47 protein-coding genes (2 of these 47 cut by a window edge) are annotated in these 57671 nt (G+C 49.1%); 10 read left to right on the top strand and 37 right to left on the bottom strand.

Annotation, left to right across the window (positions count from 1 at the left end; genetic code table 11):
* The 19 genes from ACFVQB_RS25455 to ACFVQB_RS25545 all read right to left on the bottom strand — a co-directional run.
* Positions 1-571 carry the 5' portion of an ABC transporter ATP-binding protein gene (locus ACFVQB_RS25455; protein WP_379446425.1) on the bottom strand. Its footprint begins 242 nt before the window's first position, so 571 of the gene's 813 nt are visible here — the first part of the coding sequence; its start codon is at positions 569-571; its stop codon lies off the left edge, out of view.
* Positions 534-1418, bottom strand: a complete 885-nt coding sequence (gene opp1C, locus ACFVQB_RS25460) for a nickel/cobalt ABC transporter permease (RefSeq protein ID WP_379446469.1) — start codon at positions 1416-1418, stop codon at positions 534-536. The genes ACFVQB_RS25455 and opp1C overlap by 38 nt, the downstream gene beginning before the upstream one ends.
* 1 nt (position 1419) lies before the next feature.
* Positions 1420-2349 carry a nickel/cobalt ABC transporter permease gene (opp1B, locus tag ACFVQB_RS25465; protein WP_379446477.1) on the bottom strand — a complete coding sequence of 310 codons (930 nt, stop codon included), beginning with the start codon at positions 2347-2349 and terminating at the stop codon, positions 1420-1422.
* Between the two features lie 18 nt (positions 2350-2367).
* Positions 2368-3975, bottom strand: coding sequence for a nickel ABC transporter substrate-binding protein (gene nikA / locus ACFVQB_RS25470; protein ID WP_379446498.1), 1608 nt, complete (start codon positions 3973-3975; stop codon positions 2368-2370).
* 262 nt (positions 3976-4237) lie between these two features.
* On the bottom strand, positions 4238-5398 hold the full coding sequence (locus ACFVQB_RS25475; protein ID WP_379446874.1) for an amidohydrolase: 1161 nt from the start codon (positions 5396-5398) through the stop codon (positions 4238-4240).
* 165 nt (positions 5399-5563) lie between these two features.
* Complete coding sequence (locus tag ACFVQB_RS25480) at positions 5564-6625, bottom strand: LLM class flavin-dependent oxidoreductase (RefSeq protein ID WP_379446875.1); 1062 nt, start codon at positions 6623-6625, stop codon at positions 5564-5566.
* Between the two features lie 74 nt (positions 6626-6699).
* Positions 6700-7572, bottom strand: a complete 873-nt coding sequence (locus ACFVQB_RS25485; RefSeq protein ID WP_024632592.1) for a LysR family transcriptional regulator — start codon at positions 7570-7572, stop codon at positions 6700-6702.
* Between the two features lie 67 nt (positions 7573-7639).
* Positions 7640-8188 (bottom strand): NADPH-dependent FMN reductase, encoded by a 549-nt coding sequence (gene ssuE / locus ACFVQB_RS25490; RefSeq protein WP_379446876.1) that lies wholly within the window; start codon positions 8186-8188, stop codon positions 7640-7642.
* A gap of 24 nt (positions 8189-8212) precedes the next feature.
* Positions 8213-9130, bottom strand: a complete 918-nt coding sequence (locus ACFVQB_RS25495; protein ID WP_379446534.1) for an ABC transporter permease — start codon at positions 9128-9130, stop codon at positions 8213-8215.
* A gap of 55 nt (positions 9131-9185) precedes the next feature.
* On the bottom strand, positions 9186-10118 hold the full coding sequence (locus ACFVQB_RS25500; RefSeq protein ID WP_090904473.1) for an ABC transporter permease: 933 nt from the start codon (positions 10116-10118) through the stop codon (positions 9186-9188).
* Positions 10119-10160: 42 nt separating this feature from the next.
* The gene (locus ACFVQB_RS25505) at positions 10161-11801 is read right to left on the bottom strand and encodes an ABC transporter substrate-binding protein (RefSeq protein ID WP_379446551.1); all 1641 of its coding nucleotides are present in this window, start codon (positions 11799-11801) and stop codon (positions 10161-10163) included.
* A 200-nt stretch (positions 11802-12001) separates the two neighbouring features.
* Positions 12002-13342, bottom strand: a complete 1341-nt coding sequence (locus ACFVQB_RS25510) for an LLM class flavin-dependent oxidoreductase (protein WP_379446877.1) — start codon at positions 13340-13342, stop codon at positions 12002-12004.
* A 306-nt stretch (positions 13343-13648) separates the two neighbouring features.
* A complete protein-coding gene (locus tag ACFVQB_RS25515; RefSeq protein WP_063566643.1) occupies positions 13649-13924 on the bottom strand; it encodes a glutaredoxin family protein in 276 nt (91 codons plus the stop codon).
* A gap of 374 nt (positions 13925-14298) precedes the next feature.
* Positions 14299-15861, bottom strand: a complete 1563-nt coding sequence (locus ACFVQB_RS25520) for a glycosyltransferase family 2 protein (RefSeq protein WP_379446557.1) — start codon at positions 15859-15861, stop codon at positions 14299-14301.
* A 64-nt stretch (positions 15862-15925) separates the two neighbouring features.
* Positions 15926-16687: a GT-D fold domain-containing protein gene (locus ACFVQB_RS25525; RefSeq protein ID WP_379446577.1), complete on the bottom strand. Its 762-nt coding sequence runs from the start codon at positions 16685-16687 to the stop codon at positions 15926-15928.
* A gap of 740 nt (positions 16688-17427) precedes the next feature.
* Positions 17428-18159 carry a sugar phosphate nucleotidyltransferase gene (locus tag ACFVQB_RS25530; protein WP_113055958.1) on the bottom strand — a complete coding sequence of 244 codons (732 nt, stop codon included), beginning with the start codon at positions 18157-18159 and terminating at the stop codon, positions 17428-17430.
* Complete coding sequence (locus tag ACFVQB_RS25535; protein ID WP_379446607.1) at positions 18156-18929, bottom strand: glycosyltransferase family 2 protein; 774 nt, start codon at positions 18927-18929, stop codon at positions 18156-18158. The genes ACFVQB_RS25530 and ACFVQB_RS25535 overlap by 4 nt, the downstream gene beginning before the upstream one ends.
* Positions 18926-20041, bottom strand: coding sequence for a glycosyltransferase family A protein (locus tag ACFVQB_RS25540; RefSeq protein WP_379446622.1), 1116 nt, complete (start codon positions 20039-20041; stop codon positions 18926-18928). Before ACFVQB_RS25540 ends, ACFVQB_RS25535 begins: the two co-directional genes overlap by 4 nt.
* Before the next feature lie 62 nt (positions 20042-20103).
* On the bottom strand, positions 20104-21054 hold the full coding sequence (locus ACFVQB_RS25545) for a glycosyltransferase family 2 protein (RefSeq protein WP_379446644.1): 951 nt from the start codon (positions 21052-21054) through the stop codon (positions 20104-20106).
* 760 nt (positions 21055-21814) lie between these two features.
* Between ACFVQB_RS25545 and ACFVQB_RS25550 the strand changes: the two genes are divergently transcribed.
* Positions 21815-23380, top strand: a complete 1566-nt coding sequence (locus ACFVQB_RS25550) for a M4 family metallopeptidase (RefSeq protein WP_379446648.1) — start codon at positions 21815-21817, stop codon at positions 23378-23380.
* Between the two features lie 172 nt (positions 23381-23552).
* On the opposite strand, the gene ACFVQB_RS25555 is transcribed toward ACFVQB_RS25550, so the two are convergent.
* Positions 23553-28811 (bottom strand): WIAG-tail domain, encoded by a 5259-nt coding sequence (locus ACFVQB_RS25555; protein WP_379446658.1) that lies wholly within the window; start codon positions 28809-28811, stop codon positions 23553-23555.
* A gap of 438 nt (positions 28812-29249) precedes the next feature.
* On the opposite strand from ACFVQB_RS25555, the gene ACFVQB_RS25560 reads away from it, so the two are divergent.
* Positions 29250-30380 (top strand): YheC/YheD family endospore coat-associated protein, encoded by a 1131-nt coding sequence (locus ACFVQB_RS25560; RefSeq protein ID WP_379446670.1) that lies wholly within the window; start codon positions 29250-29252, stop codon positions 30378-30380.
* Positions 30381-30465: 85 nt separating this feature from the next.
* Positions 30466-31257, top strand: coding sequence for an archaetidylserine decarboxylase (gene asd, locus ACFVQB_RS25565; RefSeq protein ID WP_379446695.1), 792 nt, complete (start codon positions 30466-30468; stop codon positions 31255-31257).
* A gap of 489 nt (positions 31258-31746) precedes the next feature.
* Here the strand turns inward: asd and ACFVQB_RS25570 are convergent, their stop codons facing one another.
* Complete coding sequence (locus ACFVQB_RS25570) at positions 31747-32532, bottom strand: helix-turn-helix domain-containing protein (protein ID WP_053783204.1); 786 nt, start codon at positions 32530-32532, stop codon at positions 31747-31749.
* A 125-nt stretch (positions 32533-32657) separates the two neighbouring features.
* Positions 32658-34115, bottom strand: coding sequence for a MocR-like pyridoxine biosynthesis transcription factor PdxR (gene pdxR, locus ACFVQB_RS25575; protein WP_379446702.1), 1458 nt, complete (start codon positions 34113-34115; stop codon positions 32658-32660).
* 136 nt (positions 34116-34251) lie between these two features.
* On the opposite strand from pdxR, the gene ACFVQB_RS25580 reads away from it, so the two are divergent.
* From ACFVQB_RS25580 to ACFVQB_RS25590, 3 genes are all read left to right on the top strand, one after another.
* Entirely contained in the window at positions 34252-34869 is a 618-nt protein-coding gene (locus tag ACFVQB_RS25580) for a pyridoxamine 5'-phosphate oxidase family protein (RefSeq protein WP_379446705.1), read from the top strand.
* 178 nt (positions 34870-35047) lie between these two features.
* Positions 35048-36346 (top strand): aminotransferase class I/II-fold pyridoxal phosphate-dependent enzyme, encoded by a 1299-nt coding sequence (locus tag ACFVQB_RS25585; RefSeq protein WP_379446707.1) that lies wholly within the window; start codon positions 35048-35050, stop codon positions 36344-36346.
* A gap of 280 nt (positions 36347-36626) precedes the next feature.
* Positions 36627-36761: a YjcZ family sporulation protein gene (locus tag ACFVQB_RS25590; protein ID WP_208642755.1), complete on the top strand. Its 135-nt coding sequence runs from the start codon at positions 36627-36629 to the stop codon at positions 36759-36761.
* A gap of 159 nt (positions 36762-36920) precedes the next feature.
* On the opposite strand, the gene ACFVQB_RS25595 is transcribed toward ACFVQB_RS25590, so the two are convergent.
* The 5 genes from ACFVQB_RS25595 to ACFVQB_RS25615 all read right to left on the bottom strand — a co-directional run bounded on the left by ACFVQB_RS25595 (position 36921) and on the right by ACFVQB_RS25615 (position 41795).
* On the bottom strand, positions 36921-38138 hold the full coding sequence (locus ACFVQB_RS25595; protein WP_379446710.1) for an ABC transporter permease: 1218 nt from the start codon (positions 38136-38138) through the stop codon (positions 36921-36923).
* A 2-nt stretch (positions 38139-38140) separates the two neighbouring features.
* Complete coding sequence (locus tag ACFVQB_RS25600) at positions 38141-38893, bottom strand: ABC transporter ATP-binding protein (RefSeq protein ID WP_379446712.1); 753 nt, start codon at positions 38891-38893, stop codon at positions 38141-38143.
* A 27-nt stretch (positions 38894-38920) separates the two neighbouring features.
* Positions 38921-40294: a DEAD/DEAH box helicase gene (locus ACFVQB_RS25605; RefSeq protein WP_072735468.1), complete on the bottom strand. Its 1374-nt coding sequence runs from the start codon at positions 40292-40294 to the stop codon at positions 38921-38923.
* Between the two features lie 212 nt (positions 40295-40506).
* The gene (locus tag ACFVQB_RS25610) at positions 40507-41280 is read right to left on the bottom strand and encodes an SDR family NAD(P)-dependent oxidoreductase (protein WP_379446715.1); all 774 of its coding nucleotides are present in this window, start codon (positions 41278-41280) and stop codon (positions 40507-40509) included.
* A gap of 56 nt (positions 41281-41336) precedes the next feature.
* Positions 41337-41795, bottom strand: coding sequence for a chemotaxis protein CheX (locus tag ACFVQB_RS25615; protein WP_379446720.1), 459 nt, complete (start codon positions 41793-41795; stop codon positions 41337-41339).
* Positions 41796-42244: 449 nt separating this feature from the next.
* Between ACFVQB_RS25615 and ACFVQB_RS25620 the strand changes: the two genes are divergently transcribed.
* Positions 42245-43147: a LysR family transcriptional regulator gene (locus tag ACFVQB_RS25620; RefSeq protein WP_076290883.1), complete on the top strand. Its 903-nt coding sequence runs from the start codon at positions 42245-42247 to the stop codon at positions 43145-43147.
* A 32-nt stretch (positions 43148-43179) separates the two neighbouring features.
* Positions 43180-43989 (top strand): histidinol-phosphatase, encoded by an 810-nt coding sequence (locus ACFVQB_RS25625; protein ID WP_110001474.1) that lies wholly within the window; start codon positions 43180-43182, stop codon positions 43987-43989.
* 194 nt (positions 43990-44183) lie between these two features.
* Here the strand turns inward: ACFVQB_RS25625 and ACFVQB_RS25630 are convergent, their stop codons facing one another.
* The 7 genes from ACFVQB_RS25630 to ACFVQB_RS25660 all read right to left on the bottom strand — a co-directional run bounded on the left by ACFVQB_RS25630 (position 44184) and on the right by ACFVQB_RS25660 (position 51901).
* Positions 44184-45068 carry an AraC family transcriptional regulator gene (locus ACFVQB_RS25630; RefSeq protein ID WP_379446727.1) on the bottom strand — a complete coding sequence of 295 codons (885 nt, stop codon included), beginning with the start codon at positions 45066-45068 and terminating at the stop codon, positions 44184-44186.
* A 547-nt stretch (positions 45069-45615) separates the two neighbouring features.
* Positions 45616-46248, bottom strand: a complete 633-nt coding sequence (locus ACFVQB_RS25635; protein ID WP_379446735.1) for a GNAT family N-acetyltransferase — start codon at positions 46246-46248, stop codon at positions 45616-45618.
* Between the two features lie 185 nt (positions 46249-46433).
* Positions 46434-47168 carry a metallophosphoesterase family protein gene (locus ACFVQB_RS25640; RefSeq protein WP_379446740.1) on the bottom strand — a complete coding sequence of 245 codons (735 nt, stop codon included), beginning with the start codon at positions 47166-47168 and terminating at the stop codon, positions 46434-46436.
* A 39-nt stretch (positions 47169-47207) separates the two neighbouring features.
* A complete protein-coding gene (locus ACFVQB_RS25645) occupies positions 47208-48149 on the bottom strand; it encodes a metallophosphoesterase (RefSeq protein WP_379446744.1) in 942 nt (313 codons plus the stop codon).
* A gap of 177 nt (positions 48150-48326) precedes the next feature.
* Complete coding sequence (sdhB, locus tag ACFVQB_RS25650; RefSeq protein WP_053783217.1) at positions 48327-49091, bottom strand: succinate dehydrogenase iron-sulfur subunit; 765 nt, start codon at positions 49089-49091, stop codon at positions 48327-48329.
* A gap of 355 nt (positions 49092-49446) precedes the next feature.
* The gene (sdhA, locus tag ACFVQB_RS25655; RefSeq protein ID WP_379446750.1) at positions 49447-51189 is read right to left on the bottom strand and encodes a succinate dehydrogenase flavoprotein subunit; all 1743 of its coding nucleotides are present in this window, start codon (positions 51187-51189) and stop codon (positions 49447-49449) included.
* 43 nt (positions 51190-51232) lie between these two features.
* Entirely contained in the window at positions 51233-51901 is a 669-nt protein-coding gene (locus ACFVQB_RS25660) for a succinate dehydrogenase cytochrome b558 subunit (RefSeq protein ID WP_076290972.1), read from the bottom strand.
* Positions 51902-52205: 304 nt separating this feature from the next.
* Between ACFVQB_RS25660 and ACFVQB_RS25665 the strand changes: the two genes are divergently transcribed.
* Complete coding sequence (locus ACFVQB_RS25665; protein ID WP_090904496.1) at positions 52206-53129, top strand: LysR family transcriptional regulator; 924 nt, start codon at positions 52206-52208, stop codon at positions 53127-53129.
* A 55-nt stretch (positions 53130-53184) separates the two neighbouring features.
* Here ACFVQB_RS25665 and ACFVQB_RS25670 read toward each other — a convergent pair whose 3' ends face one another.
* Together ACFVQB_RS25670 and ACFVQB_RS25675 are read right to left on the bottom strand one after the other, a co-directional pair.
* On the bottom strand, positions 53185-53856 hold the full coding sequence (locus ACFVQB_RS25670) for a potassium channel family protein (protein WP_076290888.1): 672 nt from the start codon (positions 53854-53856) through the stop codon (positions 53185-53187).
* Between the two features lie 17 nt (positions 53857-53873).
* Complete coding sequence (locus ACFVQB_RS25675; RefSeq protein ID WP_379446878.1) at positions 53874-55208, bottom strand: TrkH family potassium uptake protein; 1335 nt, start codon at positions 55206-55208, stop codon at positions 53874-53876.
* 474 nt (positions 55209-55682) lie between these two features.
* On the opposite strand from ACFVQB_RS25675, the gene ACFVQB_RS25680 reads away from it, so the two are divergent.
* Complete coding sequence (locus ACFVQB_RS25680; protein ID WP_379446763.1) at positions 55683-57380, top strand: CPBP family intramembrane glutamic endopeptidase; 1698 nt, start codon at positions 55683-55685, stop codon at positions 57378-57380.
* Here the strand turns inward: ACFVQB_RS25680 and uvrC are convergent.
* Positions 57349-57671, bottom strand: partial view of an excinuclease ABC subunit UvrC gene (gene uvrC / locus ACFVQB_RS25685; RefSeq protein WP_379446768.1) — the 3' end only. 1759 nt of this gene lie beyond the right edge of the window; the window shows 323 of its 2082 coding nt (coding positions 1760-2082); its start codon lies beyond the right edge, outside the window; its stop codon occupies positions 57349-57351. The two genes, ACFVQB_RS25680 and uvrC, sit on opposite strands and share 32 nt — an antisense overlap.

Here is a 57671-nt window from a genome sequence, read left to right on the forward strand (position 1 = left end):
CAACAATCGCACGCTGGTTAATCGAATCCAGTGCAGTTGTCGGCTCATCTGCAATGATAATGTCAGGTTTCAACATCATGGCAATGGAGATCATTACCCTTTGCAGCATGCCTCCGGACAGTTGGTGTGGATACTTTTGCAGAACCTGCTCAGGTTGAAGGATATGAACACGATGCAGGGCATCCGCCGCCAGTTGTTTGGCTAGTTTTTTGGGGATTCGAAGGTTCTCTCGAAAGGTCTCCATCATTTGTTTTCCGATCGGTTCGAGCGGGTTAAACGCCGTCATTGCATCCTGTAGAATCATGCAAATGCGCTGACCGCGGATCTTTCGAAGCTCTTCCCCGCTTTGCTGTAATAAGTCTTTTCCTTGATAGAAAGCTGTTCCACTCATTTCAAGCCAGGGAGAAGCCAATCCCAGAATGGCTTTCGTGGATAAGGATTTGCCGCTGCCACTCTCACCCACGATGCCAAGGCAGGTATTAGGCTGCAACGTAAAGCTTAGATTCTGCACGATGGACAGACCGGTTCTGCTGTCAGTGATGGATAGATTTTTTACTTCTAATAAAGACATTCAACCGGCCTCCCTTCTTATGCGTATAACTCTTCGGATTCATTGCCGCATGCAGGCTGTCTCCCAAAAAGTTGAAAGCAGCCACAACGAGCAGAATAGCTAGTCCAGGCGCGAGCATCTGGGTTGGGTGAGTAATCATCACATTTTTCGCATCATTCAGCATCATGCCCCACTCCGGCGTGGGTGCCTGTACACCCAGACCAAGGAAGGATAAAGCCGATATATTCAGGATGACCCAGCCCGTATCCAGTGTTGCAAAGACAGCGACTTCGCCGGAGACACCTGGCAGCACATGTTTTCTCATAATATGACCCGTCCCGCATCCCGAAACTTTGGCAAAACGAATATAGTTCTTGTCCGTGTATTGAATAACTGTTGTGCGAATCATCCGGGTGTACCATGCCCATTTGGCGATAATATTGGCGACAACGACATTCAGCAGACCTGGGCCCAGAATGCCGACAATAGCCAGAATCATGACTTCTGCCGGAAAGGAGAGCATCATGTCACAGATCCGCATAATAACCTCATCCACCTTGCCGCGAAAATAACCCGATATGATGCCCAGTAGAGTTCCAATCGCAATCGTAATCGCGGTTGTAATTACAGCGAACAGAATCGTTGTACGAATGCCATAAAGAAGACGTGACAGATTACAACGCCCGAGCTGATCTGTACCCAATGGATATTCAAGGCTGATCCCTGCATATTTGTTCATAATGTCTAAACTCGTGGGATCATGTGGTGCGAGCCAGGGTGCTCCCACGCCAGCGACGACCACAAGTGCGATCGTAATCATACATAATACTGCCATTTTGTCAGACACCAGGCGCTTCCAGAACATCATGTTACCCCTCCTTTCTTATCCGAGGATCCAGAGCTGAATTCAGAAGATCCACGAGCAGATTGCATACAACAAACATGACACCCATAATCAGAATATAGGCTTGAATAATTGGAAAATCGGAATTAAAAATGGCTGTGACGCACAGTCGCCCTATGCCTGGCCATGCATAAATATTTTCCACAATCACCGTGCCCGCGATTAACTTCGGAATCGACATGCCGAGCGCCGTGATCGATAGTTGAAGTGAATTCCGGAATACTTTCCAGATAATCGTCCGTCCCTTCAATCCTCTGACACGAGCGTACAACACGTAGTTTTCGGTTTTGTTTTGCACCATGTTATTGCGTATCAGTCTGACATAGGTAGAGATGAAGACCAGGGACAGTGTTACTGCGGGCAGGATGACTGAACTTGCCTGCTCCATACCACTTGTGGGGAACCAATTCAGCTTCACGGCAAACAACCACATCAGCAGAATGCCAATCCAGAAGCTCGGCATGGCTGTGCCAATAAAGACCAATGCACGCATCAAACGGTCCAATATGCTGTTTTCATATATGGCGCTGAGCACACCAATCAGAATACTTACCGTCAGGATGATAACGAGGGCAACCGCTGACAGTTGTAAGGTAGCTGGAAGTGCGCGTGCAATCTGCTCTCCAACCGGTTGTTGATTGACATAACTCATTCCGAAATCGCCCTGAATGCTGCTGCCAATCCACTCGACATACCGGGTAAGAAACGGCTTGTCGAGACCCAGTGTTTCCCTCATGGCATCGACCATCTCCTGCGTTGGTGTAACCTGATTCACGCGTAAGGCCACTTCGGCCGGGTCACTGGTTCGTAAATGAATCAGCACAAATGATAAAAATGAAATACCGATCAGCACCGGAATAATAGCCAACATGCGTTTCATGACGTACCTGCCCAAGGTAATCCTCCTCTCTGATTACTCTTCGAAAACCATCTTCTCAAACGGAATTTCGTATTGGGAAACGTTAAAGCCCACACCCTGCAAAGCCTTAATATGAACGGCTTTGGTAACGGAATAGGTCAATGGAATATATACATTTTCTTGATGAATGTACGTTAAAATCTCTTTGTACATTTGCTCGCGCTGTTCTTCATTCTGCTCAACCATCAGATCCGTAATGGTATGATCCAGCCATTCTTTTTTCTCCAGTCCCAATTGGGCTTGATAATCGGCGTGGGAGGGCACCCTCCATGAAGAGACATACGTTTGCGGATCATATGGCAATCCCCAGGAGAGGGAATACATTAGATCGAATTCACCCGTTTTCTGACGATCCAGATAGGCCTGCTTTTCTTCTCCAACAATGTTCAACGCGATACCAACCTGCTTCAGATCATTTTGCATGGATTCACTAATGGTTCGCTCCTGCGCGTTATCGGAGTTGTAATAGATCGTCAATTCAAGTTTGTTCCCATCTTTGTAACGATAGCCATCCGAGCCTGCCACCCAGCCAGCCGCTGTAAGAAGCTCGCTCGCTTTGTTCATGTCATATTGCACCCCTTCAAGGCCCACATCAGCGTATGGAACCGAGGTAGAGAGCAGTGTATCCGCCACTTGTTCAGTCCCATTCAGAATGCCATCCGCTATAATTTGTTTATTAATGGCATACATCAGCGCTTCACGTACTTGAGGCTCGCGCGTTGCTGAACGGTTGGTATTGAGAACGATCGCACGTGAGCCCACCGGATGACTGATAACCGTACTGTATTTCCCCTGATCCGTCAGTACTTTGAATGATTCATTATCCACCATGTCACCGTCCGAACCGAATAACAGGTCTACTTCTCCCTTTTCCAGGGCAAGCAGAATCGTTTGATGGTCAGGCATGACTTTCCACTTAATCGTTTGGATTCGGGGTTTGTCCCCCCAATAATTTTCATTTACCGTAAATGTCGCATACTGGTCCTGCTTGTGCTCTGTTAAAATATACGGCCCTGTACCTGCATAGCTGCTGACTCCATTCGCAGTTGTCCCGTCAATAAAGCTTTTCGGTGAGATGAAGCGAAACGGACGTGTTAACCCCAATTCCTCCAGTGTCGGGTAATACGGGTCTTTCAGTACAATTTGGAACGTAGAGTCATCAATCACCTTCGTCTCCTTGATCTCAGCGACCAGATTCAGCCAGGAATTCTTCTCGACATTCTCCAGAACTGCATCGATATTCATCTTCACGGCTTCGGCATTAAACGGCTCACCATCCGAAAACTGAACATCCTTATGTAAATAGAAGGTATACGTTGTGCCATCTTCTGATATATCCCATTTATCGGCCAGTGCAGGTTTAATGCCATCCGGCGTATTGATCACCAGGGATTCAAATACCATATTCTGCGCTGGCATCTCTCCCGCGTATAGATGAGGATTAATATCTCTAATATCCTTGGTGCTCGCAAAGACCAACTCCGCGTTGGAAGATTTGGTGGTTTGCTCTGCGTTTCCTGCCTCTGTCCCGGAACAAGCCGATAATACAAACAGAATCGAAATCAATAAAGCGAGTGTGTAAACCTTGCGTGATGTATGCATAATTCCCTTCCTTTTCCCTCATGAAGTAGATAAGTTGAACCCATATACTTCACACTTAATATAAGTAATTATTACGATTTATAATAGTAATAATTACGATTAGAATCGTAGCATACAATGTGGAGAACCACAATAACAAAATTAAAAATACGAAAACAACAAAAAAACGGCCACCTGATTGAGGTAACCGTTTTATGCGTCCATTCGCAATTTTATTGTATTAACTTATTTCTTATTTACGTATTTACGTAGCTGTTATCGGTTATTCGCCGTTGGACTGCAACTTTTGCAGTGACTGTTCAGCCAGCGCTGCCAGAAGATGTGCACCAAGCGGCAGCGCCCGTTCGTCCACATCGAATGCAGGATGATGCCATTCGTGCGGACCTGACGTGCCGAGGAAGAGGAACAGACCCGGGATCTCCTTTTGGTAAAAGGAAAAATCTTCGCCCGCCGGGGAAGGTATCGGTCGAATACTGTTCAACCCAATCTCGCTCGCGACCTGCTCCGCCGCAGCAGCCAATGACGCATCATTGACCACGGCAGGTGGTCCCTGAATCCAGCGTACAGTAGCCCGTGTCCCGTAGGCTGCTGCTACTCCAGCAACCACCTGGTTGAAACGCTCGCGAATCCGGGCACGAACCTTCTCGTCAAAGGTACGCACGGTGCCGTCCAAAATGGCTTCCTCCGGAATGACGTTCCAGGCGGTTCCGCTGTTAATTTTGGTAACACTGATCACGGCGCTCTCCTGTGCTCCTACATTACGACTCACGATGGCCTGTAATGCAGTCACAATATGAGATGCAACGACAATCGGATCAATGCCCGCTTCCGGTACTGCTGCATGGGTTCCGACACCCTCTACTTTGACCACAAAGCCATCCGCCGCTGCGAGCAGCGCTCCTTCACGGATACCTACCGTACCGACCTGCAGATCCGGTTTGTTATGCAAACCAAAAACAGCCTGAACTTCGGATAGCGCTCCGCTCTGAATAACCTGCCGTGCCCCCGTCGCCTTCTCCTCCGAAGGCTGGAAAATCAAACGAACCTTGCCCGGCAGCCGGGATTCACGCTGTTTCAACAATCGTGCAGCACCGATCAGAATGGCGGTGTGTGCATCATGACCGCAGGCGTGCATCCGGCCAGCGATTTGCGAGGCATACTCTAGCTTCGTTTCTTCCTGGATCGGCAGGGCATCAATATCTGCACGTAATGCCACTACCGGGCCATCGCCCTGGCCAATTTCAGCGATAAGGCCCGTTCGCAGCGAATACTCATCTGCAATCCGTACCCCTTCCTCCACCAACCAGCCCCGAATGGCTTCTGTCGTTTCCCGTTCCTCTCCGGATAATTCAGGATTACGATGCAAATGTCGCCGAATCGCGGTTAAGTGCTCTGCAAATTCTTCATCCTGCCCAACGGAAATTTCATGCTTGCGGCTCTGTTCTTCTTGCTCTGCCTGTTGCTCAGGCTGTTTCAGATCACTGCTCACGACATTGCCTCCTTGATCATCGTATGTGCCACGTAAGACGGATTAATATAATACACGGGTCACTTCGCTCAGCAGGTATGCTCTCTACCATGTATATGCCTAACTGATCACTGTTTGCGCAGGTGTCGACTCATTGGCGAATTGGCCCAGTCCCTGCTCATCCAGCGCCTCACGCAACAATTCAAATGAACGGATACGTTTGGCAAAATCACGTGTGGCAGTGGTAACAATCAGCTCATCCACGGCAAAATCCTGTTGGAACTTCGCCAGTGCCGGACCAACCGTTTCCTTCGTACCTCTGGTCACACTTGGCTCCAGAATCTCGATCCGATATTTCTCGTTCGACTGCCGCCCGAATTCTTCCGCCTGCTCCACGGAACCAACGGTTAATACTTTTCCATTCTCCAGATGGATCTTGACCAGCATATGTTCACTTGCCAGTCCTTCGGCTTCTTCCGTACTCTCTGCCACAATCAGTGATATAGCGAGGATGGCGTACGGCTCCCGCCCATGTGAGCGGTCGAACTGTTCCCGGTAAATACGCAAAGCCTCCAGAGCGACCTCCGTGTTGCTATTAATAAACAATGAAAATACATAAGGCAATCCCAGTTCTGCCGCCATACCTGCGCTATCGACACTTGCCCCGAGCACGTAGAGCTCCGCCGGGATTTCGGATACCGGTGCAGCGCTCAAACCTGCCAAAGGATGTGTTTCATCTTCATGCGGTTCATTATGGATGAACTGCTTCACCTGATTAATTTTATCCTTCAGTGAAGCGGCCTCCTGAATCCCTTGCTGTAGTGCCTGTGTAGAACGGGGCAATCCCCCCGGTGCACGTCCAATACCCAGATCAATTCTCCCCGGACCAAGCGCAGAGAGCACATTGAAATTCTCGGCCACTTTGTAGGGACTATAATGTTGCAGCATTACCCCGCCAGAACCGAGACGGATCCGCTCCGTATGCGCCAGCAAGTGGGAAATGAGCACTTCCGGTGAGGAGCCGGCAACATGGCCTGAATCATGATGTTCCGATACCCAGAAACGATGAAATCCAAGCTGTTCAGCCCGCTGTACCAATTCAATCGTATGCCGAAAAGCTTCAATCGGCGTCTCCCCTTCGTAGATCGGGGTTTGATCCAATATGCCAACACGAATACCCATCATATTCTCCTCCTTCGATCATGCCGAACCTGACTCTTTAATCCTTCCTTACTTCTTACTTCCTTAATGACGCTCTATAGCTGCCGCAGCAATTCCCCGAAAGGCTCTGCAAAAGGCGAATGTTCTTCTTTTAACGTTACGACGCTGATCTGCAACGATACACCTGCAACCTCGTGCACCTGAATGGGGAACAGTTCCTGCTCCCGGACTTCCTTTTGCACCGTTAACCCAGGAAGAAAAGCAATGCCTGCCCCCTGCATAACCAGTTTCTTCGCCGTTTCCGAATGATCGACATGATATGTAATATCCGGCGGATGTTCCAGCGAGTCAAAGGCCCGGTGAATACGCAGCCAGTCCAGTGAACCACATTCGAAAAAGACCAGTCTTTCATTCCGGATGGCTTCCATACTGACATGCCCACGTTCTATAAACGGATGTCCCTTGTAAACGTAAAGCTGAATGGGATCTTCATAAAAAGCAACCGTGCGGATCGCCGGGTGCATGACCTTGCGTACAAACGCCAGATCAATCTCTTGACTAAGCAGCTTGGCGACCAATTGATCTGTCGTTGCTGTCGTCAGCTTAATGCTGACCTCAGGATAAGCTTCCTTGATTTTGGGCAGAAAGTCTGGAATGACATAGTTGGATACGGATACCGTACTGCCGAGTCGCAGTGCATCGGGCGTCGTACGGCGTTGCTGGATCTTCTGTCTGCCCTTCTGAATCACTTGCAGCACCTGCTGGGCGTAGGGAAGGAATTTTCTCCCCTCTTCCGTGAGCACAATCTGTTTGCCCAGACGGTCAAACAATTTGCAGCCGAGTTCACGTTCAAGGGACTGAATACGAGCGGTGACAGAAGGTTGGGACAAAAAGAGTACCTCGGCAGCCTTATTGAAGCTTCCGTAATGATTGATGTATACAAATGCTTCAATATTCTCAATATTCATAAGCGCCCCCCGAATCCACGTCCGCAGACGTTATCTATATCTATTTATCCAATGAATTTACTTGGTTTTATGATATCGTAATACCATTCTTTTCCAGAGTCAATATCAATTCTTCCAGAGAACGATCCAATCGCGTAGTAATATCCGCTGAAAGCACATATTTTCCGTCATCGAGTCGATCAATTCCCTGATCAACCGCATATACTCCGCCAAGAATATGTCTGCCGCCAAGTGCTGCCAGAACAGGCTTCAATGCATAATCGATAGCGAGCAGATGGGCGATCGATCCCCCGATGACTAATGGAAGAGACAGCTTGCCCCGCAGTCCTTCCTGTGGAATCAGATCCAGGAACAGCTTAAGCACGCCTGAGTATGATGCCTTGTATACCGGCGTAGCCACGATGACTGCATCTGCGGCTTCAACAACAGCGAGAGCATCACGAATGAATGAGCTATCAAACTTGGCCTGCACCAGATCTTCCGCTGGCAGGTCGGCCACATGAATCACTTCAACGGTAATACCTGCCTCTCTTAATTTATTACTGCTGTAATCCGTAAGGCCTGTCAGACGCGAACGTTTGGAAGGTGATCCGGCAATAATAACGACATGTGACATCATGATTCCTCCTTGGAATAGCGGTCAAGCCGCTCCATTTACTTTGGGGTCCAGCCGATCGCGAATATCGTCTCCAATCAGATTAACCGCCAGCACAAACATGGTAATTGCAAGTCCCGGGAAGGTACAGATCCACCAGGCAACTGTCAGATAACCTCTCCCTTGCGAGAGCAGCGCTCCCCAATCCGGTATCTCTTTCAACACGCCAAGTCCGAGAAAGCTGAGCCCGGAGCCTGTCAGAATGGAGGTACCCACGCCCAGCGTCGCCATAACCAGCAACGGTGACAACGAATGAGGCAGTACATGCTTCCAGAAAATACGGGCATTGGAGCCCCCAAGTGAACGTGTAGCTGTAATAAAAGGCAAACCTTTAACGGACATGACCTGCCCACGCATCACCCGTGCATATCCCGGAATGGAGGATACCGCAACAGCCAGTGCAATGTTAAGCAGTCCAGGTCCCAACGCTGCCGCGACGGACAAGGCCAGTAACACGCCGGGAACGGCCATCAGAATATCGACGGCACGCATGGTGATTGTGTCCAAAACACCTCCTGTATAGCCGGCAATAATGCCAAGGGCACTGCCCACAATACCACCCACCAGCACCGAGGCAAATCCAATCAGCAGTGAATCCCTGCTGCCATGCACAACCACACTGAAGATATCCCTGCCAAAATAATCGGTCCCAAACAGGTGCGCAGCAGAGGGAGCCTGCAGGATGGCATCCGTCATCATCTGAGTAGGATCATAGGGAGCAATCCAGCCCGGCACGATCGCACAAGTGACGGTAAACACCACGACCAGCAAAGCTGCATAAAAGAATAAACGGGATACCGCGAATGAGACGCGGGGACGCAGGGGACGGCGACTCCACAGGCGTAAACGCCCTGTTCTGGCCGTCCAACCTTTTTTGTCACCCACCAATGGTTTCATGCTCATAAGACTCCTCCTTCCTCACTACGCGTTCAGATGTTTCAGACTGTTCCATCCGTCCTCACGTTCGGACTGCACGCCTAACTCTGGGATCAATGTACGCATAAGAGATATCCACCAGTAAATTCAACACTACATAGATAATCGCTGTGAAAAAGACTACTCCCTGCACGACAGGCAGGTCTTTGGCCATCAACGCATCCGCGATGATTCTGCCGATACCCTGTCTGGAAAAGACCGTCTCCACCACGACGGTTCCTGCAAGCAGATCACCAATCAACATGCCGATGACCGTCACCGCAGGAATCAGCGCATTACGCAAGGCATGACCGTACATAATGGTCCGCTGTGAAAGACCTTTTGCTCGCAATGCTACGATAAACGGTTCGTTCACCACTTCCAACATGCTGTTACGCACCATACGTACGATGAAACCCGCACCGACGAGGCCCAGTGTTGCAGCAGGAAGCACCAATGAACTGAAGCCGTCGGAACCCATCGCCGGGAACCAGCCGAGCTGGACCGAGAACAACAGGATCAACAGAATGCCGGTCCAGAAGGTCGGCATGGAGATGCCAAACAATCCAACGAGCCGGGCGATGAAATCAATCACGCCATTACGATGAATGGCAGACAGTACGCCGAGCGTAATGCCGATGGTAATGGCTATGATCGAGCTGAGCGCGGTCAGTGCCAGTGTGGCAGGGAAATGTTCCAGTATTTTGGGCAGTACCGGGTCGGAATTGATCATTGATTTGCCGAAATCCCCGCGCAGCATGTCTCCGAAATAGTTGGCAAACTGGATGTAAAACGGCTGATCCAGACCAAGCTGAACCCGCAGGTTCTGAATCATCTCGGGTGTTGCCGATGACGGGTCCAGCATGAGCAGGACCGGATCACCCGGCAGCAGATACATGATGCAGTACACCAGCACCGAAGCTCCGAAAATAACCAGAAGCGATGTAGCAAGTCTTGTCAGTATCGTTTGAACCATACCGGGTCGTCTCCTTCCTGTCTGCATAATTGACGGTACGTTTTATGGCTGAATCCGAACATCGTTAAAGAGCGGATACCCGAGCGAATCAAACTTGATGCCCTGCACCGATTTGGATGCAGCCACCGTATAAGGGAACACATAGATCGGTAGAATGACAGCCTGCTCGATCAGATATTGCTGGATCTGATTATAGATATCCACACGTTTATTCGAATCAGCCTCCACCGCTCCCTGTTCCAGCAGTTTATCGATCTTCGGATCGGATAGACCTGATAATGTCGGACGTTCACCTTCTGCACTTGTATGATAGAAAGCATAGAGTGCATTCGGATCAGAGTTGACCTGGCTGTTGCCATAGAGATCATAATCCCAGTTCTGATATACGACCGTCGCAACGTCCTTCGTAATTTCAACCTCAACAGCTATACCCACCTGCTTGAGCTGCTGCTGGATAATCGCAGCAATGTCGTTACGTTTCTCCCGGTTCGGCGAACCGTCCACATAATGCAGGGTCAGCTTCTTACCATCTTTTTCACGAATGCCATCTGCTCCCTTGACCCAGCCTTGCTCATCAAGCAGCTGGTTGGCCTTGTTGATATCCGGATTGATGCTTCCTTCCAGGGAGGCATCATAACCGAGAATTCCAGGAGACAGTGCAGACCACGCTCGTTCGTAATTGCCCAGATACAATGTCTTCACGATCGATTCCACATCTACAGCAGATTGCACCGCCTGTCTGACTTTTACATCATCCCAAGGTGCTTTGCGCAGATTGAAAAAGAGGGTATACGGCAAACCAACGGTATTGGCCTGCAGTAATTGCTGGTTCGGATCATTTTTCAACGCAGCAATATTTTGCGGCGGAACGGTCTCGGCGGCAAGTACCTGCTTACTCTGTACACTGCCGATGCGCGTTGCTTCTTCCGGTACAATTTTGAACGTAATTGTATCAATATGAGGGGCACCTTCATTTTCAACAGTTGCGGGAGCCCAGTTGTAATCCTTGTTCTTGGAGACAACGATATCCGCATTTTCATCCCATTTCACGAAGGTATACGGGCCAGTGCCCACCGGATTTTTACCCAGTTGATCGCCGTATTTCTTGGCAGCTGTAGGTGACACGATTCCTAACAGGGCCTGACTCAAGTTGCCGAGAAAGGCTTGCGAAGGCTGTTCCAGATTCACCTTGATCGTGTATTCATCAATGACCTCCGAGGAGCTATAAGGTCTAATCAGGGCAAGGGAATTGGCGGCTTTGGTGGTCGGATCGATCACCCGATCCAGATTGAACTTCACGGCTTCCGCGTTAAATGGTGTGCCATCATGGAACTTCACATCTTCACGCAGCTTGAACGTATAACTTTTGCCATCCTCCGATACACTCCACTCCTTGGCGAGCCAAGGTTTAATGGAACCATCCGGCAGCTGTACCACCAGATTGTCATAGATGGTTCGGATCGCACGTACGGTTACGGCAAGGCCACTTCGATGCGGGTCCAGCGTATCCGGCGATGTGGCGAGAGCATAGGTTAGATTCCCACCTTCTACTTGCCCCGCCTGCTCCCCACCGGAAGCCTGAACTTCACTGTTCGAGTTACCTGCTGCTCCGCAACCGGATAATACCAGCACCAATACTGCCGCCAATGCCATATATTTCATCCATGAGATAGACCTGTTCATATAGCTTCCCCCTCTGTGTATACAGGTGTCATTGATTCATTGAATTAATGATTTATTGAATTATTAATTTATTCAACAATATAACCTATCCGTTAACTTGGTTTTATAGCATCAATCGGCATCTTCCACTTATGCAATCCGAATATTTCATCCGGACGCCTCATTTCTAGACCGCTGCCGATTTCCCGCTTTCCATTTTCTTATGCCTCGGTTCCGACTTGCTCCCGGGCAGCTGTGTAACGATTCACCGGAATTTGCACACCGAGATTGCCACGCAATGTGTCATGCTCGTATTCGGTGCGATAGATGCCGCGCTCTTGCAGAATTGGAACAACCAGCTCCACGAAATCGGACAATCCACTTGGCAGTTCGGAATGAATTATGAATCCATCTGCTGCTTCGGCTTCGAACCATTCCTGAATCTTGTCAGCCACCTGCTCCGGTGTTCCAAGGAATTTGCTCTTCGGTGTTGCTGCCCGCAGGGCTACTTCACGCAGCGTCAATCCCTGCTCTTTGGCATCCCGCTTGATTTTGTCCGTACCACTGCGGAAGCTGTTGCTGCCAATGCCATTCAACTCAGGGAATGGTTCATCCAGCGGATATTGGGAGAAGTCATGATGCTCGAAGAAACGTCCCAGATAGTCCAGCGCTTTATCAATGGTGACCAGGCTGGAAATTTCCTGATATTTCTGTTCTGCTTCCTCTTCTGTCCGCCCAATGATTGGATTGATCCCTGGCAAAATGACAATATCCTGTGTGGAACGTCCATAGGTTGTTGCGCGGGTTTTGACATCCTTGTAGAAGGCTTGTGCATCCTCAATTGAATCATGTCCTGTGAAAACAGCATCCGCTTCTTTGGCAGCAAGGGTCTTGCCATCTTCTGAAGAACCTGCTTGGAAAATGACCGGCTGCCCCTGCCGTGAACGTGCAATGTTAAGTGGGCCCTGTACGGAGAAGAACTCTCCTTCATGATTGAGTGTGTGCAGCTTGGATGGATCGAAGAAAACGCCGCTCTCTTTGTCTCTCACAAAGGCATCGTCTTCCCATGAATCCCACAAGCCCTTGGTCACCTGCAAATATTCCGTTGCAATCCGGTAACGTTCCGGGTGGGTTGGATGGTTGCTTTTACTGTAGTTTTTGGCTGAACCTTCAAGAGGGGATGTAACCACGTTCCAACCAGCGCGGCCATTACTGATCAGATCAAGGGAACCGAACTGTCTGGCGACTGTGAATGGATCACTATACGAGGTGGAAAGTGTTCCAACCAGACCGATTCGTGACGTAATGGCGGCCAGGGCGGACAACAAACTGATTGGCTCAAATCGATTCAAGAAGTGAGGTATGGATTTCTCGGTAATATAAAGACCGTCAGCGATAAAAACGAGATCGAATTTGCCTTCTTCTGCCTTCAACGTCTGGCGTTTGTAAAATTCAAAATTCACACTGGCATCCGATTGAATCTCCGGGTGTCTCCAAGCAGTCATGCTGCCTCCGACACCGTGGACAATCGCTCCAAATTTCAAACTGCGCTGAGCCGTCATATACATTCCGCCTTCCTTGGATTAGGATATATCAAGAATTTTCTAAAGTCCGAACTGATTTGGATTACGAATGAAGAAACTCAAAAGTTAACTATTCCTATGAGTTTGGTCAGCTTTAATTTCACAAATCTTATCACTGCCCCGCACATCGGTCAACAGCGTCACTTATAGAACTTTTCTATATAAGGATTGGATATCTGAATAAGAGGATGGTTTATGGCCTTATAAAGTCCCCGACTGCTGCACACTGAGGTGACAGCCTTCAGCAGCCGGAAACTGCTTTATCAAGAGATCCGCCACGTCCGGTCAGACTGCTGCTTCATCAGGCTGGGCGAGAAGTTCCGCCAGTTTCTCCAGATCGGGCTCCAGCAATGCTTCATACTTGCCGTCTCCACCCACCTCAATGACAGGTACATGGCGAATGCCATATTTGGCTTCAAGCACGTCCCTCAGCACATCGTTGCCTTGCACCTCGATGTTCTCAAAAGGCTGATTGCGGGCCGTTAGAAATGCCTTAACCTCCCCGCAGAAATGACAGCCTGTTTTGCTCCAAAGCACTACTTTTTTCGATGTAGAAGACATCGGCATACCTCCTGATTGATTCATTGTGAGATCAGGGATGGATCACCACCCAGACCATTAATTCCTATCTGTTAAATAAGAATTATGGCTATAAATGTACTCCTCACCTCTTCAAGCGTCAATGGATCTGCCAATAGAATAAACCTATAAGAAGATAGAAAGATTAAATTTTAAATTTAAAAAGAGCAGTTGCAAGAGCTCCTTTAATCCCTAAACACATTCCTAAAGATCGCTAATCTTTCAATCGTTACATCTCATGATCCGTAATTTATGTAAAGTTCGGATGCGGAAAGATGTATAGCGTTATGATACGCTGTGCATCACATTCCGCATCATGCTGTCGAGCCGATTTACAAGGCAGCCGAACCCCGTCATTACAAATCTTCGTTCAAGAGCTGGGGGGGAGCAATAATGGGCCATCCTTCTTCGATCGTACGCATTTGGTTCGCAGATACATGAACAATATGGCCGGATTGCACGCCCCACCGTTCCGCAGCATAAGGGGTTGCAAACCTCCTGCGTTTACTGCCACTAATCTGGTACCATATATCCCGCTCATTCGTCGCGGCAATAATCATGCCTTCCTCCAGCGCATCGCGGTTGCTCTGAACCGGTTGAGCATGAACATGACTTTGTTCCAGGGACCAGCCCTGTACCTCACCCGCAGATATCAGTGGCTCACCTGCGGGTACGCCGAGCAGATCCGGTTTGGCAACCAGAACGGGAGAAATACCGCTTGGAACGGGGATGTTCAGCTTGCGACGCTGTCCACGCATCAGTCGATAAACATCGCCTTTAATATCAGAGATGAAACAGCCCTCCGGGTAAAAATCCGTACTGCGTCTCAGCTTATGCGTTACATCGCTGCTGCCATTGGTGGAAATGCGCTGTCGCAGGTCAGGGGAATCCGTCTTGCCTGGAGGCGTCTTGTTCTCCTGCTGACTGGTCGACACCTTGGCATGCAGCGAGAGCCGGGAAGTATCGGCAACCAGCGCATGGAGATCTCCCCATTTTTGAGTATAAAACTGTTCGTTATCCTTATTCACGACTACATAATCCTCTTCTCCCAGCGCCTTCATGCTTACACTTCCGTAGTGATGTATGAAGGCATCTCCGGCTACCCCCAGCCTGTATCCCGCCAGCTTCGCCCGGATGATCCAATCGTCATCTTCAAAATTGCCCACGGCGTAACCTTCATCGAGATAACCTACCCGCTCCAGCAATTCCCGTGAGAACAGCCAGCAAAATCCGACGAGCCTTTCGGTCTCCCGATGTTTCGTGGCATCCGGGCGATTATGTCGGGCAGCAAAAGACCACATGTCCGCCACTTCCCTGTACGGGACTTCAATCTGCTGATCTCCGCCGATGTAATTCGTAACCGGACCCACGACTCCCATTTCGGGATGACTGCCAAGACAGGTCATCATGTTTTCCAGCCAGCCCGGGGTGACCAGTGTATCGTTGTTCAGTACCACGATATGTCGGCCCCTCGCCATCATCAGTCCATGATTGACACCGCCGGCAAAACCACGATTCTTATCCAGCGCAGCGACCCTTACCATGCCACCTTTGCGAAGCATTGCTTCTGCCGTGCCATCCTTGGACGCATTATCCACAACAATAATTTCAAAGGGGGCCGGTGTATGCTTTTCAATACTGGACACACATTGCAGGACATATTCGCGCTGGTTATACGTTGGAATAATAATGCTTACCCCTTCGAATACCAGTCCGAATGAGCTTTCTCCCTGTCGCACGCCCTCATCATAGCCTCTATGGTAGCCCTGCTTATACAGTTTTGCGCTTTTGGCTGCCCGTTTACCTGTACCTTGGCGTCTAATCTTCCTTCCACTACGGCTTCGAGCTGAATGCAAAACAATGGTTTCTTCGGATGACGATGCTTTCCGCTGTTTTGAACGTCTGCCTGGTGTGCTCATGTTGCTTCCTCCATTTCCCCTCGTCTGGATGCACGTTACGATGAACTTCGCACCAGACCGTCCATTAGAGTTGAAGCTCTCCTGTAACTAATTTGTCAGCCAAATGTCCAAAATCTATGGCAACCCGCCCCAGCTCACCAGCGATTCGGCGGCACAGAATGACGGCCGGAATTCCCGCTGCTACAAGAGCGATATCGAACGAATGCTCCGCAGTCTGCTGCATCACCCTCGGGATATCCGCAACCCCCTCCACTGCACCTATGATGCCTGTGACATGAACGCCGCGGCCGTTCAACAACGCTCCGAGCTCAGCAGCTCGGGTTCCAATCAGCAGCACCCGGCGTCCCTGTACCACAGGCAACAACAGACCCGAATGATGCAGGCTGTAGTTAATCGTGGAACTGGTCAGATTCAGATGGGACCAGTCAATGCCGTAATGCCACAATACTGGAAATAACAGTCCCTGAAAAGTGGGCGCACGCGAGATGGGGACACCTATCCAATCGGCGCCGCGAATGGCTTCCGCGAGCTCAGCGCGGATGTCCGGGGTGGAGCGTGGCACCCCTGCATAAGGCAGAAACGGTGCCAGCTCACGCACTTGCTCGCCGGGCAGCACAGTATCAGCTGCCAGGGTCAACAGTTCGCCATCTCCGAGGCGAACGACGGACAGGGGGCGCTGCGCATCCAGCGCCCCCTGGATATGGACAGCCATTTCATGAGGGCTGGCCAGCCGGGTAAGGGTGGGCGCGTATTGGCGGAATCCCGCCTCGATCAGATCTGCCGCCACGGCAGGCAGAATATGATCAGGCGGGATGTGCTGCGCCACCAGCGCCTCCCCGCCCGCGAACACGCCGTCGCGGAAGCCCTCGGCGTAGCCGCTCTCGGGCGCTGATGCCCTTGCGCTGCCAGCATGCGCGGCAGCGCTTTTCCGCCCCGCGGGGGCGACACCACCGTGTCGGTGTGTCGCTTGCTGCGGTGCTGGCCCCGGCGCACGCTGCACAGCCGTGCGCTGTTTGGCGCGGGCGCCTGCGGCCCGCCCGCCCCGTGGCGCAGCATGCCCGCGGCCTGCAACTGCGCGCTTGCCCGTTTTGGCTCGCGCCCCTTTGCTGCCACGGCTCACGCCTGCACGCTCGCCAGCTTTCACGCGGGTGCCTGCACTGCCCCGCCCTCCACCTGTTTTTGCTCCCGTTTTGGCCCGTGCTCCTGCGCTCCCACCACGTCTTGCACCAGTGCGCCCGCTGGCTTTGCCTTTCGGTTCTGCAAGAAGCTTGCGCTCTATTCCTGCGAGTTCTACACCTCTCAGCTGCGTCCCCTTTTTTCCCCATTCGTGATCTGAACTCGCTTTGGGCTGCACCCCCACAGATACGTACCAGGAGACGGCATGACTGCCCAGTATCTTCTTCCTACCCAAGTCGCTGCGTTTTGCTACTCTCACGGCATTCCCTCCCTTGGCATGCACGAGGAGTGCCGCCGCTGCACAAAGCGCCGGAGCACTCTTCCGGCTCCGGCGCAGGTTGTTCTGCTCTCATGGGACCCCTCACAGCGACAGCATCAGGCGCATATATTTTAAGGCAGTTGGCCCTTCATGCGGATGGCTGCTTCCTGAAGCGATTGGAACGTCCCTGCATCACTCCAATATTTTTGCAAAATATCGTATTCCAGTCCTCCAGCCGCTGCATAATGATTGTTTACATCCGTAATTTCGAGTTCGCCGCGTGCAGAAGGTGCAATGTTTTGAATAAGGTTAAATACATGGTCGTCATACATATATATGCCAGTAACACAATAAGAGGTCTTGGGATCACTCGGTTTTTCCTCAATGTATGCGATTCGTTCCGGATGCTTCGGATCAAACACCGGCACCCCATACCGCCTTGCATCGTCCACTTCTTTAAGCAAGACACGAGCTGTACCCGCAGGTTGTTGCAAATACCGATCCACATAAGGCTTCAAATCGTCGCTAAACAGATTGTCACCCAGCAGCACAACAAATTTCTCTCCAGGAAGGATAAACGACGTCGCCAGATCCAATGCTTCGGCAATCCCGCCCGCCTTTTCCTGAATCCGATACGTCAGCTTGACGCCATGATCTGCTCCACCACCCAAATACTCCGTGTATAACCCAGCGGAATGTTTGTTGATCACTATCAATATCTCTTCAATGCCTGCCTGGCGGAGTCTGTCGATGCCATACATAATCATCGGATGCTTGCCGACTGGAATCAGATGCTTGTTAATCAGCCGGGTCAGAGGATACAGTCGTGTTCCTGTTCCGCCAGCAAGAATTACACCTTTCATTCCACTATCCCTCCTTCATCGGATGTCTCAATATATTTAAGGGGATCGACATGCCATTTGTTGATAAAAATGGATCGATTGCGCTCAAGCAACTGTTTCCATGCTACAGGATCGGTCTTCAGGAAACTCGCGCTGCCGCGATGATGTACCAGGACATCCCCGCAGACCAGCAAACGATACCCTTTCTGGCAGGCCCTGTAGCAATAATCGTCATCTTCATAGTGTCCCGGCGAATAGACTTCGTCAAGCACACCAATGTCCTCCATCACACTTCGCCGCATGAGCATGCATAAGCCGACAATCCGTCTGACTTCCTTCCATCTGGAAGAGTCGGCTATATTGTTGGCAGCAGCCAATTCCTGAAAATGTGCCATGTCCCGGAAGTCAAGCTCCACCTGCTGGATGCCACTTGCATAGTTGGTCACCGGACCTGTAATGCCAATGTTTACATCACTGTAGAGGGCTCCCCGCAGATTTTCGAGCCAGCGGGAGGTGACCGTAACATCATTATTCAGCAGCAACAGCTCATCACCACAGGCTGCACGGAGTCCAGCATTGCAAGCAGCCGGGAAACCCCGATTGTCCGGTAACCGGACAAAACGAATTCGTTCCCGGGCACAATACGCTGCCGTTCCATCAACCGAACCATTATCCACAACGATGATTTCATATGACGTATGAGGAGCGGTATATTTTCGAATGGCATCGATACATGGCTTCAGCAGTTCCAATCCGTTGTACGTCGGAATAATAATACTCGTCAGTGTCATCTGGCGTTCCTCCTGTAGGCCACTTCGGCACGGGAAATGGATCGGGCTTGTGACTTGTTGCCGCCCATATCCAGCCAAGTTGCAATTGCCTCCAGATGGTCGCCAATGATTAATCGGGCAACTTCGTTGCCGCTGCCCATATTGGTAGAACGCAGACGATTGGAACGAATGACATCCACCTGACTGGGCGCAGTCACTTTTAATCCGTGCTGAATGGCCAGACTTTGCGCCTTTGGAGGAACAGCCAGCGCCTCCGGTTTTACGATCTGGATCATGTGACGCGAGAGGGCATGAGGGACAGCCGTCAACGAATTGGAAGCCAGATCCGAACGGTTAAGCACACGGTTGAGATATGCTTTGATCCGGCTCACTTCATCCTGGCGGGCAAATGGAGGCAAAAGGGATGAAAGATTGTTCAGCGCTACATCATCTCCCCGGTCGACCGCATACAGAAACGGGGCGAGTTGCTCTGCCGGGACAACCATATCCCCATCCACAAAGAGAAGGGTCTCCGCCTCTGTCATCTTGGCCCCCAAAGCGCGGCCTACATCATGTCCCGCCCGGTCAGGTTCATATACCAGCGTGATACCAGGCTGTTCAAGCACCTGTGTCAGACTGTTGTCCGTTGTTCCATTCAATACCACAACGATATCTGTCAGCGGTAACCGTTTCAGTTGTACAAGCACTTGCCCCAGCGTGAGTTCCTCATTACAGGCACAGACGACTGCAGCGGCAGGTTTATTAAGGGCAAGTGGAATGATATTCAATGAACGCCCCGCAGCGTGAGCATAACCCTCCATGAATGCTTTCCCTGCATGCATTGCAGCAGAATAGCCCCTTAACTGCGCTGAGATCGCAGCCTCATGTACCTGCCATGTTGAACGTGCATATTGTTCAATCGATTGTTCATTTTCCAACGCCTTGCGTCCTGCTCGTTGACCTGCACTGAATGCTTCCTGCAATACGGACTTGTTTGCTGCTGACCTGCTCACTGCTGAACTCTTTAGCGGCGATTTTGTCAGGTTTTTCCTGCCCATGGTTCTGGTTCTGTTTCTTGTGGTTCGTCTGCCTGCTGTCCGTTGACGACGGACACCCCCTGAACGCTCCTTCATTTCCTCACCTCCAGCATGTTGCATCTTTTGACGAGGTTTTTTTCTTGTTTTAGGCAACATGCTCACCTCGTCAGGCTACGAACACGCTGCAGATCGGAATGTCCTCCGCGTGGGCCAAGCGTATCGGTTATCCACCTGATTGCTGTCAGATGATCATTCCACACCACTTGACTGAGCGGGTCAGGTCCGCTTCGTTTCTTGACTCGAACTGCATTCATTTTGCCTACAGGCACATGATGAACGGCACGCACCTTCAACCCGCTGGTAATCGCCTTTGCATGTGCCAACGGTGGAATCTCCAGTGTGTCCGTACCAATCACTTCAAGTGCTTTGCGACTTAATGCATGTGGAATGGCTGTCATGGAAGCCCCTTGCAGATCAGGTCTGGCGAGCATGCTGTTCAGCGCATGTTTGGCCTCTACCACAGGGTGAACAGGGATACGCGCCACCGGCCCGTTATAATCATTAAGTGCCACATCCATTCCCTCCAGAATCGCTCTCACATAAGGCGCGAGATGTTCTGCCGGAATTGGAATGTCTGCATCCGTGAACAACAGCACCCTGCCACGAGCTGCCGCTGCCCCGATTCTTCTTCCTCCATCATGTCCCAAAGCCTCGGCATAACGAAGCACCTGTGCTCCCGCCCGTTTTGCCGCTGCTGCTGTGCCGTCCGTTGAACCATTCACAATAACAAGCACTTCAGCATCACGGCATATCCGCAGCGCCTGACGGACGACTGCACCAATGGTTCGCTCTTCATTCATGGCAGGTATAATGACCGAAAGCAGTGGTTTATGCGAGTTCGTCGAATCCTGTGCAAGTGTCTCGCTCATCGCATGCTCAGCTCCGAATGCTGGCAATTCTGTTTGCTCCACGGGTGGAATTACGTACTTGTAGGCCTTTGTACCCTTTTTGTAAGCAGATTTCAAACGACGCTTCTTTAATTGCGCTTTTCTTTGTGCCAGATTTGATTTGGCTGCAACAAAAGCTGTATTGCCGCGTTTTTGCAACACAGTCACCTCCCGGGTGTACATCATCTGCATGCAAAGGGAGTACACGTTATTCTATGTATTCATGGAGCAGTGGAAACGGCGTATGTCCTTGACCCGAGCAGGTTCTGTCTGCCACCAGGTTCAGTCAATCCATTTATTTAGACAAGATTCGTCAAATTATACGAAATATGCTACGGCTCCCCTACTTCAGACACAATTTCAAAAAAAATTTAAAATTGCATCTTTTCCAAACTTTTACATTGTGATAATATACGTTGCAAGCAGTGGATTGACAAAAAAATCCTAACAAGGAACACACGTTCCTTTTTAATCCTTTTTTATTTCTGTTAATTGACCTTAGGTTAATTATGCATGCAGGATGATACAGGAGACTGTTTTTGCTTTGTTACATGTACCTTGAGAGGAGTGATGCCGTTCAATACGTAATTCAGGTTTGGTTATGTGAACCCGGAACGAACACCCCGGCTCCGTAAGAACATCTTCTGCTTCGCAAGTGGACAAGACCCCTGGCTTCTGAAAGAGGAACCACAATGAACGATTAAGCCTCATGGCTGAACCGAATAAACGGTACTCCTTTTACATGCCCAACCACAGGCCTACAGGCTCTGCCGACTTTGTTCTTTATCGTTTCTTGTCATATTCCACGTTTCAGATTCAGCCTCACACTCCGCGCTGCCCAAGTTGCAGACGGAACTCCAACCGAGATTGGCATAATCATGTATTTTCCAAAAAAATCATATTAAGAATGGGAGAGTTTACTATGAAATTTGCTAAAGTTATGCCAACAATTCTTGGAGGAGCTCTTTTGCTCGCTTCCGTATCTTCTGCTGCTGCAGCTCCATTGTCTGATCAGTCCATTCCATTACAGGCCCCTTATGCCTCTGAGGAGGGTATCCAGTTGAACAGCGGCTCTGACGAAACGATCTTCAATTTCCTCGGACAACAGGAACAGTTCCTGAATTCCGACGTGAAATCCCAACTCAAAATTATTAAAAGAACTACGGACACCTCTGGTGTACGACACTTCCGCCTGAAACAGTACATTAAAGGAATTCCAGTCTACGGTGCCGAGCAAACGATCCACTTAGACAAAACAGGCCAGGTTTCATCCGCACTTGGAGATCTCCCACCGGTTGAAGAACAAGCCATCCCTAATGACGGTATCGCTGAAATTAGCACAGAAGATGCGATCAAGATTGCATCAGAAGAAGCCACTTCACGTGTTGGAGAGCTTGGCGAACCACAGAAAACCCCTGAAGCCGAGTTGAACATTTACCACAATGAAGAGGACAACCAAACCTACCTTGTTTACATTACCGAAGTCAATGTGCTTGAACCAGCCCCATTGCGCACCAAATATTTCGTGAATGCCGTTGACGGCAGTATCGTATCTCAATATGACATCATCAACTTCGCAACAGGAACAGGTACAGGTGTACTTGGTGATACCAAAACCCTTACAACCACCCAATCCGGCAGTGCCTTCCAACTGAAAGATACCACTCGCGGCAAAGGGATTGAAACTTACACCGCAAGCAATCGTTCCACCATTCCAGGTACTCTACTGACGGATTCCGACAATGTATGGACCGATCGTGCCGGAGTAGATGCCCATGCCTATGCTGCTGCCACGTATGATTTCTACAAAAACAAATTCAACCGTAACGGTCTGGATGGGAACGGTTTGTTGATTAAATCCACGGTACATTACGGTTCCAACTACAATAACGCCTTCTGGAACGGGGTACAGATTGTATTTGGTGATGGAGACGGTACAACCTTCACTTCCCTGTCCGGTGATCTGGACGTAGTTGGTCACGAATTGACTCACGGTGTTATTGAAAACACAGCCAACCTCGAATACCGCAATGAGCCAGGCGCATTGAACGAAGCCTTCGCAGACATCTTCGGCAACACCATCCAAAGCAAAAACTGGTTGATCGGTGATGATATTTACACACCTAACATTGCAGGTGATGCACTGCGCTCCCTGTCCAACCCTACATTGTATGGACAACCTGACAAATACAGTGACCGTTACACTGGAACAGCAGACAACGGCGGCGTTCATACCAACAGTGGTATTATCAACAAAGCGTACTATCTTGCAGTTCAAGGCGGCACGCACAACGGTGTGACTGTAACTGGAATTGGACGCGATAAAGCCATTCAAATCTTCTACAGCACACTCGTGAATTATCTGACGCCAACATCCAAATTTGCTGCGGCAAAAACAGCTACCATCCAAGCAGCCAAAGATCTGTACGGTGCAACTTCCGCTGAGGTTACTGCGATTACCAAAGCTTATCAAGCTGTAGGATTGTAAGAATCCATTTGTTGTTGAACTCATATTATTTCGTTCAGGCACCCCTCATCGTCCGAACGGTCTAGCTTATATATGAAAAAAAGCGGTGTCCCGGACATATCCGGGAACCGCTTTTGTCTATTTAATCATTCGTCTACAGTTATCTTGAATGAAGACACATGATCCCCCACTCTTATACGGAAGGCCCTGCGGCAATCCATGACAACAATCCGTAGGTGTGTGTGGAGCCCACAGTACGTGACACTTCCAGTACGGCTTCATCTTCACTCTGGGAGAGGAGCGACACCTGGAATCCCCGATCATTACACATGGCTACAATCACATAATGCTCCGATATAAACGACTCCTCAAAGGCTACCGTTACTTCCACACACTGTTCATCCCCAGGCAATATAAAGGCCTCCATACCGAACTGCTGTACCACAGGCTGTCGGCTGACACTCCGTACAGGCTGGAATGCCAGATGTTTGGCCTCAACGGCTCCGGATTGCAGCTGATTGCTGCCCACCGCCTCATCACACAAATGTTCCTGCGTAACCGATTGTTCCTTCAATATAAACTCAGTAGTTCCAACGTTCTCTTGTAATAATTCAAGCTGTGGCTGCTGAGCCTGAGTCACATCATCTGTCGTCAATGAATCTGACAAAAATTCTCCCGAATGGTCAGCTTGGGATGTCTGCTCTTGTTGTTCCTCCAGATTGGCAATCGGTAGTTCCTCGACGAATTCCGGATGGGATAGCTGTACAGCCTCACTCTCTGCCTGAAACAAAGTCTCTTGTCTTTTGATAGCTGCCAGCTGCTCCAGGGTTTCTCCACTGAACTGACGAATCGCGTTCCATATCTCTTCACTCAAATGCGCCGGACCTACAATTCCCGCATTCAAGTGATCGGATGTAATACTTTGTTCACTCAGTTTGCTGCCATCGATGGCGCGGTCAGCAATATGCCCGGATGTTATCGCGCCGGCGGCCAATTTGCTACCGTTTACACTGCCGTCGGCCAGTTTAGCACTCGTTACGGACCCATTTTGCAGATGGACCCCGCTTACTGCTTCCTCTTCCAGATGGGTTGTGCGAATACTGCGTTCTTGAATATGATCAGCAAGGATCGTTCCATCCTGGATATGCCGAGATTGCACACTTTGGTCTGCCATGTGGATAGCCGATACCGCACCTTCAAGCAACTTGCTGCCATTTACACTGCCGTCAGCCAGTTTGGCACTTGTTATGGAACCATTGTGCAGGTGAATCGCACTTACCGATTCCGCTTTGAGGTGGGAGATCCCAATGCTGCGTTCTTGAATATGGTCGGCATGAATCGCTCTCTCTTGGATATGACGGGGTTGCACACTTCCATTAGCAATATGGACCTCCGACACCGCATCTTCAAGCAATTTGCTGCCGCTCACACTGCCATCGGCCAGTTTGGCACTCGTTACAGACCCATTTTGCAGATGAACCGCACTTATTGCTTCCTCTTCCAGATGAGACGTGCCTATGCTGTGCTCCTGAATATGGTCAGCAAGGATCGCCCCTTCCTGGATATGGCGGGACTGCACACTTTCCGATACGATATGAATCCCCGATACCGCATCTTCTAGCAATTTGCTGCCGTTTATGCAGCCATCAGCCAGTTTGGCACTCGTTACGGACCCATTCTGCAGATGAACCGCACTTACTGCTTCCTCTTCCAGATGGGATGTACCTATGATCCGCTCCTGAATATGACCCGCATGAATGGCACCTGCCTGAATATGCCCGGATTGCACACTTTCCGATGCGATATGAATCCCCGACACCGTGCCTTCGAGTAACTTGCTGCCGTTTATACTGCCGTCCGCCAGTTTGGCACTCGTAACAGATCCATTTTGCAAATGGATTGCACTTACCGACTCCTCTTCCAAATGAACTGTGCCAATGCTGCGCTCTTGAATATGATCAGCAAAGATTGCCCCCTCCTGAATATGACGGGATTGCACACTTTCGTCTGCAATGTGAATATCCGATACCGCCGCTTCAAGCAACTTGCTGCTGTTTACACTGCCGTCAGCCAACTTGGCACTTGTTACAGATCCATTTTGGAGATGAATCGCACTTACTGCTTCCTCTTCCAAGTGAAATGTACCTATGCTCCGCTCCTGAATATGGTCAGCAAGGATCGCTCCTTCCTGGATATGGCGGGACTGCACACTTTCGGACGCGATATGAATCCCCGACACCGCATCTTCGAGCAACTTGCTGCCGTTTACACTGTCGTCGGCCAGTTTCCCACTCGTTACGGACCCATTCTGCAAATGAATCGCACTTACTGCTTCCTCTTCCAGATGGGATGTGCCAATGCTTCGCTCCTGAATATGGTCAGCATGGATGGACCCTGCCTGAATATGCACGGATTGCACGCTTTCGGATGCGATATGGATCCCCGATACCGTAGCTTCGAGCAGTTTGCTGCCGTTTATACTGCCTTCCGCCAGTTTGTCACCCGTTACAGATCCATTTTGCAAATGAACCGTACTTACTGACTCCTCATCCAGATGAATTGAGCCAATGCTGCACTCTTGAATATGATCAGCAAGGATTGCTCCTTCTTGGATATGGTGGGTTTGAACACTTTCGTCTGCTATGTGGGTAGCCGATACTGCCCCTGCGGCTAATTTGCTGCCATCCACACTACCACTCGCCAGTTTGGAGCGTGTTACAGATTCATCCTGTAATATAATCGTACTTACCGCTTCTTCTTCCAGATGAGACGTTCCGATGCTGCGTTCATGGATATGATGAGGAAGAATCTCACCATCTTGAATATGACGGGAATGTACAGCTCCTTGCTGGAGGTGAACCGCACTTGTCGACTCTGCCTGAAGATGCAAACCACTGATCAAACCTGGCTGAAGATGAGCCGCTGTAATGGATAAAGGTGCCAGATGGTCTGTTTCGACAGATCCAGGTGCCAAGTGATGGGATGTGACTACCTGTTCAGCAATATGCTCCTCATGAATGATGTCTGCCTTCAGATGCTGTGAATTCACTACATGAGCTCCCAGATGGTCAGACTTCACGCTTCCTTCAGCCAGATGGACGGATTGTACAACGGATGGCTTCAAGTGCTCGCTACCTACAGCCTCCTGTTGTAATTTTGTCCCGGATACCGAGTCTGCTGTCAAATGGTCCGCAGTTACGGACCCATGCCGCAGTTTGTTGCCCCTAATACTCCCATCAGCGAATAATTCCGGTGAACGTACTTCCTCCGACAAATGTTCCAGTGAAACGGCATGCTGCTTCAGGTGATAACCGCGAATGGTTCCTGTTGGAATATGCTTGGCGTTAATGCTTTCTGCCATAATTTTGGAAGAAGTCACGCTGCCGTCTGCCAGTTTGGCTGACGTGACAGCAAAATCCGCCAGTTTATCCGTCGCAACACTCTCTGGTGAGAGCTTGGGGGAGGTAATCGCATGATCTGTCAGATGAGGCGGAAAAATGGACCCGCCAGCCATCTGGGCTGAAGTTACACTACCAGGGGCCAATTTGTCTGTTGTGACCGCCGCCCGTGCAATAGCATCCGTTTCAACACTGCCCGGCTGTAGATGAGGTACACCTACGGCATGTTCTGTCAGGTGCTCCGATTTCACTGCATAAGGCCTTAGGGCCTCGGAACCCACGCTGCCTGGAGCCAGATGTGTACCTGTGACTCCACCACTCGCAAGATGCGAGGATACGACACTTCCCGGGGCAAGCGCTCTGCTGCTAACTGAAGCCGTTCCAAGTTTTTCTGTTGTCACACTTTCATCCGCGAGCTTGGCGTCTGTAACTGCAGCATCCTGCAATTCATACGTACCTACAGCTGACTCTGCCAGATGCCGCTCAGATACCACGCCATCTGCGAGAGCATCTCCGGACACACTTCCGGTAGACAGATGAGTTGCCTCGATGCTTCCACTTGCAATGTGAATGGAGTGAATTGCGGAATTGTCCACATGTATCGGCGTGATTCCCCGATTCGCAATGTGTTCCCCACGAATGGACCCTTTTGCAAGATGTTTGCCCTGTACAGCTTCATCCGCAATTTTGGAAGAAATGACGCTCTGATCAGAAATCTTGGAGGCCGTAATCGACTGTTCCAGCAATTTTGCTGTTCCAACCGACTGGTCTGCCAGTTTGCTACTGGTTACGGCCCCGTCCGTCAAATGTTCACTGCCCACTACTCCATTGCCAATCTGCTCCTTGCCAACTGCATAAGCGCGAATCTGGCTTGAACCGATTGAACCGTCCAGCAGATGTCTTCCGCTTAGCGAACCCTCAGCTAAATGTCTTGTTTGTATGGATCCATCCTCGATCTGGTCACTTCCAATACTACCAATAGATAGTTGTGAACGACCGACAGCCCCATCTGCCAGATGTGTCTGTTTAACAGCACGTGCCTGAATATGGTGAGACTCGATGGATTGTTCTTCAATTTTGCTGCCTGTGACAGCACCTTCACGAATTTTGGATGTAGTCACCGCATCATCAGCCAGTTTGGAGGTATGCACAGCTCCTCCGGTGAGATGCCTTGTATCCACGGCGCTAATCGCGATCTTGTCTCCGGTTACGGCATGATTCTTGATTAATTCTTCCGTAACCAGCATACGGCTGAGATGTCTTGTGCCGATGGAACCGTCGGCAATTTTGGCAGAATCGATTACCTGGTTGCCAAGCTTCTGGGAAGTAATGCTGCCATCTCTGATTTTTTCACCGGCAATAGAAGCATTTCGTATTTTGTGACCGGACACGGAGCCGTCAATCAGGTGCTCCTCGGATACAGACGCTTCCGCAAGTTTTGCAGAAACAATTGCCCCGTCTGCAATGTGAATGCTGGTCACCGCATAATCCTGCAATGCTTCACTGCCGACCGCATCCGGTTTCAGCTTGGAGGCATCCACAGAGAAGGGAGCCAGTTTGCTCTCTGTAACAGCAAATTCACTCAAGTCATCCGTGTAGATATAGTGTCCGGTATGACCCGGCATCTGGTTCTGGTTCAGGATCTGCAGCCGATCCCTGCTTGCCGTTTCCTGCTTGTAGACGCCCTGCTCTTCTTCCAGAACCAGCGGAGCCACGCTGCTGACCTGAATCTGCTTTTCCGGGCTATCTGGCTTCTCGACGACTTCCTCGCTATCAGACTCTACGGGTTCCGATTCGGTGGTTTTGACTACGATCTCTAAGTCTTCCAGCTCGTTCATTGTAGCAGGTAGCTCCGTTGAATCGGATAGGAATTCTTCTGATGCCTGAATGGCCCTCGAATTCCGTTTATTTGTATTCAAGCGTTCTTCCCTATTCGAAGTGAAACCTGAGCTCATTGTGTCTGACCGTCGATTGGTCAGATCCAGTTCCTTAAATTTTGGACTCACTTGCCGCAGTTTCGGCGTAGGAACCTTCTTATTGCCTTTTTTACTCATGCAGCTAGCTCCTTCCTCTAACGTTCGTCTCCGGCATCATATGCTTCGATATAGGCATCTGCCACTTCAAATCGCGACTTTTGCCGATAACATTGGATGAATGTAGGAGTCAACATGCGAGTGATATACCTGTCTATGGCGAAATAGGCTGTGCCCGGCTATAGATGAAAGGCGGCTGTCCACGCCCCTGATCCAGCAATGTCATACGATACTCCATAAAGCATTTTGTATAAATCCGTAAAATGACTTCCAATCCGCACCGAAAACCCACCTCTACCTGGATTGAATGGAAGCAGAAGGCTAACAAGAACATGTCGGTGGATATCGATACATCATGATTCCGGTCTGCGTTATCGTGATGTCCAATCATGCAGTGACAGGCCGACATTCCATGAATGGACGATCTATGGTCGCGATAACATTGAAGGAGGAACGGTCATGCTACAAGAAACGATCGGTATTATGTTCGATTCACGCATGTACCGGGGGATACCGGCCGGAAGGACCGGTCAGGAATCACTCGCGAATTACGAACAGGCAGCGGCCTGTTATGGATTAACCCCTTGTTTTTTGCGATTGGAAGATATAGATTCGGACACGAAAACCTGTATTGCTTATGTCAAAAAAGAAGGCATATACGTCCGGCAAAAGATGCCTTTGCCTTCCATCATTCATAACCGGGCTCTCCAGCTTCGCCGGACGGAGCAACATGAGGTGACCAAACTCCTGTTACAGGGCATACAGGTGTACAACGTACGCAATCGATATCGGAAGGACCATATTCACGAGATGCTTCATCAGAACTCCAGTCTAAGGCAGTATCTCCCCCGTGCGATCAAAGCCACACCGGAGTCTTTGGCATACATGATGGACCATTATGATGATCTGATTATTAAACCGTGCAGCGGAAGTATCGGACATGGTATTATGCGGATATTTAAGAGGGACGGCCAATGGAAGCTGACCTGTGAGACGAGAGCTTCACGCAGAGGATGGGCCACTTTCCGACTGAGCAAAGGACAACTGCCGTCCGCCACCCTGCGCCGTATTTTCCGTCATGCCTATCTTATTGAAGAGCGCATTCCACTGGTGCGTTATGAAGGAAGACCGGTGGATCTGCGGGTGTCCGTGCAGCGTGGAAGTGACGGTCTGTGGGGGATCACGGGCATATTCGCCAAGGTGGCTCCAGCGCATACGTTTGTCACGAATATCGCCCAAGGCAGCAAAGTCATGACGCTGGCTGAAGCCCTTCACTTGGAGGCAGCCGACTGGCATGTACTTGAACTGGAGGCCAGAATCCGGTCTGTCGGGCTCCGAATCGCACGGACACTGGCTTCGAGCCTGCCACATCTTGCGGACCTTGGACTTGATCTGGGGATAACAGAGAAAGGCCAAATTTATTTTATCGAATGCAACGGAAGGGATCAGCGCTACGGTTTCCGCAAGGCCGGGATGACGGAGCACTGGAAAGCCAGCTACCGACAACCAATGGCTTACGGACGTCTGCTGCTGGAGCAGAATTCACGCATACCGCGGCAACCCCAGACGTATGATCGCGGCCTATATTGATTTCGTGGGCATTCTGTGTCAATATTATGCAGAACGGCCGGTCCTGCCGGCCTTGAAGTTCGCACTAACCCTAAGGGGGATATTCATGGCAAAAACGCTGTTGCGGTTAATGACCGAGCTTTCTTCTCGCAAATGGATCTCCCGGACTGTGGGAGCCTTCTCCAAGAGTCGGGGAAGCAAGGCATTTATCCCTTATTTTGTCCGGACCTACGACATCCCTGTTCAGGAAGCTGAAAAAGACTGGAAGGAATATCGTTCTTTGAATGATTTCTTTACCCGTAAACTTAAACCGGGCATGCGCCCGCTTGAACTTTCAGAACATGCACTGATCAGTCCGGTAGATGCCAAAATTACGGCAGCCGGTCCTGTATCTGCTGGAACGCTCCTGAATGTTAAGGGACAAAATTATACACTTGCTGAATTATTAAACCACTCACCACATCTGGAGAAGTACAAGCACGGTTATGCCTTTGTCCTGTATCTCAGCCCACGCGACTATCACCGCATTCACGCGCCTGTTAGCGGTCGCCGAATGGAGAGTGAACATATTAAGGGCAAGGTTTATCCCGTAAATGATTTTGGTCTGACCCACATGAAGTCGGTGCTGAGTCGGAACGAACGGCTCATTACGTATATTGCTCATGATTTTGGAGAAGTTGCTGTCGTGAAAGTAGGCGCAATGAATGTGAGCAGCATACAGTACGCGGGTGCGGATGTAAGTTCATGGGCACAAGGCGATGATCTCGCTTATTTTGAATTCGGTTCCACCGTCGTACTGTTAACGCAGAGCGGCACATTCGAACCGAAACCAGGCTTGCAGCCTGGCGACTCCGTCAAAATGGGAGAATTGCTCGGTCGGCTAAAACCAATCCATTGAGCAATACGTAGGTGATTCCTGAATAACAGGAGTCATCTTTTTTAATTTCTGATCTCAAGAAAGAGATCACACAGAACTTTTGCCTACATAAAAAGGTACTCGCAGCCGGAACACCTTTTTAGGGTAAAGTGTGTCCAGGCTATGAGTACCTTTTGCTGATCAGAGAATCCGATTATCCGCTTCAGAGCTATGTAGAAGTCTGGATGATTTCCATTCTCATTCCATGTATACATGTAATACGAAGCTAAGCTTCGTCATATTGGTTTTCTGACCATTCCTTAAAACCATACGTCCTGCATTTCCTCTGCCGGTTTGGAGCGGCGCAGGCGGTTCCGGAAAATATTAAAGCCCTTAATAGAGCATCCCCGGTTGCGGACCCGACGTTTTCCGTTCATCACAAGTTCCCCCTTTCGATCGTCTGGAATGCTACATACTTACCCCTGCTTCCCAGAATTGAAACGTTGCCATATTCTACCGGCCAGAGAGGCCTTATCTAATCTCGGACGGACTTTTGCCGGTGTACTGCTTGAACTGACGACTGAAGAAAAAGATATCCCGGTACCCAAGGGCATCTGCCACTTCGGTCACATTCATCCCGGTATGCACCAACAGATGCTCGGCCCGCTCAATGCGCATGCGAATGATATAGGATTGCACGGACGAACCAATCAATTCCTTAAACTTGATCGAGAAGTATCGAGGCGATAATCCAGCCCTGGCGGCGAGGTCCTCTACGCGATGTGTTATCCCCGGATGCTGGCGTACATAGTTAGCAACCTCCTGGATGACATCAGACAACTGGTTGCTTACCTTTTTCTCCACGGGAGCTTCCGTGTCCGCGCGCAGCAAATGAATCATCAGCTGTTTCAGAATCAGCCGACTCTCTTCATCCCGTCCATATACATCGGATAGAAACAGTCTTACATACCGAGCCAGCAAATGCTCAAATTCCACCGTTTCCAGTACTTCACGATAGGACTGGGGAACATCATTAACGGGTATATCTACATCAAAATGAATATACGTAAGTACCAACGGTTTTTGCTTGTTATGTGTTGCAGTAGGATGATCGCCTGGCCTGAACAGAAAACAACTACCCTTGCCAACTTCATACGACCGGTCATTGAGCACCACGGTCCCCTCACCGCTCCACACGTAAAATAAGTCATAGTTTTGCATCGGTTTTTCCCGCTTCTGCCACTTCCATCCCGGTTCGCAGACAATTTTGGCGACAGCGGGCAAAATAACAAAAGATGACGGCGATGCCTGCAGCATGTCGCCACTCCCCCTTGAAAGTTAATCTCTTTGCATATACTGCATCAATAATGATGCGATATGTGTTTATATATGATTTCTGCTCCTGCTGGAGCGAAACGTCTTATTCCATTATACAGCGGAATTCACCGAAACGAAAATGTGCACTTCTCCCATGCTAACCGCATTCGCCTTATCCCCTCTTGAATCTCCTCTTTCTCGAGATGTGCAAAGCCAAAACACACAGCTGGATGACCTGGAGTCAGCCGATAACGCACCGCATCGCGGAATACGACACCTTCTTCCTGAGCCAGTGCCTTGAACCGCTCGTAACTGTCGATATTCCCTTTCCATGCAGCATAAATATGCAATCCAGCGTCCCCAGGCTGCATGAGGAAGGGTTCCGGTAATTCCCCCTTCATCTCACTGACAAAGAATGCATGCCGTTCCCCATAGAGCCGGGTCAACCGTCTTAGATGGCGCAAATACCCTCCTCGGGCCATAAACTTCGCAAGTGCACGCTGCTCCAGAAGGGCAGGAGGTACGGGTTCGTACAGTGCTTTTGCAGCGATCAGTGGCTGCACCAGACTGGGTGGCAGAACCGCATAGCCAAGCCGGAAGGATGCAACCATCGTTTGTGAGAACGATCCGACATAAATGACCCGTTGTTCACGATCGAGTACTTTGAGCGGTTCAATCGGTCTGCCACCCCAGCGAAATTCACTGTCATAATCATCTTCAATAATGACGGCATTTCGCTTCGAGGCCCATTCAAGTATGGCTCTCCGTCTGTCCAGACCAAGGACAGCTCCTGTGGGAAACTGGCGGGTTGGCGTTACAAATAACGTCTGTGCTTCCCAGGACTGCGGAATAATCCCCCCGGTATCTACTTCCGCTGGAATAATCTTTCCTCCGCAGGACTTAACGGCCTGGGCAATTCCCTGATAACCCGGGTTTTCCAATACAACTGCAGCCCCTTCAGGGATAAGCAACTGTGCTAGCAAAGTGATGCCCTGCATGGAACCACTAAATAGCACAATCTGTGATGCCTCAGCCTGGATGCCCCGTGTCCACCTCAGATGTGATGCGATCGCCTCACGCAATTCAAAGTCTCCGGCAGCACCACTTCGTTCATGCGATCCGCTCCGATGAACGGCGGCCAGTGCACTTTTCCATTCCGCTTGTGGGAAATGCTCGGCAGGCATGCGCTGTACATGGAAGTTGATGACCGGTTGCTTCCGGTCAAGAGCTGACGGTTTTTCCTTTTTATTCTGAATATTCAGCGTACTCACCCGCTCTCCCCACGAAGAAAGTTGAATGATTGCCTCCTGTTCCGTATGCTCCTGTGCTGTTAGGGTATCCGAAACAAAGGTCCCTCTCCCCCTATACGCCCGCACATAACCATCTGCGAGCAGCATGTCATATACCTGGGCCACGGAGCCGCGTGACATTTCATATTGACGTGCCAGCTCCCGGGTAGAAGGCAGCCTTGTACCTCCAGCCAGCGTCCCTGCATGAATGGCGTCACGCAAAGCATGATACAATGCCTCGTATTTGTAGCGGTGTTGAAGCTCGTATGAATCCATAGGTAGCCACAATTCCATCGTGCACCTCTTTTTCCGAAAAAATTGGTCTATTAAAATGAATGTAAATTGGATCTTTTTATATGTCAATGTAGGTTCTATTGTTATCGCTAAGGTACAGCGATTTAATCCACATGCCATTCAAGGGGGAACACCGATGAGAAGAAAAGAATTCAGTGTAGATGAAGAACAGGAAATGATAACATTTCTGGACCAATGCTCCTTTGGTTTTCTGGGAACGGTCAGTCCGGAAGGTCAGCCACGGGTAACACCGCTAAACTTCGTATATATGGACGGTTGTTTTTATTTCCACGGTAGTCTTGCCGGCGAGAAGATGAAACAGATCAAGCAGGATTCCTCCGTCAGTTTTACCGTGGCAGAAGAGTTTTCGCTGATTCCATCTTATTTCAGTGATCCCGAGCTAGCTTGTCCGGCAACCTCCTTTTTCAAAAGTGTGATGGCATTCGGACAGGCAGAGCCGGTTCAGGATCTGGACATCAAGGGCAAGGTTCTGCAACGCTTCATGGAGAAACTCCAGCCGCAGGGCGGATATATCCCCATTGATGCAGCTGATCCCCGCTACAAGGGTAATCTCAAAGCCGTTGCTGTGGTGCGCATTGTTCCTGAACGAATGAGTGCCAAGTTCAAATTTGGACAGAACCTCTCGTCCGAACGCTTTGATCACATTAGTGGCGAACTGGAACAGCGTAACGAAGGACGAGATGCGGAAACTGCCGAAATGATGCGGAAATACTGTCCTTTTCATCAGAAATAACATCCATTTTCCATAGTATAATCAACCGGGAGAAGTGACATTAACCTAACTCAAAAACACCTGCAACAACGCGGTGAAGTGATAAAACTGTCATTATGCGTAATTTCCGTGACGGGGGCAAGGCAAGGTGTTATAATGTTAGGCAGTTGAATCCCAAAGACTTGGAAGGATGAAAAGAATGAATCCACTGGCTGAACAGTTGAACGAAAGTATTCAGGCAGGCAGCAGTCACGTCTACTCCATGCTGTCGCAGCTCGGCAAAGAAATCTATTTTCCAAAAGAAGGTATCTTGAGTCAGTCCGCTGAAGCAGCAAGTCTGGCCAAAACCTACAATGCTACGATTGGTATTGCTCTGGAAGGCGGTGTGCCGATGCACTTAGCTGTTATTCAGGATAAGCTGTCCGCATACCAACCGAAGGATTTGTACCCTTACGCTCCGCCTGCAGGGAAGCCTGAGTTGCGGACGGTATGGAGAGACAAGATGCTGAAGGAAACACCTTCCCTTGAAGGTAAAACGTTTGGTAACCCAATTGTGACTAACGCATTAACTCATGGACTGAGTATCGTAGCCGACCTGTTCGCCGAAGAAGGGGACGCTGTTATATATCCGGATAAAAACTGGGAAAATTATGAGCTGACCTTCGGAATTCGTCGTCACGGCGAGTTAGTTCATTATCCTCTGTTCGATGATCAATTGAACTTCAACAGTGCAGGCCTACTCGAAGCGTTGCTTGCACAGAAGGACAAAGGCAAAGCCATCGTGCTGCTGAACTTCCCGAACAACCCGACAGGTTATACGCCTGGAGCCGAAGAAGCAGATGCAATCGTAGATACGATTCGTCAGGCGGCTGAGGCTGGTGTGAACGTCGTTGCAGTGACAGATGATGCCTACTTTGGTCTCTTCTTCGAAGATTCAATTCACGAATCCCTGTTTGGCAAACTGGCGAACCTCCACCCACGTGTGTTGACTGTCAAAGTTGACGGTGCCACGAAGGAAGAATTCGTATGGGGCTTCCGCGTTGGATTCATCACGTACGCTCATGAAGATGCTGCGGTTCTCCATGCTCTGGAGCAAAAAACACTCGGTATTATCCGGGCAACCATCTCCAGTGGTCCTCATCCTTCCCAAACTTTTGTATTGGATGCGCTGAAAGCACCTGAGTTCGAAGCACAGAAGCTGGAGAAGTTTGAAATCATGAAAGGCCGCGCCAACAAAGTAAAAGCCATCCTCGACAGTGGTAAATACGGTGAGGTATGGGATTATTATCCGTTCAACTCCGGTTACTTCATGTGTCTGAAGCTGAAGGATGTGGGCGCAGAGCAACTCCGGACCCATTTGTTACAGCAATACGGCGTCGGTACCATTGCGCTGGGTGAGGCCGATCTGCGAATTGCCTTCTCTTGTATTGAAGAATCCGGACTGGAAGATCTGTTCGATACAATCTATCGTGGAGTTTTGGATCTACAGACAACTTAATTCATATGTAGTAATATTTATCCAAATAAATAAGTCAGGGAGCAGACTTGCGTCCGTTTCCTGACAAATATAAACCCCTTTGTATCCTGGTGAATGTCTCTCGATACAAAGGGGTGTTTTGTATTCCACCTTGAAAACGTATTGCTATCTTGACGGGCAAATGCCCAAAACGATGATTTTCAAGCTTTACCGGGCAACGGCCCAATCAGCCTATCCCCAAGGCACATAATATACGATGTACGCAAGGGCGTGCCCAACACCACTTGAAAGGGGAATGACCATGTCTGGAGTTGTTGAAGAAACAAGAGGCGGTTATGGATGCGGCGGTTACGGTTACGGAGGATTTACAAATACAGGTGCCATTCTCGTTCTGTTTATCTTGCTCGTCATTATCACAAAATCGTTCCTCTGTTAGTCCATACGTCCTCACCAGGAGTCAGAACAAGGTAAGCTGACTGTAGTACAAAGAAGGGTATTCCGGGATACAGCTCGGAATACCCTTCTTGTGTTATGTTACGCAAGAGCCCCTAGTCGGCGTTGCCATTGAACGTTCACTAGTCAGACGCTCGACCGTTCATTCATCCTCTTCTTCCTTCAACCACTTGTTGCCCTGAGAACGTCGCATCAAGTAGATGACCAGCATACCAAGGACCAACGCTGCTACGGTCATGCTCAGTCCACTCCATCCCGCAACCAGCATCGGCAGCCACATGAGCAAGGCAGCCAGTGCATGCAGATTCGAGATGAACCCCAGCACCTGAGAACGACGACTCTCTCCCGAGATGGGATAAATCATAATCCAGAACGATTCACCATGACTGCGACGCAGCGCACCCAGTTGCACACCCACAAGCAGCAGGAAGAACAGGTATACACCTATACCGAAATAACTGCCTGCCGTCCACCAGGACAGCAGCATACCCAGTACAACCAAGCGCACAACGATAGAGAACACTTCAGTTCGGATGAACGTTTTGGTGATCAGATAGCGATAAGCTTTCCCTGCATTCCACGGGAGGCCACTCCCCCATTTGCTGAGCCAGCGGCGAGAACTTACTTTTTGGCCTGATGAAGGCACATCTACAAACCATCCCAGCGTGCGCATCACTCGTCCAGCCTGGCCCTGCTCCACCTGAATGAGACGTTCCCATGAAACCCGATGTTTCAAAGGAATACGCAGGGCAACGATATATACGACAGCCAGCAGCAGCAGGAACCAGATGCTGCGCTGTGGAGGCTGCCACAACCAGGCGGCAATCGCCAGTACAGCCAATGCCCATCGGAGCAAACGATATCCTCTGGCGGCACCGATTTGCACCATGCGTAGTTCCTGCCAAGCCCCATAGCTCGATAGCCCTTTCCACAACAGGAGAAGCAGGATAAACCAGCCAAATGGCCTTGCATCCTGATCTGCTCGAACATAGAGCGGCCACAACGTAACAAATACGAGCAGCATGCCCAAGGTTTTATAGATCATGCCGCGAGCGAAGCTGTTTTTCAGATATTCGTGCATCCGATATTCCTGCGGACGTAAAAATACGATGTCTGCCGGATGCAGATATGTACGATAACTGCTAAACAGCACCAGAGGTGCCAGCAACAGCAACGTAATCCAGCGAATCGGAAATCCCGCCGGAATGTGCTGTACAAACGATGTATACCAGGCGGAGAACGCAATGACGAGAAATAAGAAAACCATGGCTACGCCGCTCTGAATGACATAACCCAGATAAGGAAGAATTCCATTCCAGAATCCCGTGCGTCTTTGCTTCCATAACTGCTTGAGATCCATGCTTAATCCCTGCCTTGTACAAGGGAATAGAACATATGCTCCAACGTGGCATTCGATTCCCCGAATTGAGTACGCAGCTCATTCAGCGTCCCTTGAGCAATGACCTGTCCTCGGTGCAGGACAATAAAACGGTCACAGTAATTTTCAATGGTGGACAGAATGTGTGAACTCAACAAAATGGATGATCCCGAAGCCTTCATTTCGAGCATAAAATCAAGCAAAGAGCGAATCCCGAGTGGGTCAAGTCCCAGGAAAGGCTCATCAATGATATAGAGTGGCGGACCTGCCACAAAAGCACACATGATCATGACCTTTTGCCGCATGCCTTTGGACAGGTGGGTCGATAGACTTGTACTTTTCTCATTCATGCGGAACAAGTCCAGCAGTTTCTCCGTACGCTTTTTGAAATCAGTCTCAGAAACACCATATGCTCTGGCCGTAAACTCCAGATGCTCCATGACTGTCATCTCGTCGTACAGCTCAGGAGATTCCGGTACAAAGGCCATGGCGGATTGATATACCTGTGGGTCTTCGTCCCGCTTCTTGCCCATGACCCGCACTTCTCCCTGTTGAGGGGTCATCAATCCTAAAATATGCTTCATCGTAGTACTTTTGCCAGCACCATTTAATCCGATCAGTCCGACCATTTCTCCGCGTCCAACTTCCAGATCGATGCCGTGGAGGACCGGCCGCTTGGCACTGTATCCTCCGCTTAGCCCGTTGATTTTCAATACGGGTGGTTGAACGTTATCCATCTATCCCTGCACCTCTTTCGTCAGGTTTTATTCTTCAGAGCGTGGCTCTTTGCCTTTGCTCCATTTGGGAGCGCCCTTGTTCTTGCGATCCTGGTCTCGTTCTGTTCTGCCTGTATTGCCAGCTGGCTTGCCGCCCGCCGGACGTTGATTCGAAGCAGCAGTTCTGGCACCGCCATTGCGGCTGGCCTGACCAGGTTTACGATCCCGAGACTGCCCTGGTTTTCTGGAGAAAGAATGTCCTTCAGGTCGTGTATCCGGACGCGGATCAGCCTCAAGCACTTTACCCCCGAACAGTACACGTTCCGGCAATTCAATTCCAAGTTCCCGCGCAAACTTGCGCATTATGAAAATTTGCGTTTCATCCACGATCGACAACACGATACCACTGCGACCCATACGACCTGTTCTTCCTGCACGGTGAACATAGTGCTCCGAATCAAATGCAGGGTCATAGTTAATGACCATCGGCAAACCTTCAATATCCAGTCCTCTGGCTGCAACCTCGCTCGCGATCAACAGTTGCAGTTTGCCGTTGCGGAAAGCGGATAGCACGTTGCTGCGGGTCACTTTGTCAGCATCTCCATACAGCGCAGCTGCGGAGAAGCCCAGATGATTCATTTTCGCTTCAACCTCGCCAATATCCTCGGTAGCATTCACAAAGACGATGGCGCGATCCGGGTTATACTGTCTAACCAGACGACGCAGCATATCAATTTTGTTACGGTTTTCTTCCACAAAATAAAAATGCTCCAGTCCTGCCGCGGTTGCCCGGTCCGGTTCAATTCCGATCTGTACCGGCTCTTTCATCTCCCGCTTCGCAAGTCCAGCCGTATGTTCATCAATCGTTGCTGACAGGAAAATGAGCTGACGGTCGCGCAGGGCACTGCGCAATACGAAGTCCACGTCGCTTACCCCGCCGAGCTGGAATACCTGGTCTGCCTCGTCAATAACGATCGTGGAGACGTTATGCATTTTCAGCTTTTTCAGCGTGATTAATTCCTTCAGTCGTCCTGGCGTCCCCACAACCAGTTCTGGGTGCTCACGCAGCTTCTCGATCTGACGTTTTACTGCTGCGCCGCCAATTAGCCCCAGAACGCCAATTTTGCGTTCTTCTCCATACCGCTGTGCCTCGCGTACAATCTGCATCGCCAGCTCTTGTGTAGGAGCTATAATGAGCTTCTGTGTCCCTTTTACATCACTTTTGATGGATTGCAGCAGTGGCAGCAGATAAGCGAGCGTCTTGCCTGTTCCCGTCTGAGATTTCGAAACCACATCGCGACCTTCCAAAATAACCGGGATCGTCTGTGCCTGTACCGGTGAAGGTTCGTTGATGCCATGTCTGGCGAGTACAGCCTCAAGATCCTGTTCTACGCCAATTGAAGCAAATGTTTGATTCGTCATGTATGTCCATCCTTTAAATTTATTCGTTTCGATGCTCTAGCCCTGCTTGTACTAATAAAACCGAAGCCTGTCATCACATTACCTTTCATTATATGCGAAAAAAGCCTGCGGACCAAATCTTATTCATGAAAGATGTTTTTGCACACAAAAAAAAGAAAAGCCCCTCGGCGGAGCCCTTCTTTCATCCGATATATGATGCCCATTGTTGCATCTTACTTCTGATTCATCACACCGTGCGACAGCCTGTCAGCGAGACGCGGAAATAGCTGATACAGCCACACTCCAGCCGAAGCCAGTCTGGGCAGATTCACTTCTTCCTTACGCTTCTTCATCGCCCGGATCATATGCCCCGCAACCTCTTCCGGCTTCAACATCATCCAGCGTACATTATTAACATAGTTACCGGAGGGGTCAGCCCGTTGGAAGAACGGTGTATCGATGGGTCCGGGATTAATGGTCGTTACCGTGACTCCGGTCTTGCGAAGTTCCTGGCGCAGGGCATTGCTAAAGCCAAGTACGGCATGTTTGGTTGCCGTATATGAAGCGGATTTTGCAGTTCCGATCTTGCCAGCCATGGAAGCTACATTCACGATTTGTCCTCTGCCTCGTTGTAACATTTGCGGCAACACTGCTTTGGTACAGCGAACAATGCCCATGTAATTAACGTCCATCATCTCATCGAATTCCTGCACAGACATATCCGTCATCGCCGCAAATTTTCCGTAGCCAGCGTTATTCAGCAAAATATCGATTCGTCCGTATTTCTGCAACATCGCATCCACGGCTGTCTGAACTTGCTCATCATTCGTTACATCTAACGTGAGTAGTTCATGTTGCCCTTTTAGCGAAGCACCAATCTCTTCCAGCTTCTCCTGCGAGCGGGCAGCCAGAATCGGGATGGCTCCTTCTTCTATCAACATCTGCGCACAGAGCGCACCAATTCCGCTCGACGCACCTGTGATAAAAACAACCTGATCTTTCAGCATACCCTATGTCCTCCCGTATTGAACACATATCGCCCTTTGAGGCGTATGGTTCTATTCTACGAGATCATCACTTGAATATCCATCTGACCAATTCCGTCCATCAGCAAAGGAATGCTCAATGCCTTTGTTGCAGTAAAGGAAGTCAGATATTCAGAATTCATCACTTGTGGAGGTGTAATATCAACAACGACACCCTGATTGGACAGGATGGTACTTGCATTGCCGCTAATCATATTGCCAAGTTCCGAAATAGCACTTTTACTCATTTCGTCCATTTCTGTAATGACAAAGCCGCCCATCATGGCAGAAACGATTTTCAATGCAACCGACTCTTGTATTCCAAACACGATGTTTCCGCTCAGTTGTCCAGTCATTCCGATCACGATCCAGACATGGTCTGCAATGTACTCCACATTTTTCACGCCAAGACTCCCGGTGGAAGGCGAAACCTGGATGAGCTGTTCGAATACGTTCCGTGCGGATTCCAGGAAAGGATTAATCACTTCCGCTTTCACTGTCTAATGTCCCCCTTACACTGGGTTATTGGTCACACACCAAAAGTCCCATATTCAATAAATTTATTATACTTTATCACGTACAAGAATTCACCAAGAATTCGGTAAGGCATGTGTACTATAATTTATCGTCATCCGCAGGGCAAATGTTTATAGCTGATTCTAGCGAAAAAACGAGGCTTTTCGCATCTGTTGCAAGAACATTTACCATGGAGAGGCATGGCAAAAGGCATTTAGGACTTTTTTACTGTTTCTTAAAATATTAATAATTTTAATTTCTTGAAATAAAATTAATTTCTCGTTCTAATGGACCTCCCCAAATCCATGTTGTCCCCTTCATTGCCCTGCTGTCCTGAATCACCTATAATTTAAGGAACGCAAGCAATGACCAGTTACGGGATTCCACCTATGGATAGACAGAAGACATTTTACGTGCAAGGAGGCCATACATGAATATCAGTCAACTGGAGACGCTGATTACCATATCGAAAACGATGAGTTTCCGCAAAGCCGGAGAACTCCTAAATCTGACTCAGCCTGCCGTCTCGGCCCAGATCAAGAGTCTGGAGGATGAGTTCAGCACCGTTCTTGTCGATCGTAACCAACCGGTCACCCTCACCGATCGTGGACAGGTGTTTCTTCAACATGCCGAACGTATGCTGGACATCGTGGGTGAGCTGAAACAGAAACTGATGGATCTCGATGAGACCCCTCAGGGACATATCAGACTCGGTACAACCACGTCCATTGCCATTCAGATTTTGCCACGGGTCTTATCCTACTTTCAGGATCAATTTCCACTCATCAAAACCAGTATCCAATCCCTGCCTTCCTCACAGATCTATACCCAGGTCGAGAATGGTATGGTCGATATTGGTATCGGTTATCTCACGGAGCGTAATCCTAACCTTAATACGTCCGTGCTGTATTATGATACATTCGAACTGGTGGTATCCCCATTCCATCCACTGGCGAAGCAAAAGCATGCTGCGGTGGATGTCCTGCGCAGCACACCTCTGATTTTGCTATCTCCGGATACAGTGGGGCGCCGCTTTACAGAGGGCATTTTCAAGAAACATAATATTGAGCCCAATATCGTCATGGAGTTGTCGAGCAGCGAGGAAGTAAAACGGATGGTTGAGATCAATCTCGGGGCAGCCGTTATATCCAAACAATCCGTTGCCCACGAGTTGCGGCAAGGCACACTGCGCATGATTCCACTCAGTGAACTGGAGGTCAGTCACCCTGTCGGAGTCATTTACAAATCAAGTCGTTATCTCAATTCGGCCATGCAGCAATTCCTGAGCGATCTCAAAGGCATGCCGGAGACCCAGTTCATCAGTTCAGAATGATAAATGAGCCATGAGAAAGGAAGGATTTCCATATGAAATTTGATCTTCACACCCATCATTTTCGTTGTGGTCATGCAGACGGCAATATTCGAGACTATATCGAGGCAGGGATCCAGTCTGGACTTCAGGTCATCGGTATCTCGGATCATACACCTTACTTCGGCAGTGACGAGGAGCAGGCTTTCCCCCGGATCGCGATGGGCAAGTCGGAATTACGTCATTATGTGGAGGAAGTACTGGCTCTGAAGGAAGAATACGCTGGCAAAATTGATGTGCTGCTTGGCATTGAATCAGACTATTTCCCTGTCCATGCCGAATTGTATCGCAATACACTGGGGCAATATCCTTTTGATTATATTATTGGTTCAGTTCACCATACGGAAGATGTCAGCATATTCAACAAAACCCGCTGGAACGGATTAAGCGATGCACGTAAGGTTGAAGTGAAAGAGAGTTACTACGCATTGATTCGGCAATCAGCCCGAAGCGGCATGTTCCAGATTCTCGGACATATTGATGCCATGAAAGGAAATTATCCTCCTTTCTCGGACATTATTGCAGATCAAGCCATTGATGAAACGTTGCAGGTCATTGCAGAATCGAACGTGGCTATTGAAATTAATACGTCGGGTAAAACCAAGCTTAGCGGTGGCTGGTACCCGTCCGATGCCATTCTGGAACGTGCGCATCATTACGGAGTGAAAGTGACCTTCGGATCGGATGCCCACAAACCGCAGCGTGTTGCCGATGAACTGGATGACGTTCGTACACGTCTGCAAGAGATTGGATTCACCGAATGGGTATATTTCAAGCAGAAACAAATGCAAGTTGTGCCGTTTTAAACAAAGGAGCACCACTGTAACCCCCACGGCGTGAAAAAACGCTGTGGGGGTTTTAAGTTCGTATCCGAATATGAAAAAAGATAGTTTGTTCTCGAACAAAAGGGTGGCTAGACGAAGAATAGAGCAGTTGAAACTTACAAACTGCTCTATTCAATTTGAATAAAATCAAAGAATATGCCTTTAGTCAGTCACACCTACGTTATTTTCCTTACTGCAAACCAAAGCTCAACAAAATTAAGTCCGTCTTTAACTCCAGTCATTTCAAATTCCATTCCATCGACCTGTTCGTATCCAGCAGTGGGAAGCCATTCGGAGAAGAATCGTTTATACAACGTCTCAATTATTTCATCAAATTTGTCCCATGTGAACGGATCAGAGGGAAAAATAGCCCAGGTTTGAGCTGATATTGTTATACTTGTATATCCGTCAGTTTTACTTGAATCGCCTTTAAACGCGGCCAGCATGTACGGAAAACGATCCTCATCTGTTTTTTTGTAGCTACAAACAGCATGTACTTTATGATAGTCCTGATTTAAAAAGGCTGGTAGGTCGCCTGCATTGTCCGCAAGCCGTTCAACTTCGCCGTTAGCATGGCTTTGCTTCCATAATTCTGCTGGTGTGTCTAGTCCGTTTAATTGAAATATTTTTTCAATTCCGAATACTTGAAAGGATTCTTTTGTCTCGATACGGTAGTTCATAGCCTTTTCCCCTTTAATTGAAATAAGGAAGGAAAGCCGAGGATAGGCTTTGAGAGCAGTCCCTTCTTCTCGAGCCATTGCTGGATTAACACCATGCAAAAATTGAAAAGCCCTTGCGAATGAAACTGGAGATTCATAACCATACTTTAGAGCAATATCAACAACTCTCATATCACTATTCTGCAATTCAATTGCAGCAAGAGTAAGCCGTCTTCTCCTTATATATTCTGCAAGAGATACATCTGTAATGAATGAGAACATTCTTTGGAACTGATGTGAAGAGCAACAAGCACATTGAGCGATCTCCTTCAATTTAATCTCGCCAGTTAGATTCAATTCGATGTAATCCAACGCCCGATTCATCCTCATAAGCCAATCCATCTGATCCCTCCTCTTAACAGGAGTATAATTATGCTAAGTTTTCATATCGCAACTATTTGTGCACAATTAAGTTTCCTTGGAAAATTTATGTCGTTTCGAATGATCTGCTCTGAAGGATATACTTCCGTATGTATTATAGAAAACATGAAACAATTTGGTATGGCCAATATAAGCATACATTTATGGGTTAATAATGGAGACTTTGGTTTTATGAGATAAATCACAATTCCATAGTTAAACTTGTATAGGCAAAAAAAATGAACCCGCAAACAGCGGGTCCCAACAGCATAATCTATTTATCAAAAAGGGGGTCATGAGATAAGTTTACCCGCTGTCTGTTAGAGTTCAATTGCAGCTATATTTCAATTGTGTAACAAATGATTGAAGTTCGTTTCAAGACTCAGCTGTTTCATATTATTCAGCATTTTGCATAATTCGATTCAACTCGCTTCCGAGTAAAAAGATATAGACGAATAGAAACATTTCGATCTATATTTTGCTGATTGAAAGACGCTCTTTGGATTTATGCAATATGCTCTATTCTATGTTACTCGTGCTTGTCGGATACCAACGTTTGCAGGCAATTTTCCCAATGAGAACGGACATGCTGTTCACGATACAGACTATACACCTTAACATCCAGCAGGGTATCCGGCGCCTCACCATCCTCATGATTCAAAACAAACGAGGGAAGGGTGCGTTCATAATTCATACCGCTTTTACAGAGAACCCGTTCGGACGATACATTTGCCTCGTAACAGCGGGCTTCCACTTTGCACAAATTAAGCTCGGCAAAACCGAATTCCAGCAATCGCTGTACTGCCTCAGTCGCGACTCCCTTACCCCAGCAAGATCTGTTCAGAATGTATCCGATCTGTGCGGTACCGTTCTGGTCGTTCCAATGCTGGAATGAAGTGATGCCGATGATCTGTTCGCTGCCTTTCCAGCAGATGCCGTAATGCAGTGAGTCCAGCTTGGCACTGCTGCTGCGAATCTGATTCAATAATCTCCGAGCCCGAATTGGCGTGGGCTGACTTCCCCTGTTTACATAACGGATCACCTGCGGGTCGGAAAACAGCTCCGACAACGTGCTGTAATCACTCTGACGTAATGATCGAAGAACAAGGCGCTCTGTCCATAAAGCAGGCAATCCTTGGCCCAGCATTTTTCGGGTCAGCATGACAATCGCTCCTTTTGCCTAACGGGTTCTAGTCCGGTAAGACAAGCATGCTCTGAGGATGATCCGGCGCAAATAGATACATGGATAAACGATAAAACATCGATATACTCAACAGCACTACGATCAGTAGCAGTAGCCCGAACATTAGTATGCCAATTCATTACAGTCGTTTATTCCTGAGATGACTAATCCGTTTGTAACCCACGATAGACGCCTGTACGAAGCTCTCGGATATAGAAGTCAAGCGAAGGCACCTGGGCCTGCTGAGCAATCTGTACTTCCTGCTCAATATCATAAGGTACCCTTACAAATTGAAGGTTGAACGGGATGTTCCGATCGTTGCTGTTCTCTCCTTCAAGAATACAGTAAGAAGCCTGGGTAAAATCAAGCGGGTTACCCACGCTGCCTGCATTGAACAACATTTTCCCATTCATAAATTGCAAGTATGCATTATGCACATCTCCATATCCTACGACATCCGCCACACCAAGCTCAGGCTCATCTGCCGGAGGATCGAACATGGCTAACCTCTTCTCGATCTCATCCCATGGCTGTACACGGTGATACACACTTTGGGGAGAGGCATGCACCAAGCGGATCGTACGACCACTCAGCTCTAATTGGTGGCTGAACGGCAAGCTCTCCAGATATGCCAATCTCTCCTTACCCAGCCGCTTCGCTTGCCAAGTAAAATTCTCATTGTTCTGATTAACCGCAACCAACTCATCCCAGTTCCCACGGATAACTTGCTCACAAGTCTCTCTTACCAGATCTACAACCTGTACCGGATCAGGCCCCTTACCAACGAGGTCGCCAAGACAAAAGATTCGCTTCAATCCGCGACTCCGAATATCTTTTAATACCGCTTCCCAAGCAGTCATGTTGCCATGAATATCGGATACAATCGCAATTCGTTCCATCTGGCTAACCTCCCTTTATGCTCTATATTCTTTATGTTGTTAACCCTTTAGTTCAAAAACCGTCAATTCCGGCCTGCACAAAAAGCGAATCGGCAGTTGGGTCATGCCAAAGCCACGGTTCACATAGACTGGCATATGCCTATCCCCTGCGTAATATAACCCTTGAATATACTTCTGTGAACCTCTGGGTGTTGTCAACGCCCCAATCCAGGGAAAACGCACCTGCCCGCCATGACTGTGTCCAGAGAGCTGTAGTCCGAAACCGTAAGGTGCCGCAATGTCTGCATAATCGGGCTCATGCATAAGCAACAGTTTCCAGACCTCTCTACTCAGTCCCTTGATTGCCGCAGTAGGATCAGGCCTGCCGGTAAGCGCGTCATCCAGACCTGCTATCGCGATACGTGACTCCCCCCGTTCAATCAGAACATGGCTGTTTCTGAGCAACGTGAACCCGGACTCTTTGAACATCAGCTCCACTTCATGCTGCTGCTGGCCTCGATAATCATGGTTCCCTAATACGGCATATTTGCCATACTTCGCTTGCATGGAAGCCAGTGCAGGAATACATTCGCGCATCGGTTCTGCTTCCCGTTCAACCATATCTCCGGTAAAGCAAATCAGATCAGGCTGCTGCTCCCGTATCGTTTCAGCCAGCTTCTCCATTTGTTTCAGCCCTGTATGGAATCCAAGATGAGCATCACTGAACTGAATGACACGCAGTCCCTCGAATGCTTTTGGAAACTTGGGCAGTTTCAATTCAACGTGCTTGATCTCCAGATGACGAGGCTCCCATAACCAGGCATATCCTCCTGTGAGTAGACTGGCACTCGCCGTCATTAAGATCATGCGCAGCAAAAAACTGCGCCGGGAGGGATCATGATCCTTTTCCTCTCCTGGAAAAATGGAGTCCTCCGAATCAGATCCATACTGTGAGCGCCGGGGCGGCGAGATCTTGCTGCCCTCACGCGGTGTTTCTCCCATGCGTCCCCCTCCTTCTTCCGCTCCAAATCCATCCCCTTAGTATACCATATTCTGCATGACTAGCCCGGTTCCTTTGCGAGTACAGAAAAAGAAGCCGGGATCTTAGGCTATATGTGCCCAGGATCACGACTTCTTCTAAAGGTGCAGATTCGAAGTTCTGCATTTGATCTGAATAGATTACACGCCCAACCAGCGTTTGAACATATGTTTGGTCGTTTGTTTGTTCATTTCGGCAATGGAGGTAGTCAACGGAATACCTTTTGGACAAGAGCGCACGCAGTTCTGCGAGTTACCACAGCCCTCAATACCTCCGTCTTCCATAAGTGCTTCCAGGCGGTCTTCAGCGTTCATCTCCCCTGTTGGGTGAGCATTGAACAGACGTACCTGAGAAAGTGCAGCCGGACCAATAAAGTCTGTTTTTTCATTCACGTTCGGGCAAGCTTCGAGGCATACACCACATGTCATGCATTTGGACAGCTCGTAAGCCCACTGACGCTTCTTCTCAGGCATCCGCGGACCTGGACCGAGGTCATAGGTACCGTCAATCGGAATCCACGCTTTAACCCGTTTCAGGGCGTTAAACATCCGGGTACGGTCGATGACGAGGTCACGAACCACCGGGAAGGTTTTCATCGGTTCGATCCGAACCGGCTGTTCGAGCTTATCGATCAGGGCTGCACACGCTTGACGCGGCTTGCCGTTAATGACCATGGAGCATGCTCCACAGACTTCTTCGAGACAGTTCGATTCCCAGCAGACCGGGGCAATGGACTTGCCTTCTGTATTGACCGGGTTCCGCTGGATCTCCATCAGGGCGCTAATAACGTTCATGCCGGGACGGTACGGAAGCTCAAACTCTTCGTTGTACGAAGATGACTCCGGGCTGTCCTGACGGGTGATGATAAACTTGACGGTTTTTTTTGCTGTAGCTGTGTCCGTCATATCGTTGTCCCCTCCTTTGGTGACGATGATTGATTGCTGATGCGTAAAGTGACGTTTGGAGCACGGCAGACGCTCCGTCAGCGGAATGTCCTTTCGACCGCTGTTGCTCCCCCATTTTTAGTGAATGAATCTCTATTGAATAAAATGGGGTATCAAAGGCGGGCGCTTCGCTTCTTCAGGACATTTCCGTCTCCTCCGCTGCGTCGTGCACATAGAGTCTCTTTACTGAAAGTAGCAATAATTCATTCTGGTTGGCAGTAACTTATAGAAGCTCTGCGTACGCTTCGCCTCTATGTGTCTACCGCTTTTTCCATTCAGGTGCTAACTTTTTAACCATATAAATAAATTCGTTCACTTAATCCTTCGAGTAGTCCCGGATCCGTGGTGGGATCAAGGAAACGTCTACAGGCTCGTACGAAATTTTTGGACCTTCCTTCGACCAGCTTGCGATGGTTGTTTTCAGGAATTCCTCGTCGTTCCGTTCGGTGAAGTCCGGTTTGTAATGGGCTCCACGGCTTTCGTTACGTAGCAGTGCGCCCAAAGTCATCGCTTCTGCCAATTCAAGCATGTTCCACAGCTGACGGGTAAATGCTGCACCCGGGTTGTTCCAACCGGAAGTGTCGTACATGTTGATTTTGCCATAACGCTCTTTCAATTCCTTGATTTTGCCGATGGTCGCTTCCAGTTTATCGTTGTAACGTACCACCGTCATGTTCGCCGTCATCCATTCACCAAGCTCTTTGTGAATGACATAGGCGTTTTCACTGCCCTGCATGTTCAGGATGCCTTCGTATTTATCGGTTTGGCGCTTAGTATAACCTTCGAATACGGAAGAACTGATATCTGCGGACGATTTTTTGAGTCCTTTGATATATTCAACCGCTTTCGGTCCAGCTACCATACCACCGTAGATTGCAGATACCAGGGAATTCGCACCCAGGCGGTTCGCACCATGATATTGGTATTCACATTCACCAGCTGCGAACAGTCCTGGAATGTTGGTCATTTGGTTATAATCTACCCACATGCCGCCCATGGAATAATGGACTGCCGGGAAAATTTTCATCGGGATTTTACGTGGGTCATCGCCCATGAACTTCTCGTAGATCTCAATGATTCCGCCGAGTTTCACATCCAGCTCCTTCGGATCTTTGTGTGACAGGTCAAGGTAGACCATGTTCTCGCCGTTCACGCCGAGGCCCATATCCACGCAGACGCTGAAAATTTCGCGCGTCGCGATATCACGCGGAACAAGGTTACCGTATGACGGATATTTTTCTTCGAGGAAGTACCAAGGCTTACCGTCTTTGTACGTCCAGATCCGTCCACCTTCACCACGAGCCGATTCGGACATCAGACGCAGTTTGTCATCGCCTGGAATGGCAGTCGGGTGAATCTGAATGAACTCACCGTTCGCGTAATTTACACCCTGCTGATACACCGCACTTGCGGCAGTACCTGTATTGATAACCGAGTTGGTTGTTTTACCGAAAATAATGCCAGGGCCACCGCTCGCCAGAATAACCGCTTCTGCCGGGAACGTTTGTACCTTCATCGTTTTCAGATCCTGTGCTACAATCCCGCGGCAGGTGCCTTCGTCATCCACAACAGCCTGCAGGAACTCCCAGTTCTCATACTTCGTAACGAGACCCGCTGCTTCCCAGCGACGTACTTGCTCATCCAACGCGTAGAGCAACTGTTGTCCAGTCGTTGCACCTGCAAACGCCGTACGGTGATGCTTCGTTCCGCCGAAACGACGGAAATCAAGCAAACCTTCCGGTGTCCGGTTGAACATTACGCCCATCCGGTCCATCAGGTGAATGATACCTGGTGCCGCTTCACACATCGCCTTGACTGGAGGCTGATTCGCCAAAAAGTCACCGCCGTATACTGTATCGTCAAAGTGTACCCATGGGGAGTCGCCCTCACCCTTGGTATTTACCGCACCGTTGATACCGCCTTGGGCACATACGGAGTGGGATCTTTTGACGGGAACCAGTGAAAATAAATGAACATGGACTCCGGCTTCAGCCGATTTGATCGCCGCCATCAATCCCGCGAGACCTCCGCCCACAATAATTACATTAGATGATGCCATTGCTGTTCACTCCCTTATAAGTCAGCATTTAAAGTCCAAATGCTTAAATCAGAACTGTTTTAACTGCGTCAATCATCGAAGTGGCTACCTGGAAATCCATGCTCCGGAAAGCAAGCAGCGATGCAATAAACATGAGAGCTACAATAGCAAACAAGCTCATGCAGATGTAGGAAGATACACGCTGCGCACGCGGACCGACGGTAATTCCCCAGCTAACCAGGAACGACCACAAGCCGTTGGCAAAGTGATAGGATGCCGCAACCACACTGATCAGATATAAAATAAACGTTACCGGGTTCATCACGATGCCATGTATGACACCGCCAAGCTCTTCGTGTGTGACATTCCCTAGCGCAACCTGGAAACGAGTCTCCCAGATATGCCAGATGACGAACACAAACGTAATGACACCGCTGACGCGCTGCAATGTATAGCGCCAGTTGCGCTCATTGCCAAAACGTCCCACGTTAGGCTTGGCCTGATAGGCAATGTACAAACCATATACACCGTGATAGAACAGCGGCAACCAGATGAGAAGCGTTTCAAGTACAATCACGAGCGGCAGGCCATTCAGAAATGCAACTGCATCGTTAAAGCCTTCTTTGCCGCCTTCAACTGCCGAGAAGTTCGTCACCATATGCTCAATGAAAAACAGACTGAGCGGAATGACGCCAAGCAAGGAGTGCAGCTTTCTGGAGTAAAACCCTTTCATAAAATGTCGATCCCCTTTCGCTAAATACAACGTTTTCATAAATAAAATTCGTTTATCATGACACAAACCTTTCCCAAGGAAAGGTTCGACAAATTGTTCCGTTTTCTTCAGGTGTGAACAACTTGTGTCACGATTCATGTTACTCCTTTTTTTCTTATAAGGGAATTGCAATATAATTATTAAATGTTATAACCTATAGGTATAAGTTATAAACATCGGACGTGCAGGCCATACAACATGGAGAAATATTTGACAAGGAGATGCCTCACGCAAGGTACGTTCATTAGAAAAGAGGTTAGTGCTCATGTTCGAGGAATTAAATGCTTTTGCGGCCGTTGTAGAGCAGTCCAGTCTAAACCGTGCATCGAAATTGCTGAATCTGTCACAGCCCGCGCTGTCACGCAAAATTTCCAAATTGGAGGATGAACTCGGCGTGGCGCTCTTTCATCGCCGTGGTAAACGACTTGAATTAACCAGCGTAGGCCAGTTCGCCTACACTTTCGCGGTAGAGCAGAAACAGCAACAACAAAAATTTCTGACCATGCTGGCCCAGTACAAAGACGAAGAACAAAGCTCCATTACGCTTGGAGCCAGTCTAACGACGCTTCAAACCACATTGCCACCGCTTGTTAATGCGTTTATGGAGAAACATCCGAACGCGGAAATCAAGCTGGTGACGGGGAAAACGCATGAAATTGTCTCTTTTGTCCGGGATAAAAAAGCCGATGTGGGCATCGTTGCCTCTTCTATAAGTGAAGCCGGGCTAAACTGTGTGCCTCTCTTTGATGATCATCTGGAGCTGGTTGTGCCTTTAACGCATCCCCTATCGGGTAAAGAAGCCGGAATGGAACATTTGCAAGATCTGCCGATGATTACGTTCTCCAAAGGAACCTGGTATCGCAAATTAACCGATGACCTGTTCCAGCGCTGCGCCGTGATGCCAGATATTCGCATGGAGATCGATTCCTTTGAAGCGATTGTCCGTCTTCTGCCCACCTGCAAAGCCGCAGCCCTGCTGCCCAAGTCATATCTCCGCCCACAATTGCTTGCGGATAATGATCTCGTCTCGGTATATCTGCCACAACTGCAACAGACCCGGCGAACAACCTGCATGATCTATGGGGAAAAGGAAAACCTCAGCCAGACCTCCAGACAGTGGGTAAGGGAAACGGCTGCGCTCTTTACAGCAAAGGCGCCGCTGCCCTCACGGAGGACTACGACGCCTTAGCATTCATATTAATCAGCCGAGCTAATGCTCGGCGTTCAGCCTTCCGTTTAAAGAATCAGCTCTCCTGGCTGATCACTTCTTCCTCAAAACGGTCAATGTCATCATTCATGCCGATAATCACCATGATGTCGCCCATCTGGAGCGAGTCCAGGGCAGTCGGGGCAATAATGACCCCGGCCTCCTTTTGCAAGGCTACAATGCTGCAACCAAAGCGCACTCGTGCATTCAGAGTGGACAGTGTTTTATTATGCAGACAGGCTGGAACCTTCATCTCCACAATACTGTAATCATCGGACAATTCGATATAATCCAGCAGATTCGGGGTGACGAGCTGATGGGCAACCCGGATTCCCATATCACGCTCAGGATAAACGACACGATCGATCCCCAGCTTGTCCAGTGCCCGTCCATGAAGAACCGAAATGGCCTTGGCTACGACCGTTTTCACACCGAGTTCTTTTAGTAAAATAGCAGTGAGAATGCTAGTCTGGATATCAGCCCCGATGGCAACGATACAGCAGTCAAAATTGCGGATGCCCAGGGAACGCAGCACTTCCTCATCAGTGGAATCCGCGACGACGGCATGGGTGACCAATTCACTCATGTCTTCGACGACTTCTTCATTTTTATCGATCCCCAGCACTTCATACCCAAGCTCCATTAATTCCTGTGCCAGACTGGAGCCAAAGCGCCCAAGCCCAATTACCGCAAACTGCTGTGTTTTCATTGTTCTTCTCGAACCCCTTATCCAATAATCATTTTGCCTTCCGGATACCTGTACAACTCTTTCCCCTTTTTCTGTCCGAGTGCATACGCGAGCGTAATCGGTCCAAGACGTCCTGCAAACATGGTGAAGCAGATCAAAAGCTTGCCGATCGTGGTCAGCTTCAGTGTAAGTCCCATAGATAAACCTACAGTACCGAAGGCGGATGTCGTCTCAAATAATATCATTAAAAAACTGCTGTCTTCCGTCGTACTAAGCACCATCGTAACGGCAATAATGAACAACAGTGCAAGAAGTGTAATCGTCAGTGCTTTGAAAATCCGTTCCTGTAGAAGCCGATATCTGAAAAAGACGATATCTTCCCGTCCCCGCATCATGGCAATGACAGCTCCGGCCATTATCATGAATGTGGTTGTTTTAATGCCGCCTCCGGTAGAACCGGGGGAAGCCCCAATAAACATTAATATAATGATGAAAAATTGCGTTGCCTGCCTCAGACCAGCAATGTCTACCGTATTCGCCCCTGCTGTTCTTGGGGAAACCGACTGGAAGAACGAACCGAGAATTTTGCCACCCCAATTCAGACCACCCAATGTCCGAGGATTGCTGAATTCAAACACAAAAATAACAAGTGCTCCAAATATGATTAACAATCCTGTTGTCAGTAATACCACTTTGGAATGCAGCGACAGCTTCTTCGTCCTCCGATACTCCACCAGATCAGACAGAACAACAAAACCGATACCACCTGCAATAATCAGGAACATGGCTGTAAAATTCACGAGCGGATCATACACATACCCGGTTAAGCTGCGGAATTCTCCGAACATGTCAAAACCAGCATTGTTGAACATGGAGATGGCATGCCAATATCCATAATAGATGGCCTGCCCTATTGGCATATCGAACGACCAACGAATGGCGAATAACGTGCCACAGATCCCCTCCAATATAAGTGAGTAGACCACAACCTTGCGAATGAGTCGCACAATGCCCTCCATCGTGCTCTGATTCATGGCTTCCTGCAAGATCAATCGCTCGCGCAGGGAAATTCGTCTTTTAAATGCAATCGCCACCAGGGTGGCCATCGTCATGAAACCAAGCCCGCCGATCTGGATCAGGATGGCGATTACGACCTGTCCCAGCACCGAGAAATGCGTCCCTGTGTCCACAACCACCAGACCTGTTACACAAACCGCTGACGTCGCAGTGAAGAGGGCATCAATAAAAGGAAGGCTGACCCCGCCTCGACTGGATGCCGGGAGCATCAACAGAAGTGTCCCGAGCAATATAATACCCGCGAACCCTAGGACCAGAATTCGGGGTGGTGATAGCCGCATCCATTGAACATTCATTTTCACTTGAGTATCATCCACCTCTGCCAAAAAGAAAATGACCCCACGACGTGGAGCCTTTCTCCGAAACGCTTTTCACATTACTTGATGGAATAACCAAGCATTTGGAAAACCTCATTTCGAAGCGTAAACATGTATGATTTTCGCTGTAACACATATACATTAGGTCGGAATACATTTTATACTTTCTATTCGTTCCCTTGTTAGCCTAAAGACATGCGGAATATTGGACATTTGATTCAAAATTATAAGCGCTGCGACGTTTGTATACAAAACGATTTTTGAGTAAATAGCATCGAATTCCGTCAAAAAGGGAAAAACTCAGATATGGCGACGGATAGATCAGATTGTTTCGATCATTTTCATTCGTTTTCATGCATTTGCACGACTTCTCGTTTCGCCATTGGCATTCGGGGCTTGGGCTGTGCTATCTTTACTTTAATATCCATATTAATAAAGGAGGAACAATATTAAATGAATCCCTTAGGGCAGCCTTTGGTACTCAAAGCTAACTTCAAGCGTTTAGGGTTGCTTGCGGCGATTGGCCTGATTCTGTTTTTCGTTTTTCAAATCTTTCCTGCCACCTCATCGCAAACGACTGATATCCAGTCTACTTCCTTCATAAGCAAGGAGAAAGCGGCGGAGTCGGCACGATCTTTTGCAGCTTCTCTACCTGATTATACCCTTCCAACGGATACCGGAAACGAACTGGTGACGTACCAAACCCATTCCGATATCTATGGGTATATGGCCAAAACCAAACAGTTAGAAACCTATAACAAGAAATGGGAAACAACCTATCCTTACGATGTGTACCGCGTTCGTTTGCCCGATCAGGACAAAGGCGGTTATTTGAATGTTGACGTACATATGAGAACAGGAAAAGTTGTCGGTTTCAAGCGTGAACTTCCTTCTTCCCTGTATGCATCCATTGAGGCTGAGCAGGACAAAAGTAAAGTGAATGCTACCCAACGTTTAGCCGAAGATAACCTTTCCTTAAATGAGAAAGAGCAGCTTGCCGCTGGGGTCCTAAGCAAATTCGGGTATAATTTACCGAAACTTCAGCTGGACACCCGTGAGGAAGAAGCGGGGCTGCAATACACGGATAATGAAAAGCAAATTGGAGATTCCAAGCTGGAACTGAATTTTACATTTGAAAACGGAGCAGTCCGCTCCTTCGAATCGGTCTTCTCGGTCCCTGTCTCCCATACCGACTATGTAAAAAATCAGACCCGGCAAGCCAACTGGATGACTTACGGCGGTTATGCTTTCCTAACCTTTGTGCTTGGCGTGCTCGCAATCATCTACAGTATTCTGACGAGAGCACACACGTCATTCAAACGCGGAATCGTTCTGTCTCTGGTATACTTTGCGGCTTCCGTGATTGGCACAGTGAACATGATTCCGCTCTTTCAGGCGCAGGGGCTGTCTAACTTTATGCTGACCTTCCTGATGGTGATGCAAGCGGGGATAACGCTGGTCATGAGTGCAACCATATACCTGTCACTGGTTGCCGGTGACGGCATGTGGCGCAAAATCGGTCTGAATCCCTGGCCTCGAGCCAAAGAACCCGGATACGGAAAATATGTACTGCACAGTATGTATACAGGTTACTTATGGGCTTTGATTCTGCTGGGTGTGCAATCCGTACTGTTCTTTATTCTGGAGCGGAGTATTGGGAGCTGGTCGACAACATCGGCTGACCAATCCACATACAACATGAGTTATGCCTGGATCTTCCCGATTATGGCCTGGATGGCCGGGATCGGTGAGGAAACGGTCTATCGTCTGTTCGGGATTCGCATGATGCAGAAGGTTGTACGAAACACGTTCATCGCCTGCCTCATCCCAACATTGATCTGGGCACTGGGACACACCCTGTACCCGATCTATCCGGTCATCACACGTCCAATAGAGCTTACTGTCATCGGACTCTTGTTCAGTCTGATCATGCTGCGTCACGGCTTCATCGCCGTTGTATTCGCCCATGTTATCTTTGACAGCCTGTTGATGGGCCTGAGCCTGATCTTCATGGGTGATGTGCTGAACATTTCCGCCGGACTCTTCTGGATCGTGCTTCCGGCCATCGTTGGTTATGTCATCTACAAGATGAATCCAAAACAAAAAGAGAAGCCGTATGTCACGACTCCTCATCACGAAGTGCTGCAATAATCTGATTCGCAAGCTTGTCACCAATAGATAGAGGCCGGAAGTCTTCGACGCTGGCCTCTTTTATTTTGCGTAAAGAGCCAAAATGCTTCAGCAGCAGCTTGCGCCGCTTTTCTCCGATCCCCGGAATGGCATCCAGACGGGAAGTCACCATCGATTTCCCACGTTGCTCGCGGTGGAACGAAATCGCAAAACGGTGGACCTCTTCCTGAATCCGCTGCAACAGGTAGAATTCCTGACTGTCACGCGGCAAGGAGATAACTTCAGGCGGATTGCCGATCATCAATTGCGAGG

It is taken from the genome of Paenibacillus sp. NPDC057886, from assembly GCF_042796655.1.
Classification (GTDB): Bacteria; Bacillota; Bacilli; order Paenibacillales; family Paenibacillaceae; genus Paenibacillus.

What these genes read in the sequence shown, in the direction of transcription:
- opp1C (WP_379446469.1), bottom strand. Translation starts at nt 1,418, where the DNA reads ATGATGTTCTGGAAGCGCCTGGTGTCTGACAAAATGGCAGTATTATGT.
- nikA (WP_379446498.1), bottom strand. Translation starts at nt 3,975, where the DNA reads ATGCATACATCACGCAAGGTTTACACACTCGCTTTATTGATTTCGATT.
- ACFVQB_RS25480 (WP_379446875.1), bottom strand. Translation starts at nt 6,625, where the DNA reads ATGGGTATTCGTGTTGGCATATTGGATCAAACCCCGATCTACGAAGGG.
- ACFVQB_RS25485 (WP_024632592.1), bottom strand. Translation starts at nt 7,572, where the DNA reads ATGAATATTGAGAATATTGAAGCATTTGTATACATCAATCATTACGGA.
- ssuE (WP_379446876.1), bottom strand. Translation starts at nt 8,188, where the DNA reads ATGTCACATGTCGTTATTATTGCCGGATCACCTTCCAAACGTTCGCGT.
- ACFVQB_RS25495 (WP_379446534.1), bottom strand. Translation starts at nt 9,130, where the DNA reads ATGAGCATGAAACCATTGGTGGGTGACAAAAAAGGTTGGACGGCCAGA.
- ACFVQB_RS25500 (WP_090904473.1), bottom strand. Translation starts at nt 10,118, where the DNA reads ATGGTTCAAACGATACTGACAAGACTTGCTACATCGCTTCTGGTTATT.
- ACFVQB_RS25505 (WP_379446551.1), bottom strand. Translation starts at nt 11,801, where the DNA reads ATGAACAGGTCTATCTCATGGATGAAATATATGGCATTGGCGGCAGTA.
- ACFVQB_RS25510 (WP_379446877.1), bottom strand. Translation starts at nt 13,342, where the DNA reads ATGACGGCTCAGCGCAGTTTGAAATTTGGAGCGATTGTCCACGGTGTC.
- ACFVQB_RS25515 (WP_063566643.1), bottom strand. Translation starts at nt 13,924, where the DNA reads ATGTCTTCTACATCGAAAAAAGTAGTGCTTTGGAGCAAAACAGGCTGT.
- ACFVQB_RS25520 (WP_379446557.1), bottom strand. Translation starts at nt 15,861, where the DNA reads ATGAGCACACCAGGCAGACGTTCAAAACAGCGGAAAGCATCGTCATCC.
- ACFVQB_RS25530 (WP_113055958.1), bottom strand. Translation starts at nt 18,159, where the DNA reads ATGAAAGGTGTAATTCTTGCTGGCGGAACAGGAACACGACTGTATCCT.
- ACFVQB_RS25535 (WP_379446607.1), bottom strand. Translation starts at nt 18,929, where the DNA reads ATGACACTGACGAGTATTATTATTCCGACGTACAACGGATTGGAACTG.
- ACFVQB_RS25540 (WP_379446622.1), bottom strand. Translation starts at nt 20,041, where the DNA reads ATGAAGGAGCGTTCAGGGGGTGTCCGTCGTCAACGGACAGCAGGCAGA.
- ACFVQB_RS25550 (WP_379446648.1), top strand. Translation starts at nt 21,815, where the DNA reads ATGAAATTTGCTAAAGTTATGCCAACAATTCTTGGAGGAGCTCTTTTG.
- ACFVQB_RS25555 (WP_379446658.1), bottom strand. Translation starts at nt 28,811, where the DNA reads ATGAGTAAAAAAGGCAATAAGAAGGTTCCTACGCCGAAACTGCGGCAA.
- ACFVQB_RS25560 (WP_379446670.1), top strand. Translation starts at nt 29,250, where the DNA reads ATGCTACAAGAAACGATCGGTATTATGTTCGATTCACGCATGTACCGG.
- asd (WP_379446695.1), top strand. Translation starts at nt 30,466, where the DNA reads ATGGCAAAAACGCTGTTGCGGTTAATGACCGAGCTTTCTTCTCGCAAA.
- ACFVQB_RS25570 (WP_053783204.1), bottom strand. Translation starts at nt 32,532, where the DNA reads ATGCTGCAGGCATCGCCGTCATCTTTTGTTATTTTGCCCGCTGTCGCC.
- pdxR (WP_379446702.1), bottom strand. Translation starts at nt 34,115, where the DNA reads ATGGAATTGTGGCTACCTATGGATTCATACGAGCTTCAACACCGCTAC.
- ACFVQB_RS25580 (WP_379446705.1), top strand. Translation starts at nt 34,252, where the DNA reads ATGAGAAGAAAAGAATTCAGTGTAGATGAAGAACAGGAAATGATAACA.
- ACFVQB_RS25585 (WP_379446707.1), top strand. Translation starts at nt 35,048, where the DNA reads ATGAATCCACTGGCTGAACAGTTGAACGAAAGTATTCAGGCAGGCAGC.
- ACFVQB_RS25590 (WP_208642755.1), top strand. Translation starts at nt 36,627, where the DNA reads ATGTCTGGAGTTGTTGAAGAAACAAGAGGCGGTTATGGATGCGGCGGT.
- ACFVQB_RS25595 (WP_379446710.1), bottom strand. Translation starts at nt 38,138, where the DNA reads ATGGATCTCAAGCAGTTATGGAAGCAAAGACGCACGGGATTCTGGAAT.
- ACFVQB_RS25600 (WP_379446712.1), bottom strand. Translation starts at nt 38,893, where the DNA reads ATGGATAACGTTCAACCACCCGTATTGAAAATCAACGGGCTAAGCGGA.
- ACFVQB_RS25605 (WP_072735468.1), bottom strand. Translation starts at nt 40,294, where the DNA reads ATGACGAATCAAACATTTGCTTCAATTGGCGTAGAACAGGATCTTGAG.
- ACFVQB_RS25610 (WP_379446715.1), bottom strand. Translation starts at nt 41,280, where the DNA reads ATGCTGAAAGATCAGGTTGTTTTTATCACAGGTGCGTCGAGCGGAATT.
- ACFVQB_RS25620 (WP_076290883.1), top strand. Translation starts at nt 42,245, where the DNA reads ATGAATATCAGTCAACTGGAGACGCTGATTACCATATCGAAAACGATG.
- ACFVQB_RS25625 (WP_110001474.1), top strand. Translation starts at nt 43,180, where the DNA reads ATGAAATTTGATCTTCACACCCATCATTTTCGTTGTGGTCATGCAGAC.
- ACFVQB_RS25630 (WP_379446727.1), bottom strand. Translation starts at nt 45,068, where the DNA reads ATGGATTGGCTTATGAGGATGAATCGGGCGTTGGATTACATCGAATTG.
- ACFVQB_RS25635 (WP_379446735.1), bottom strand. Translation starts at nt 46,248, where the DNA reads ATGCTGACCCGAAAAATGCTGGGCCAAGGATTGCCTGCTTTATGGACA.
- ACFVQB_RS25640 (WP_379446740.1), bottom strand. Translation starts at nt 47,168, where the DNA reads ATGGAACGAATTGCGATTGTATCCGATATTCATGGCAACATGACTGCT.
- ACFVQB_RS25645 (WP_379446744.1), bottom strand. Translation starts at nt 48,149, where the DNA reads ATGGGAGAAACACCGCGTGAGGGCAGCAAGATCTCGCCGCCCCGGCGC.
- sdhB (WP_053783217.1), bottom strand. Translation starts at nt 49,091, where the DNA reads ATGACGGACACAGCTACAGCAAAAAAAACCGTCAAGTTTATCATCACC.
- sdhA (WP_379446750.1), bottom strand. Translation starts at nt 51,189, where the DNA reads ATGGCATCATCTAATGTAATTATTGTGGGCGGAGGTCTCGCGGGATTG.
- ACFVQB_RS25660 (WP_076290972.1), bottom strand. Translation starts at nt 51,901, where the DNA reads ATGAAAGGGTTTTACTCCAGAAAGCTGCACTCCTTGCTTGGCGTCATT.
- ACFVQB_RS25665 (WP_090904496.1), top strand. Translation starts at nt 52,206, where the DNA reads ATGTTCGAGGAATTAAATGCTTTTGCGGCCGTTGTAGAGCAGTCCAGT.
- ACFVQB_RS25670 (WP_076290888.1), bottom strand. Translation starts at nt 53,856, where the DNA reads ATGAAAACACAGCAGTTTGCGGTAATTGGGCTTGGGCGCTTTGGCTCC.
- ACFVQB_RS25675 (WP_379446878.1), bottom strand. Translation starts at nt 55,208, where the DNA reads ATGAATGTTCAATGGATGCGGCTATCACCACCCCGAATTCTGGTCCTA.
- ACFVQB_RS25680 (WP_379446763.1), top strand. Translation starts at nt 55,683, where the DNA reads ATGAATCCCTTAGGGCAGCCTTTGGTACTCAAAGCTAACTTCAAGCGT.